This window comes from Methylomonas sp. ZR1 (assembly GCF_013141865.1).
Taxonomy (GTDB): domain Bacteria; phylum Pseudomonadota; class Gammaproteobacteria; order Methylococcales; family Methylomonadaceae; genus Methylomonas.
The window spans coordinates 230,687-288,357 of the sequence record NZ_RCST01000001.1 but is presented as its reverse complement, the minus strand read 5'-3'; the positions used below and the strand labels follow the sequence as shown (position 1 = coordinate 288,357).

The 57,671-nt window shown below is 51.7% G+C and carries 42 protein-coding genes (2 of these 42 running past the window's edge); 17 read left to right on the top strand and 25 right to left on the bottom strand.

Translation table 11 applies throughout. The features are described from left to right. From DDY07_RS01260 to DDY07_RS01230, 7 genes are all read right to left on the bottom strand, one after another. Window positions 1-1,513 carry the 5' portion of a TIGR03016 family PEP-CTERM system-associated outer membrane protein gene (locus DDY07_RS01260; RefSeq protein WP_253734371.1) on the bottom strand. Its footprint begins 167 nt before the window's first position, so only the first 1,513 of its 1,680 coding nucleotides appear in the window; the start codon lies at window positions 1,511-1,513; its stop codon lies off the left edge, out of view. Beyond that, a complete protein-coding gene (locus tag DDY07_RS01255) occupies window positions 1,491-2,390 on the bottom strand; it encodes an XrtA-associated tyrosine autokinase (protein ID WP_171694506.1) in 900 nt (299 codons plus the stop codon). Before DDY07_RS01255 ends, DDY07_RS01260 begins: the two co-directional genes overlap by 23 nt. A gap of 23 nt (window positions 2,391-2,413) precedes the next feature. Then, on the bottom strand, window positions 2,414-3,961 hold the full coding sequence (locus DDY07_RS01250; RefSeq protein ID WP_171694505.1) for an XrtA system polysaccharide chain length determinant: 1,548 nt from the start codon (window positions 3,959-3,961) through the stop codon (window positions 2,414-2,416). 77 nt (window positions 3,962-4,038) lie between these two features. Continuing rightward, complete coding sequence (locus DDY07_RS01245) at window positions 4,039-4,716, bottom strand: polysaccharide biosynthesis/export family protein (protein WP_253734370.1); 678 nt, start codon at window positions 4,714-4,716, stop codon at window positions 4,039-4,041. 33 nt (window positions 4,717-4,749) lie between these two features. After that, entirely contained in the window at window positions 4,750-7,149 is a 2,400-nt protein-coding gene (locus tag DDY07_RS01240; protein WP_171694503.1) for a tetratricopeptide repeat protein, read from the bottom strand. An 80-nt stretch (window positions 7,150-7,229) separates the two neighbouring features. Further along, entirely contained in the window at window positions 7,230-7,967 is a 738-nt protein-coding gene (locus DDY07_RS01235) for a PEP-CTERM/exosortase system-associated acyltransferase (RefSeq protein WP_171694502.1), read from the bottom strand. 32 nt (window positions 7,968-7,999) lie between these two features. Then, complete coding sequence (locus tag DDY07_RS01230; RefSeq protein WP_033155694.1) at window positions 8,000-8,473, bottom strand: Crp/Fnr family transcriptional regulator; 474 nt, start codon at window positions 8,471-8,473, stop codon at window positions 8,000-8,002. A gap of 96 nt (window positions 8,474-8,569) precedes the next feature. Between DDY07_RS01230 and prsK the strand changes: the two genes are divergently transcribed. Both prsK and prsR read left to right on the top strand, forming a co-directional pair. Continuing rightward, window positions 8,570-10,669: an XrtA/PEP-CTERM system histidine kinase PrsK gene (gene prsK / locus DDY07_RS01225; RefSeq protein ID WP_171694501.1), complete on the top strand. Its 2,100-nt coding sequence runs from the start codon at window positions 8,570-8,572 to the stop codon at window positions 10,667-10,669. Continuing rightward, the gene (gene prsR / locus DDY07_RS01220; RefSeq protein ID WP_171694500.1) at window positions 10,656-12,032 is read left to right on the top strand and encodes a PEP-CTERM-box response regulator transcription factor; all 1,377 of its coding nucleotides are present in this window, start codon (window positions 10,656-10,658) and stop codon (window positions 12,030-12,032) included. Before prsK ends, prsR begins: the two co-directional genes overlap by 14 nt. A gap of 74 nt (window positions 12,033-12,106) precedes the next feature. Here prsR and DDY07_RS01215 read toward each other — a convergent pair whose 3' ends face one another. The 5 genes from DDY07_RS01215 to DDY07_RS01195 all read right to left on the bottom strand — a co-directional run bounded on the left by DDY07_RS01215 (window position 12,107) and on the right by DDY07_RS01195 (window position 20,077). Next, window positions 12,107-12,889 carry a PEP-CTERM/exosortase system-associated acyltransferase gene (locus DDY07_RS01215; RefSeq protein ID WP_367650843.1) on the bottom strand — a complete coding sequence of 261 codons (783 nt, stop codon included), beginning with the start codon at window positions 12,887-12,889 and terminating at the stop codon, window positions 12,107-12,109. A gap of 154 nt (window positions 12,890-13,043) precedes the next feature. Then, window positions 13,044-16,355, bottom strand: a complete 3,312-nt coding sequence (locus DDY07_RS01210) for a DUF2126 domain-containing protein (RefSeq protein WP_171694498.1) — start codon at window positions 16,353-16,355, stop codon at window positions 13,044-13,046. Then, a complete protein-coding gene (locus DDY07_RS01205; RefSeq protein ID WP_171694497.1) occupies window positions 16,352-17,605 on the bottom strand; it encodes a hypothetical protein in 1,254 nt (417 codons plus the stop codon). The genes DDY07_RS01210 and DDY07_RS01205 overlap by 4 nt, the downstream gene beginning before the upstream one ends. Before the next feature lie 100 nt (window positions 17,606-17,705). Next, window positions 17,706-18,650: an alpha-E domain-containing protein gene (locus DDY07_RS01200; RefSeq protein ID WP_033155700.1), complete on the bottom strand. Its 945-nt coding sequence runs from the start codon at window positions 18,648-18,650 to the stop codon at window positions 17,706-17,708. Further along, window positions 18,644-20,077 (bottom strand): circularly permuted type 2 ATP-grasp protein, encoded by a 1,434-nt coding sequence (locus DDY07_RS01195; protein WP_171694496.1) that lies wholly within the window; start codon window positions 20,075-20,077, stop codon window positions 18,644-18,646. Before DDY07_RS01195 ends, DDY07_RS01200 begins: the two co-directional genes overlap by 7 nt. Before the next feature lie 215 nt (window positions 20,078-20,292). On the opposite strand from DDY07_RS01195, the gene DDY07_RS01190 reads away from it, so the two are divergent. After that, a complete protein-coding gene (locus tag DDY07_RS01190) occupies window positions 20,293-21,174 on the top strand; it encodes a PfkB family carbohydrate kinase (RefSeq protein ID WP_171694495.1) in 882 nt (293 codons plus the stop codon). Window positions 21,175-21,209: 35 nt separating this feature from the next. Here DDY07_RS01190 and DDY07_RS01185 read toward each other — a convergent pair whose 3' ends face one another. From DDY07_RS01185 to DDY07_RS01165, 5 genes are all read right to left on the bottom strand, one after another. Continuing rightward, a complete protein-coding gene (locus tag DDY07_RS01185) occupies window positions 21,210-21,944 on the bottom strand; it encodes a DUF5765 domain-containing protein (RefSeq protein WP_171694494.1) in 735 nt (244 codons plus the stop codon). 167 nt (window positions 21,945-22,111) lie between these two features. Then, window positions 22,112-23,284: an efflux RND transporter periplasmic adaptor subunit gene (locus tag DDY07_RS01180; protein ID WP_171694493.1), complete on the bottom strand. Its 1,173-nt coding sequence runs from the start codon at window positions 23,282-23,284 to the stop codon at window positions 22,112-22,114. Then, window positions 23,281-24,726 carry an efflux transporter outer membrane subunit gene (locus tag DDY07_RS01175; RefSeq protein WP_171694492.1) on the bottom strand — a complete coding sequence of 482 codons (1,446 nt, stop codon included), beginning with the start codon at window positions 24,724-24,726 and terminating at the stop codon, window positions 23,281-23,283. Before DDY07_RS01175 ends, DDY07_RS01180 begins: the two co-directional genes overlap by 4 nt. Continuing rightward, window positions 24,726-26,306, bottom strand: a complete 1,581-nt coding sequence (locus tag DDY07_RS01170) for a DHA2 family efflux MFS transporter permease subunit (RefSeq protein WP_171694491.1) — start codon at window positions 26,304-26,306, stop codon at window positions 24,726-24,728. Before DDY07_RS01170 ends, DDY07_RS01175 begins: the two co-directional genes overlap by 1 nt. Window positions 26,307-26,325: 19 nt before the next feature. Continuing rightward, entirely contained in the window at window positions 26,326-27,183 is an 858-nt protein-coding gene (locus tag DDY07_RS01165; protein WP_171694490.1) for a hypothetical protein, read from the bottom strand. A gap of 127 nt (window positions 27,184-27,310) precedes the next feature. Here DDY07_RS01165 and DDY07_RS01160 point away from each other — a divergent pair, with 127 nt between their 5' ends. Then, the gene (locus DDY07_RS01160) at window positions 27,311-28,207 is read left to right on the top strand and encodes a LysR family transcriptional regulator (RefSeq protein ID WP_171694489.1); all 897 of its coding nucleotides are present in this window, start codon (window positions 27,311-27,313) and stop codon (window positions 28,205-28,207) included. On the opposite strand, the gene DDY07_RS01155 is transcribed toward DDY07_RS01160, so the two are convergent. Beyond that, window positions 28,180-29,166, bottom strand: coding sequence for a 2Fe-2S iron-sulfur cluster-binding protein (locus DDY07_RS01155; RefSeq protein ID WP_171694488.1), 987 nt, complete (start codon window positions 29,164-29,166; stop codon window positions 28,180-28,182). The genes DDY07_RS01160 and DDY07_RS01155 overlap by 28 nt on opposite strands. A gap of 15 nt (window positions 29,167-29,181) precedes the next feature. After that, window positions 29,182-29,562, bottom strand: coding sequence for a group 1 truncated hemoglobin (locus DDY07_RS01150; RefSeq protein WP_101054714.1), 381 nt, complete (start codon window positions 29,560-29,562; stop codon window positions 29,182-29,184). Between the two features lie 160 nt (window positions 29,563-29,722). On the opposite strand from DDY07_RS01150, the gene DDY07_RS01145 reads away from it, so the two are divergent. The 12 genes from DDY07_RS01145 to DDY07_RS01090 all read left to right on the top strand — a co-directional run bounded on the left by DDY07_RS01145 (window position 29,723) and on the right by DDY07_RS01090 (window position 43,008). Then, window positions 29,723-30,391, top strand: a complete 669-nt coding sequence (locus DDY07_RS01145) for a metalloregulator ArsR/SmtB family transcription factor (RefSeq protein ID WP_253734368.1) — start codon at window positions 29,723-29,725, stop codon at window positions 30,389-30,391. 143 nt (window positions 30,392-30,534) lie between these two features. Beyond that, window positions 30,535-31,698, top strand: a complete 1,164-nt coding sequence (locus DDY07_RS01140) for a D-alanyl-D-alanine carboxypeptidase family protein (protein WP_171694487.1) — start codon at window positions 30,535-30,537, stop codon at window positions 31,696-31,698. After that, window positions 31,695-32,534 carry a D-amino acid aminotransferase gene (locus DDY07_RS01135; protein WP_171694486.1) on the top strand — a complete coding sequence of 280 codons (840 nt, stop codon included), beginning with the start codon at window positions 31,695-31,697 and terminating at the stop codon, window positions 32,532-32,534. Before DDY07_RS01140 ends, DDY07_RS01135 begins: the two co-directional genes overlap by 4 nt. Beyond that, complete coding sequence (locus tag DDY07_RS01130; protein ID WP_020485010.1) at window positions 32,531-32,797, top strand: YbeD family protein; 267 nt, start codon at window positions 32,531-32,533, stop codon at window positions 32,795-32,797. The genes DDY07_RS01135 and DDY07_RS01130 overlap by 4 nt, the downstream gene beginning before the upstream one ends. Window positions 32,798-32,806: 9 nt before the next feature. Next, on the top strand, window positions 32,807-33,427 hold the full coding sequence (gene lipB / locus DDY07_RS01125) for a lipoyl(octanoyl) transferase LipB (protein WP_216614691.1): 621 nt from the start codon (window positions 32,807-32,809) through the stop codon (window positions 33,425-33,427). Between the two features lie 77 nt (window positions 33,428-33,504). After that, window positions 33,505-34,464, top strand: a complete 960-nt coding sequence (gene lipA / locus DDY07_RS01120; RefSeq protein WP_171694485.1) for a lipoyl synthase — start codon at window positions 33,505-33,507, stop codon at window positions 34,462-34,464. Window positions 34,465-34,880: 416 nt separating this feature from the next. Next, on the top strand, window positions 34,881-38,054 hold the full coding sequence (locus tag DDY07_RS01115; RefSeq protein WP_171694484.1) for a BTAD domain-containing putative transcriptional regulator: 3,174 nt from the start codon (window positions 34,881-34,883) through the stop codon (window positions 38,052-38,054). A 161-nt stretch (window positions 38,055-38,215) separates the two neighbouring features. Continuing rightward, window positions 38,216-39,148, top strand: coding sequence for a hypothetical protein (locus DDY07_RS01110; protein ID WP_171694483.1), 933 nt, complete (start codon window positions 38,216-38,218; stop codon window positions 39,146-39,148). After that, on the top strand, window positions 39,145-39,306 hold the full coding sequence (locus DDY07_RS01105; RefSeq protein WP_171694482.1) for a hypothetical protein: 162 nt from the start codon (window positions 39,145-39,147) through the stop codon (window positions 39,304-39,306). The genes DDY07_RS01110 and DDY07_RS01105 overlap by 4 nt, the downstream gene beginning before the upstream one ends. 182 nt (window positions 39,307-39,488) lie before the next feature. Then, complete coding sequence (locus DDY07_RS01100; protein WP_171694481.1) at window positions 39,489-40,322, top strand: hypothetical protein; 834 nt, start codon at window positions 39,489-39,491, stop codon at window positions 40,320-40,322. A 299-nt stretch (window positions 40,323-40,621) separates the two neighbouring features. Further along, a complete protein-coding gene (locus DDY07_RS01095) occupies window positions 40,622-41,062 on the top strand; it encodes a putative lipoprotein (protein ID WP_171694480.1) in 441 nt (146 codons plus the stop codon). Between the two features lie 41 nt (window positions 41,063-41,103). Next, window positions 41,104-43,008 (top strand): hypothetical protein, encoded by a 1,905-nt coding sequence (locus tag DDY07_RS01090; RefSeq protein WP_171694479.1) that lies wholly within the window; start codon window positions 41,104-41,106, stop codon window positions 43,006-43,008. A gap of 580 nt (window positions 43,009-43,588) precedes the next feature. On the opposite strand, the gene DDY07_RS01085 is transcribed toward DDY07_RS01090, so the two are convergent. The 6 genes from DDY07_RS01085 to DDY07_RS01060 form a co-directional block, all read right to left on the bottom strand. Further along, window positions 43,589-44,476, bottom strand: coding sequence for an efflux RND transporter periplasmic adaptor subunit (locus DDY07_RS01085; protein WP_171694478.1), 888 nt, complete (start codon window positions 44,474-44,476; stop codon window positions 43,589-43,591). A gap of 77 nt (window positions 44,477-44,553) precedes the next feature. Further along, window positions 44,554-46,551, bottom strand: coding sequence for a prepilin peptidase (locus tag DDY07_RS01080; RefSeq protein WP_171694477.1), 1,998 nt, complete (start codon window positions 46,549-46,551; stop codon window positions 44,554-44,556). Next, entirely contained in the window at window positions 46,544-48,688 is a 2,145-nt protein-coding gene (locus DDY07_RS01075) for a biotin/lipoyl-binding protein (RefSeq protein ID WP_171694476.1), read from the bottom strand. The genes DDY07_RS01080 and DDY07_RS01075 overlap by 8 nt, the downstream gene beginning before the upstream one ends. A gap of 21 nt (window positions 48,689-48,709) precedes the next feature. After that, window positions 48,710-50,458: an efflux RND transporter periplasmic adaptor subunit gene (locus DDY07_RS01070; protein WP_171694475.1), complete on the bottom strand. Its 1,749-nt coding sequence runs from the start codon at window positions 50,456-50,458 to the stop codon at window positions 48,710-48,712. Further along, the gene (locus DDY07_RS01065) at window positions 50,455-51,336 is read right to left on the bottom strand and encodes an HDOD domain-containing protein (protein ID WP_171694474.1); all 882 of its coding nucleotides are present in this window, start codon (window positions 51,334-51,336) and stop codon (window positions 50,455-50,457) included. Before DDY07_RS01065 ends, DDY07_RS01070 begins: the two co-directional genes overlap by 4 nt. A 6-nt stretch (window positions 51,337-51,342) precedes the next feature. Further along, window positions 51,343-52,209: an HDOD domain-containing protein gene (locus DDY07_RS01060; RefSeq protein ID WP_171694473.1), complete on the bottom strand. Its 867-nt coding sequence runs from the start codon at window positions 52,207-52,209 to the stop codon at window positions 51,343-51,345. Between the two features lie 376 nt (window positions 52,210-52,585). On the opposite strand from DDY07_RS01060, the gene DDY07_RS01055 reads away from it, so the two are divergent. Beyond that, window positions 52,586-57,671, top strand: the 5' portion of a protein-coding gene (locus DDY07_RS01055) for a cadherin-like domain-containing protein (RefSeq protein ID WP_171694472.1). It continues 4,886 nt past the right edge of the window; 5,086 of the gene's 9,972 nt are visible here — the first part of the coding sequence; it begins with the start codon at window positions 52,586-52,588; its stop codon lies off the right edge, out of view.

Sequence of the window (57,671 nt, the reverse complement as noted above, 5' to 3'; positions counted from 1 at the left end):
ATCGAGAATTGCTGGTCAACTCTCCGTCGGTGTGCTGCCAAGACGGCCGCAAATAAAGATCCATTCTAGAAGCAAATTGCCATTGCCAACTACCCGTAACACCATATGACATGTCTTCTCCAGAACGAACCTCATATGTTCTACGTTCGTTAAATACCGAAGCGGTATAACTGCTCTTGCCCGTTTGGTACGAGAAAGAAAGATTTCCACGTTTTCTAATAATCACGTCGTTGACCAAATCAAACGGATTGAAAACTAATTGAGTATTGTTAAAATTGGGACCTCGAATTAAAGATGATCTTCCGGTCACAGGATCAGTAGGGCCCGGCGTGAGAAATCCCTGAGCAATTAAATCTTGAGTATTAACCACCTGAGTCAAACTACCCGATGCATCCCGAAGAAAAAACCCCTGCTCGGCAAACAATTGCTGCTGTGTAGTTGTCTCCTGGGAATAATTGAATGCAATAGTGGCCTGCTTAGCTCGATAATTAAAGTTTGCATCCCAGGAATCGCCAGTGTTTAACCCAACATCTTTATTACGATACGTAATAGTCGAACTAAGATTTTCCGATGGATTAAATTGCAACGTAGCATGCTTGTTATTACCAATACCGACCTCAAGCGAATACCACTTGCTTGGCGTCCATTGACCACCTACAGTATAAAAAAAACCATTACTTATGCTGTTGGCCGAGGTCTGAAAATCGTTATTTTCAAACCCCGCTTGCCCGAAAAGGTTGAATTTGTTATTGATATAATACCGGGCATTACCTTGATATTGTTCAAATCGAACATCTTGCCCGACAACCCTACTCTGTTCTTGCGACGAATAATTTAATCCCCAATTAATTCTATTAAAATAACTGCCGCTGGACAATCTAGCCTGGCGCGTAATAGTATCTGAATCAGACACTAAACTCGACAACTGCGGCGTGACCGCAGATCCATTTAAATTCTCAAAGGAAGACTTACTATAACCGACTTTAGCTAAACCCGTTGCAAACTGGCCAAAACGAGGCGTCCAATAGGGTGAAATACTAAATGTCTTTACTTCAGTCCGCCCTCCGTTCCCAGAAATATTATCAGTCGTAACAAAGGAATTACTAATATTTTGCTGGCTAATTGAGCTTGCAGTTTCCAGAAAAAGAGTATTACGAACAGCTTGATACAAAGAACTCATATTAAGCTGATGATTTACATCTATAGCATCTCTACCACCCGCATTATAGAGACCTTGCATACGATAATTTAAATTGAAATTACTCCACGGAGAATTCCCATACAACGAAATTCCAGGACTAATCTCGGTGACAAAACCGCTCTTTTTGTTATTTTCAGAAAGCGCCAAATTATCAGAAAATATTTCACTCGCCGACAAACTCGGACTAAATCTCCAATCTAGCGCCATTGCGACGCTAGAATGTAAAACCATGCCAACACTTAAACCAGAAAGCAAGGTAGCTAGAGATAAACCGGAAAGACGATTACTGTCACAAATGTCCATATTTCCCATAACTATAATTGTGACCGTATATATCTATCTCTTTTCTTGTTTTATTCAGAAGGGTCATAACAACATCGCAATTACTAAGCTTCGCAACTGACTCATTAACCACGCTCTGAGGGGTTACTTCCGCCGCAATCACCAGCACTACTTGACCTACAAGTTCCGCAAGTATTTGGGCTTGAGTAGCAACTAACAACGGAGGTGAATCAAAAATCACAATTCGATCTTTGTATCGCCGACTCACTTCTTCCGCGAACAAATACATCCGCTGACTTGATAACAACTCTGTTGAGTATTTATGTCTTTTACCCGCTGTAATTAAACTAAGATTTGGAAGATCTGTTTTTAACAAAATATCTGAAAAAGTTACTTTATCATCTTCTAAATACTCTATTAAGCCTCGAGGGCTATTAATCCCTAATTGTTTTGATATACTTGGCTTTTCCACATCAGCATCTATAAGCAAAACTTTTTTATCTCTTTCGTTAGCAATACTCAAAGCCAAATTAATTGAAACAAATGTCTTACCTTCCCCAGGCAAACTACTGCAAATAAGAATTAAATTAGAACGATTAATTCCATTATTTTCTGCGCCCTGTATATTGTTTACCAAAGGCCTCTTAATAACTCTAAATTCTTCAGCTAGCTGAGATTTTGCGTTATTATTATCTATAAAACCGTTTTCCGCCAAACTAGCCCAATCAACAACAACCTGTTGTTCGGGCGAAAATGCCCCGGAAGATTCTCGCAACCCAGTCAATTCTAAATTGGTTTCACTGAAACCCCTATCAGGTTTAGCTGTGGTAGCCGACTCTTGACTATTATTTTCCACAACTAACCCTTGGCTCCCTGCCTTTTTCAGCGCATTCTCTATAATGCTCATATGTGTACCTGTTTAATACGGCTTTATTTGAATATCTCAAATATCATGATACCGATATAACCACTTAGCAATATTGCAAAAGTCGAAATAAGTAACCAGTCAATATTATTAGTTTGACTTATGCCTTGCGAGGTAAGAGACACACTACCTAAGGATGGTAGGCCGGTCACAATCCTTACTTGTCTCGTTGACATGAACACTGGACGTATAAAATAAACCAAAAACGCGACACCAAATCCTAAAATAACCCCAACCAAAAGCGCGAAAGAATAAAATAATTTTCTATTAGGTGAGCTAGGCTTGTTGGGCTTACTAGGGGGATCAGCAATTTTAAATTTCAAACGAGATGTCTGATCATCAACGCGTTCGGTAATATGAGCCTGTTCACGCCGATCCAGCAACTCGGCGTACTTGCCGCTTATCGTTTCATAGTCCCGGTTAAGATTTTTCATTTCCGTTTCTATGGTCAATCTTTCATTCAAACCTTCTTCAAGCTTTGCTATCCTGTTTCGAATTGAATCAACCAAAGTTTGACTAGAAGCAACTTCAGCCTGAGCATTGTCAAACCCCATTTTTAACGCCTGAACATAGGGATTCGCCATTTTCTCGGCGCCAATACTTTCGGAAAGACCTGCCTGTATATCTCCATTTGCTTGCGTCTGACTCGTCTTAGTTTGATTTTCTTGACTTTTCAGCGTGTCAATCAGCTTATCGATTTCTATTATTTCCGGATGGCGTTCGGTGTATTTCAGCAACAATTCAGTGCGCTTATCTTTCAAAGATTCTATTCTTGCATTATCTGCAGATACTTCCTGAGTGGATGTCGGCAGACCCCAGTCTTCTTCAGACTCTTGGATTTCAGCAACCTGCTCCGCTAATACATTTCGTCGAGAAATAGCTTGATCTAGAGCCGTGTTGGCATCTAGATACTGCTCCTTCATTTTCTGCAAACTCTGAAATTGATCTGAGCCGTTAAGTAAATCAATGTTTGCGCGTTTAAATTCTTCTTTCGCTTTTTCAGCATCTTGCAGCCTAATCTCGTATTCTCGTATCTGCTGTTCGATGAAACGTTGCGCATCACTCGCATCAGCCAATGCTTTGCCCTCTGTTTGTTCAGAAAACACTGTAAGAACAGCCTGGACCACACTCTTCGCAACTTCAGGATCTTGTGAGGTATAAGCAATATCGAATATATCTCCTCTGCCTCCTGCAATTGTTATGTCCTTCTTAAGTTTCTCAATCAATTCCGTAGCAGATCCTGAGCTATCCTGCGATCTACTTAGCTGAGATAGCGAAATAATTTTTTCAAGATTAGGTCTCGTAAACATTAGCTGCTGGATTATTCTGATCAGCGCAGATATATCAGGCTCTATAACCATACCTCTCATGAGAGGCCTAATCACTGTAGCTGAATCAATATGAACTTTGGCTTTCGATTCAAATTTATCAGGCATCATAAAAATGTACGCCCAAGCAGCTGAACAAACAACCAAAGCGAAAACGATGGCAAGGCGCTTGTACTTTAAAGTACCTTTCAAATAAAAATAAACTTCGGAAAGATCTTGCTGCATATTAAACTAGCCGTTGTTTTCAATCTAAAATTAATGGACATACTACCTACAGAAAAAGTCTACCTTCTTACAAACACTTAAAAATACGCATCGGGAATAATTAAAATGTCCCCAGGCATCATCAAGACATTAGCTGACAAATCTGTATCATCAATGAGGTCGTCAATCCTTACGCCAAACGGCTTCAATTCTCCATTCACATCCCTGATAACACTGGCTCTATTACCATCAGCATATTGGTTCAGACCAATTTGAATAATAACATCCAATAGCGTCATTCCCCTCTCGTATGGAATAGATTTACCCTGGTAACGTCCTACGCCACCACCACCAGCTCCACCACCAGCTCCACCACTGGCTCCACCACCGCCACCGCCAATTCTCCCAATGACCCTGATTTGCTGAGTGCTAATCCCTTTGAATCCGCTAACCATAACAACTACCTGTGGACTTTTTATATAAGTCGAAAGCACCTTCTCAATGTCCCGAGCAAGTTCAAATGGCGTTTTACCACTGGCCAACAATTCTTCTACTAAAGGAACAGTTATCTTTCCATCCGGACGCACTGGCGCTGATGTAGATAACTCTGGGTTTCCCCAAACAAAAATATTGACACTATCGCCAGGCCCTATCTGATAAGTATAGTCAGCAGTCTGTTGCATATCCTCAAGTAAAGGCTGAGAACACCCAACAATACTAGAAACAAGGGCAGAAGCTATCAAACAATACAACAACTTTTTTTTAAATATCGGCATAATCATAATCTAAGTAGTTACCCAATTACCTGCTCAATTCTCTATTTCTTCAAGGATCTTTTTTGCGTTATCTTTACCGGAAAAATTTCGCTTCTGTTTTTCAGACAAACTAATAGATTGTTTAAGCTCACTTATCGCAGTCGCTTTATTACCAGCATTCATGTGCGCAACTCCTAAGTGATATCTAAACTCAGGAAGTTTAGGCTCTTTTAGAATCAAGGACTGTAATAACTTAAGCCCCTCCTCATTACTACCAGCTTTAATTAATGCCCAAGCGTATGTGTCTTGAAAATACGAATTCTCGGAATCTTTAAATACTTTTGCTAACTCCATTCCTTGACTAATCTCATCGTGACTGTTTGACTCTATCAATAACGAGGCCAAATTGTTAATAGCTAAGTTATTATCGGGATTCTTATCGAGTACGGCTTTATACACCCTGATTGCATTTTCCTTTTCGTTTAATTGTTCATACAAAGCAGCTAGAGCCATAGCTAACTGAGGATCATTTGGATTGACTTCCAATCCTCGCAAGTACACATCTTTGGCTGAAGAAATATTTTTATTCATCATTGCCTCAACCCTTGCTAGAGCGAGATAAATCGATGCTGCTTTTGGAGTATGTTTAAGCTGATCCGTCAGCAGCTTTTTGGTTTTTACAAAATCATTATTTGCAATGTATATATCACTCAGTACGCCGACAGTATTTAATTGATCAGGATACTTTACATGCAGCTTTTCCAAATACGCAACAGCATTATTTCTTTGCCCAAGAGCCTCGTAAGATTTGACTAAATTAATCAAAGAATTTAAATGATTAGGATACTGTTGTATCAACTTGTCATACAAGCTAATTGCCTCAGCATACTTACCTTTACCCTGTAAAACATTGGCTTGAAGATATATAGGCATCGCCTTATCTTTAGAAAAAAGTGCTAGCCGTTGAATAGACTCTTGGGCGCCATCCCACTTTTTCTCTAAAATATCCAATTCAGCCTTACTAGTAAGCAATAAAATGTCGTTTTGTTTTAGCGATAAAGCCTTTTCAAGATATTGCCTAGCATTTTCATTTTGCCCGGCCTGTACGTAGTTACTATATACACGAGAAAAAGCAGCCAAATTTGCTGGATTAACTTCTAACGCCTGTTTAAAACTTTTCTCAGCCTGTTTCCGATCTTGTTTTATTAAATAAGCATCACCTAACAAAGAATAAACGTCGTCTACATTAGTTTTGTTCCATACAAGTTTATTAAGGAACTCAATAGCTTCATCCGTTTTATTTTGAGCCAGCAAAAAACGACCTTTAAGCAAATTTGCCTGAATCAATTCCGAATTGATACTAAGAATATCTTTTAAAGAGCTTTCTACAGCACTAAACTGCTTTTCCGTTAGCGCAATTTCCGCAAGAATGACCTGGGCTGACAAGCCTGCTTCGTTATTCTTTTCTAGCTGAACAACTTGTTCTAACCCTTCCTTAGCAGTTTCAGCATATCCTGACGCAACCATCCATTTCGAGAGCTCTAACAACACCTTAGGTTGCCCTTGATGGCGGTTAAGCATAGCCTTGTACTCAGGAATCACTCGATCTTTAGCACGAGCATTTAAAAATTCGAACAAAACTATTTCAGGCTCGACTTTATCATTTGATTTTTCGACCATTTCCCTCAATAGTCTCTCCGCCTCCTCAAGCTTATCAGTCATCGAGTAAATGGAAGCCAAGCTCAGCTTAAAATTACCGGCATCTGGGTATAACTGAATAAGCTCCTGATAACCTTTTATTACGCTATCTATGTTATTCAGCCCTGCATCCAGTTTTATCTTAAATAAGCGCAAAGGAAGGTTTGCGGGCTGTACTTCCAATGCCTTATTTACTGCCCCCAAAGCTTGATCTATTTCATTTTTTTCAGCAAATAAAGCAGCTTGCAATGACAAAGCCTCAACATTATCCGGGCTATCTTTTAAAACAAAATCAACTATTTCTGCTGCTTGATCTTTTTTCAACTGCTTAATATAAACCGATGCCTTGATCATTTTTGCATCAATATTGCTTGAGTCACTTGTCAAAACTGACTCCGCTTGCTCCAATGCTTTCTCCAGATCTCCAAAAACAATATCGAGCTTACCTAGTTTTATTTTTGCGGAAGTCAAACTTGGCTCTAACTCTAAGGCCCTAATCAGGTTTTGCCGCATCGACTTGAAATTATTATTTTTTTCGTCCAATAGGGCCATATAGAAATAGGTCTCACCAAACTTATCGCTGCTTTGACTGGCTGTCTTCAACTCAAGCAATGCCTTATCAAATTCCCCTTTTTCAAAAAGCTCCTTACCTTTTTGCAAATGACTCCGAGCAGATTCCTCCGGCGAGGAACATGCCGCTGTTTGCAATAAAAACGTACATGCGAGAACTACGGAACTGATTATTTTTCTTTTCATCCTATTACCAAAACCCCAATATTTTATTTGACTACTTACTAATCGCCTAGAAATATATAATTACATTCGATCCCGCCATATTAATTAACAATATTTTCTTTTATCCAGGAATATAACTCTAGCAAATCGGGATGCATATTTTCTAAAACAGCCTGAGTAGTAATGAAATAAGGTGCTCGTATACCATGATAGTCAATATCCTTACCAACTCGTTGAAAATCTATACCTGACCGATGCATCAGCCGCGGCAAGAACGGCTCCATCATCGCAAACACATTTGTACGTCCATCAACCTCTGTTAGGACTGTGGCGGCAAAAAAACAAGCAACTGCTATTGACGAAAAAGTCCTCTGCTCTTGAGGCGAAAACTGTAAGCCGTTAATTTCACCGAAGCGGGTTAGAGTCTCGCCGGTACGTCTACGAAACGCCCCATCCACAGCCAATCTTGATATTTCGCATACTGTATTTCTTTGTAGCTTTAAATTATCTATAAGCTTGCTGTCTAAACTAGCTCCACAGTATTTTTCTAACGGCAATGGCTTATTTTGTCGTTCCCCGATAGCAGGAACCATTCTTACACAACCAGCAGGGATACCAGTTTGCAAATGCGTAATCAAACAGTGGCGGGAATATTGATCGTATTCGTCTACTTCAAGGCGATTAGCAAAACGTTCAACAGGTTCATATTTAAACTCTTCACAATAGACACGGTACCTTACTTGAAAAACAAATTCCTTCTGAGCATCGCTTTCAGCGAGCCCCACCTTGAAGTAACGGCTAAAACTTTCTGCCAGTGATAACTTAGGCCCCACATCCATCTTGCCCTCTCATTTTCACGAGCATCATCCAACTACAAATATTTATCGATATCATGCGCTTTAATTCCCCACGCCAGTAAATGCTCTATTCGATCATTTGCCAATCCCAAACGATTGGACATAGCTTGAAACAAGCCTTTCAAAAATAAATAACCCTGCACCGGATGATCGTCCAAATAAACACTCAACATGTCACTACGAACTTCAAGTAAACACACATCAGTCAATGAAACAACAGAAGCCGTTCTCTCCCTAGGCTCGTACAAACAGACATCCCCAAATACCGCCCCAGCATCTAAATCACAGAGACCTGGGCTTATTCGCCGATTACCATCCAGCTCTGCACCACCCAACACTCTAACAACACCTTCTTCTATGAGAAATAATGTATTTCCTTGCTGGCCTTTTTTTACGATGGTCTCACCCGCATTAAGGCGGTATCGTTTCCAACCGGAACCGTCAGAGAATTGCGCATTGGCTAGTACGTCACTAAATAATTCTTTCATGTCAGCCTGAATCTGCAAAGTAATGATCCTGCCTACTGCTTATAAGGTCGTATAATGATTATACGTATTGAAAAAACACTTAAACATCGACGCTAAATGCAAAGCTACATTTATTACAGCTACTTAAGCGCAGCCATCGCTTATGGTTTTTTACTTTTATACGCTTGCTTTAGGAAAAACTGGCATCTGCCTTTCATAATAGCAGTTTTGTGCTCGTTAGCATGGTGCACAAGCGTGATAATCGCCACAAAAAATAGCCATTTCTTCTTCGCTGACACGCTACCGTACGAAACTCTCCGGAATGCATCTTGGTTTCTTCAACTTGGAACGCTGCTGTCCAAACAAATATACAACGATCACAAGCAAATATTTAAGTCGAACGTTAGCGTAGTCGTTACCCTGATTTTAATGCTGGTTTTAGGTATCGAGATCTTCCCTGGCAGCCTAACCCTAATCCGAGAACATCTAAACGTCGATCCTCGTTTCGCATCGCACGTTGTATCCGCTGTATTTGGCCTCATCCTAGTTGAGCAGCTTTATCGCAGCACCCCCCTGAAGCAAAGGTGGAATCTCAAATTTCTGTGTATAAGCCTTGGCTCGCTATTCGCATTCGATTTGCTCGTTTACAGCAAATCACTGCTATTCAGCAGCCTGGACTTCGAGCTCTGGCAGTCACGAGGTGTAATTAACGCACTCATGACACCACTTTTAGCAGTCACATTGACCCGACTAAAGCTTAACAGCCAAAGTACGGAACTGACAACACCTCGCAAAACTATTTTTTACTCAACGATTCTCCTCGGTTGCGGCATCTATTTAATCCTTATGTCGTTTGCCGGTTTTTATATCAAACGCGCAAATACCGAATGGGGTGAGGCTGCACAAACTCTGTTTATTTTTCTCGCCATTCTCCTGCTGATTATCCCGTTTACATCTGGAAAAATACGAGCGATCTCCAAGGTGTATTTTAGTAAGCACTTTTTCCACTACAGCTACGATTACCGTGAAGAGTGGCTCAAGATCAGCAAATCATTGGCAAAACTTGAGTCGCTTGAGGAACTAAAAGGATTCATCATAACTACTTTAACGGACCTAGTAGAAAGCGCAGGAGGCGGTTTGTGGTTAAAAAACGATCAAGGCCATTTTTTTCTAGCTGCAGAACAAAACCTCAAACTCACTCCGCAAGAAATTGAATATCTCCACAACATCGGCGACCTGCCTCAATATTTAGCGAACAAGCAATGGGTCATCGATTTTTTCGAACTGGCTCATGCTCCGGAAGTATACGACGACATAGATCTATCTCCGTGGTGCTACGAAGATAGCCAAGTGTGGCTGATAGTGCCGCTATTTCACCTAAACAAACTTGAAGCTTTTGTCGTGTTAACGCAGGCGCGCGCGCCACGAAAGCTTGACTGGGAAGACCACGATCTTTTAAAAACTGTGGGAATGCAACTTGCCAACGCCCTCGCTCTCAACCGGACAAGTGAAGAACTCGCCAATAATCGTCAATTTGAAACTTATCACCGCCTTTCAGCATATTTGGTACATGACCTCAAAAATCTGGTGGCCCAGATCTCCCTGATCGTAAAAAACGCGGAAAAGCATAAACATAACCCGGACTTCTTCGACGATACCATAGACACACTAAATAATGTGGTCAAAAAAATGCACCATATTGTCGAACAGTTAAAACAAGGCGAGACCAACACAACCACAGCCAATACCTTCATCAATTTGGTGGAATTGGTTAAATACATCGCGCAACAACATCTCGGCACTCCGCCGTTGCAGATGGACACAACACTCAGCGAGTGCTTCGTGACGGCCGACAAAATCAAACTTACCAATATTTTGACTAATTTAGTGCAAAACGCCCAAGACGCCATAGCGACAAGCGATGGATGGGTTAAGCTTGAATTAACAAAAAACCAAGACTATGCTGTCATCAAAATTATCGATAACGGCATAGGTATGGACCAACAGTTCATTGCAGAACGCCTATTCAAGCCGTTCGATACGACAAAAGGCAACGCCGGAATGGGCATCGGCGCCTACGAAGCCCGAGATTACATTCTAAAGCAGTCCGGAAATATCCGGGTCGATAGCAATCCAGGCCGCGGCACTGCTTTCACCATCCAATTACCATTAGCTCAGCGAGTTTCCGCAAATCAAGGAAATAATGATCACTTCTAAAGTACTGTTAGTTATCGAGGACGACCTAGGCTTACAAAAACAACTGAAATGGGCCTTCGAGCAATACGAAGTAGTAATAGCAAGTAATAGAGACGAAGCAATAGCTGCACTTAGACGATATACGCCAAGCGTCGTTACCTTGGATCTTGGTTTACCGCCCGACCCCACCAACGCCACTGAAGGACTCGCCACTCTCAAGGAAATTCTCGCATTAGCACCGGCCACCAAGATAATCGTGGTAACCGGCAATGATGATCGCGCAAATGCGATTCATGCAGTAGCCTTAGGTGCTTATGACTTTTATCAAAAGCCGGTAGACCCGGACGTCTTGGGCCTGATTATAGAAAGAGCGTTTCAACTCGACGCATTGGAGCGCGACTACCAAATATTGCAGCAACAAAAGCCCCTAACCGGCGTGATCGCCACCAGTCCGCAAATGCAGGCAGTCATGCGGATGATTGAAAAAATTGCACCGACTCAAGCAACCGTTTTACTAATCGGCGAAAGCGGCACCGGTAAAGAGCTATTGGCAAAAGCCTTACATCGCCTGAGCACACGCGCCTCACAACCGTTTGTAGCGGTAAACTGCGCGGCCATACCAGAAACATTGTTAGAGAGTGAATTATTTGGCTACGAGAAAGGTGCATTCACCGGCGCAGTCGCGCAAACCAAAGGCAAAATCGAATATGCGCAGGGCGGCACATTCTTTTTAGACGAAATCGGCGACCTCCCTTTTGCCTTGCAAGCAAAATTGCTGCGATTTATCCAGGAACGGGTCATAGAACGGTTAGGGGGTAGAAAGGAAATTGCCGTGGATGTGCGCATTATATGTGCAACACATCGCCATTTACCCGACCTCATTGCGCAAGGTAATTTCCGGGGCGACTTATATTACAGGCTCAGTGAGATCGTCGTTGACATTCCCCCACTACGCGAACGCGAAGGCGACATTATTACGATAGCTAATGCTTTGCTACAGCGCTATTGCCGCGAAAACAACTCCAAAGAAAAACATTTTTCCCACGACGCCGCTCGTGCTCTTGAAGCTTATAACTGGCCTGGCAACATTCGGGAGATGGAGAACAAAATCAAACGTGCGGTCATTTTATCCGACAACAATTTCGTCACCGCCGAAGAGCTGGAAATTGGTACCGATAGCGACAAGTCTATGCCGCTGAATCTCAAATCGGTACGAGAAGCGGCAGAAACGATCGCCATCAAACGCGCACTGACCTACGCAGACAATAACATATCCGAAGCAGCTAAATTATTGGGTGTTACCAGGCCAACCTTGTACGGTTTATTTGAAAAATACGGACTGCAAGCTTTGCTGCGTAATCATACTGATGAACACCAGGATTGACATAGAAGGCCTACCAGCGAGAACGGTTTATAATTGCAGGCTAGGGTTTTACGCGGCGGATTTAAACGGATAAATCAGATTCTCGACACATAAGAAATAACGCCGATTTGCTTTACCTGGCGCCCCCTCATATCGACAGGAACGTCAGTTGCAATATCCGAATATAAGCGAAAATCGTGTCGGTAACCCTCAAACCATAAAGAGTTTTCCAGCACTTGCTTTGTATTCAAATAATACAGCAGACGTGCACTTTGACGACTAGCATCGCCCAGTTGCTGTATATCTAAGCCTTGTTTCTTAATACTGTACGCCAGCGCCGGATTGGCTAACATATACCAATGTTTAATGCCCTGCTGGACGGAATAAACCGCCGCAGCTCGATACAGCCCCCACATTATGTCTCTATTGATATTGCGGTAATCGTGCAGAAAACTAATTTTGCGATTTTCTTCAGCTACCTCTATAGCCGGGTTTCTGAAGACAAAGCGCCTTGCTTCCTTAGTAACGCATAACCTGGAAATTTCAACTGAATTTTTGTATCTGCCGCTTGGTAGCCGTTGATGCGAACTACTGCTTTCCTGAAACGGAAAAACGTGACCTTTGGGCCTGACCATCCTCAACCCGCCCAGCCATTGTTGCGTATATTTATGCCTGACTAAAAAATGAACTGCGCTTTTATCCCATTCGTCGATTTCTTGCTGCGCCGGAAACCGCTCCGTATCGTCGAAGCCCATTTCATCGCAATAAATCCGGTATCTGAGTTGATAATGAATTTTTTTACTTTCCGGCGTATCAGCTAAAAATACCTCGAAACAATGATCGAAAGACTGCTTCTGTCGATTCAAGATACACCCCACCCTATAAACAAATATTCATAACAAGTTCAAATAGCTATAGCCACTTTGTCTCGTTCCGCAGGTAAGGATGGTATAGCAAATCGAGTCAATTTCAAGCTAAATTGTAAAAAAAACCGACACTCGCTGATTAGGTTTTTTAATTTCCTCGTTCTATCTAGCTCGCATTCCAACGTAAATCCAGCGTAAACGGATAATCTTTATTGAACTCCTCACTCGGTAATTCCAACACGGTTTCGGTTGGCGTATGCCCGTGCTGCCAAAAACGACTAACCCTGCGTCCTTCAGCCTCGTAAGCATTAACTGGCAGCGTGTCGTAGTTGCGGCCGCCGGGGTGAGAAACATGATACGTACAACCGCCGATAGACCGACCGTTCCAGGTATCAACCAAATCAAATACCAGCGGCGCCTGCACACCGATAGAGGGATGCAAAGCCGAGGGCGGGTTCCAAGCCCGATACCGGATGCCCGCCACCAGCTCGCCTTGCTTGCCGGTGGCCTTTAACGGTACCCTGCGACCATTACAGGTTAAGGCATAGCGTTCACCCATCGCCCCACTCAGAGACACCTGCAAGCGTTCCACCGAGGAGTCGACATAACGGGCGGTGCCGCTGCTGGTGATTTCTTCGCCTAACACGTGCCACGGCTCAATAGCCTGATACAGATCCAATTGCAGATCGTTAACCCGCAGACTACCGATTCTAGGAAACCGGAATTCCAAAAACGGCGCGAACCATTCCGTCTTGAATTCATAACCCGCAGCTTGCAGATCGCGCGCCACATCGTAAATATCGCTGGCAATGAAATGCGGCAACATAAATCGGTCATGCAATTGCGTCCCCCAGCGCACCAAAGGCTTCTTGTAGGGCTCGCGCCAAAACCAAGCTACCAGGGTTCGCAGCAACAGCATTTGCATCAAACTCATTCGTGCGTGCGGCGGCATTTCGAACGCACGCAACTCCAGGAGCCCAAGCCGTCCGGCATCGGTACCCGGCGCATACAGTTTGTCGATACAAAACTCGCTACGATGCGTATTGCCGGTCATATCCACCAACAAATTGCGGAACAGCCTATCGACCAGCCACGGCGCGGCCACTTCGCCCTCCGGCATCTGTTGAAAGGCAATTTCCAGCTCGTACAGGCTGTCATTGCGCGCTTCGTCGACGCGCGGCGCCTGGCTGGTTGGACCAATAAACAAGCCGGAAAACAAATAGGACAAGGCTGGGTGATGCTGCCAATACGTAACCAAGCTGCGCAACAAATCCGGTCGCCGCAAAATCGGACTATCGGCGGGTGTAATGCCGCCCAAGGTCACATGATTACCGCCACCGGTCCCGGTATGCCGGCCATCCAGCATGAATTTCTCGGTGCCGAGCCGGGTCAACCGGGCCAACTCGTACAAAGTAGTGGTGTTGTTCACCAGCTCTTTCCAACTGGCGGCAGGATGAATATTCACCTCTATCACGCCAGGATCGGGCGTCACCGGCAAACGGGTCAGACGCAAATCGTGCGGCGGCTGATACCCCTCTATTACCACCGGCATTTTCAAAGCCGCTGCCGTAGCTTCCACCGACGCGATAATGTCCAGGTAGTGTTCCAACTCGGTCGTGGGCGGCACAAATACAAATAAACGACCTTCACGGGCCTGAACCGACAAAGCGGTATGCGGCACCCATTCCGGATCGTGCGGCCTCTCATCATCGGCTGCGTCCATTTCGGTCGGATGTAGTCCCTGCTTGGCCATTTGACTGTAACGACGGCTAACTTCCGAATCAATATCGCCCAGAGGCTCCACCGGTTCGTACAGGCTACGTTCATGGGGGTGATCGCGCTTTTCAAATGGCACCCAAGGCAAACTGTTCAGAGGTAAACGCAAACCCATCGCCGAATCGCCCGGCACCAGGAACATAGCCCCACGCCGAAATTCCCAAGCACTGCTGTTCCAAGAGCCGGCCTGATAGCTCCAATGCAGCGGCAACACATAGCCGACCGGCGCGCCGAGATCCGCGCTGAGCAATTTGGCCAAGCGCTGACGCTCTAAGTCGTCTTTCAAATCGACTCGCAAAGGATCCAGGTTTTTCGGTACCAATCCTTCCTGTAACAGGTAGTAAAGAGGATCTTCGAAACCCGGCAGAATGAACTCGCCGGCCACGCCCAGCCGTTTCACCAAATCACGGATAAATGCATCCGCATGCTTGAGATCGAATCCATAATCACGGGTCTCATCCGCCAATAAGGCCGGATTTTTCCAAATCGGTTTGCCATCCTTGCGCCAAAAACACGCCAACTGCCAGCGTGGCAACGGCTCGCCCGGATACCATTTGCCTTGGCCGAAATACAATAAGCCGCCCGGCGCAAAGCTGTCGCGCAAACGTCTGACCAATTTTCCGGCCAACTTGCGCTTTTCCTCGCCGTCAGCATCGGTATTCCATTCCGGCGCATCCATGTTATCGATGGACACAAAAGTCGGCTCGCCGCCCATGGTTAAACGCACATCACCCGCTTTCAGCTCGGCATCGACCTTTTCGCCCAGACGCTCAATGTCTGCCCATTGCCTATCGGTATAAGGTTTGGTAACCCTGGGATCTTCATGGATGCGACTGACACGATTGGAAAAATCGAAGGTAGTCTCGGCCTTGCCGATAAAGCCGCCGCTGACCGGCGCCGCACTGACATAATCTGCGGTACAGGCTAAGGGAATATGGCCTTCTCCGGCAAACAGTCCGGACGTCGGATCCATACCTATCCAGCCAGCGCCGGGAATATATACCTCGGCCCAGGCGTGCAGATCGGTGAAATCGTGATCGGTACCCGACGGCCCGTCCAGCGATTTCACATCCGCCACCAACTGCACCAAATATCCCGATACAAAGCGCGCTGCCAAACCCATGTGCCGCAATACCTGCACCAATAACCAACCGGAATCTCGACAGGAACCCAGCTTTTTTTCCAGGGTTTCCTCGCAACTTTGCACGCCCGGCTCCATGCGGATTGCATAGTTGACGACCTGATTCACGGCTTGATTGATACTCACCAGAAAATCGACGATGCCTTGCTTATCCCGCTTCAAGCCGGCCAGAAAACCTTTGAGCAAAGGCCCTTGTTCGCGAATTTCCAGGTAGGGCGCCAGCTCCTTGGCCAATTGCTCAGGATAAGCAAACGGATAATGTTCCGCGTATTCCTCCAGAAAAAAATCGAAGGGGTTGATCACCGTCATGTCGGCGATCAGATCCACTTCTATCGAAAATTCGGTGGTTTTTTCCGGAAACACCAAGCGCGCCAGATAATTGCCAAACGGATCCTGCTGCCAGTTGATGAAGTGCTTATCCGGCTTGATGGTCAGTGAATAGGCACTGACCGCCGTCCGCGAATGAGAAGCCGGCCGCAGCCGCAGCACATGCGGCGTCAACTGGACCGGATGATCGTAGTGGTAACTGGTTTTGTGGTTAATCGCGACTCTGATACTCATGCTGACACCGGACTGACTGCTTCACTCTCTGCCTGCAACAAGCGTAGATTTTCCTCTACCCCAGCGGCATGCGTTAATTCAGCAACGTTCTGCTTGGTGAAAAAACCGTCGAAATTACCGAAACGCTGCACGTATTCCACGATCAACGACGAATGCTCGGACGCGCTGGAAAAAATCTGTTTCAAACCTTCCTCACGCGATCCGATGACATCCAGCAGAAAGTCCTTACCTCTGGCCCGGATAGCCTGCACTACATAATCGATATTGGCCTGGCCGTTGATCTCACCGTCCGCTACTTCCAAAGCCACATGATGCAAGCGCGGTCCATAGTTGCGTACAAAACTTTCGGTCGGTGACGGCAAGCCCACCAAATGATTAACAAAATACGGATGATTGGCGGCGGTAAACACTTTGGCCGGACTAATGCGTTCCTCGGGATAATGAATGCTTTTGGTGACGTTGGTCGAAGAATTCTGATTGGCAATATCGTAGGACCCCCAATAGTAATAACTGGAGAGCGTCAAATATTCCAAAATCGCCACTTCCCGATTCTGGCTGTAAACCCGGGTGGCTAAATGATCGATGGGCCGAATCAGTTTATCCAGCCCCAATTCCTCCTGAATTTCCTTGGCTTGCAGATAGCCGCGATTCACTTCATCGAGGATGATGCTGTTTCCCAAGGCATATACTCGGATGTCCTCCGGCGGCCTTTCCCAGTAAGCGACGATGTTATGGGTATACGGCGACGGTTTGACGATGGCCATATTGCCGGGCAATTCCAGTTTGCGAATTTGATCCTGATTAAAAAAGCGAATTTCCCTGGCTTTTTGCTGCTCGACCACTTCATGCAGGTTACTGACCCGGAAAATCTCACCCATATAGCGCGAGTTAGGCTTGTGGGCGCCAATCGGATACACCTCGTTCAGACTGCGGAAAATGTCAGCCCGACCGGGTGCACGCACTTCCCGCACCAACAAGTCCGGCGAATTCATATCAATCCGCAGCACGTGAGTCCAATGGCTCTCGGACTGTAAAGTGACCAAATAGTGGTAAGGCGTCATCAAGGCCAATTCGCTGACATAGGCCGCCGAACAGTCTGGCTCCACCGTCAACATTAACGCATCGATTTCGCGGATCATTTCGGTCAGGCCGGTTCGATCCCGGTTTTCCAGCAACTTGACCAGAAACTCGTCAAACCAGGGCGAATTGGCCTTGTCGCCCTGTTTGGGGTGGATCAGTGAATTTATCATCCGTTTTCCTCTAACTCTATTTGTCCGCTAGGCTGGATCGCCAAAATTTTGCTTAAACAGTCGGTGCAGCAATTACTTACAGCACTGTTTACGCAAGGACTTATTCCGGTCCATTAAGAAAGGCCCGCTGAATTTCAACGCCGAGCGCGTTGTTGCGCAAAATGAAATCCTGCAAAAACTGATGCAAGCCCGTCTTAAAAATGTCGGCCATCCGCCCGTAATGCAGCCGCGCATGATTTTCGCCGGCCAAGCGCAGACACTCCCGGCCGCGCTGCCGACACAGTTGCTCCAGGATAGGCGCTAGTTCGTCGTAACAGGCATGCAAGGAGCGCGGCATGTCGTCGCGTAAAACCAGTAACTCGGCCACTTTCCAGGGCTCGATGGTATCTCGAAATACTTTTTGATAGGCCTCGAATGCCGATACCGAACGCAGCAAGGAACTCCATTCGTAATAATCGACCTGACCCTCGGGAGCTTCCACGGCCGGCAACAGCAATTGATACTTGGCATCCAGGAGTCTAGCGGTATTGTCGGCCCGTTCGACAAAGCTGCCCAAACGCACGAACTTGTAACTGTCGTCGCGCAACATGGTGCCGAAGGTAACACCGCGAAACAGGTGCGAACGCGATTTCACCCAATCGCAAAATTCGCTGATCTCAGCTTCTCGTAAACCTTGTCGAATCCGTTGCCTAAGTTCCAACCATAAGGCATTGACGGTCTCCCACATTTCCGAAGACATCGCCACTCGGACGGCACGCGCGTTTTCGCGCGCCGAGTTAAGAGCACTGACGATGCTGGACGGGTTACGCTCATCCAAAGCCATGAACTGAATCACATTGACCGCAGTGTAGCCGGAGTAGTTTTTCTCGAAAGCCTCGATATCGTCGGCAATCTGCACCGGGGGTTTCCAGCGTGCGGCTTCGTCGTAGGCGCTATTGGCGACCAGTGACATCCGATAAGTGACGTCCAGCACCCGCGCCATATTCTCGGCGCGCTCGATATAACGGGCCATCCAGTAAAGATGGTCGGCGGTGCGGCTTAGCATGTTGAGTCTCCGTGCAATACCCAAGTGTCCTTAGTGCCGCCGCCCTGCGAGGAGTTCACCACCAGTGAACCTTCCCGCATCGCTACTCGGCATAAGCCGCCCGGCACCAGCGTGGTGGTTTTGCCGGACAACACAAACGGTCGCAAGTCCACATGGCGCGGCGCCACCCCTTGTTCAACCAACGTCGGACAAGTCGACAAAGCCAGAGTCGGTTGGGCGATGTAATTGTCGGGTTCGGCCAAAATCCGCGCCCGAAAATCCTCTATCTGCTGTTTGGACGAGGTCGGCCCCACCAACATGCCATAACCGCCGGAACCCTGCACTTCCTTGACCACCAGCTCCTCCAGATGCTCTAACACATATTTCAAATCGTCGGGATTTTCCAGTTTATACGTGGGCACATTGGACAAAATAGGCTCCTCGCCCAGATAAAAACGCACCATCTCGGGCACATAGGTATAAGTAGCTTTGTCATCGGCCACGCCGGTACCGATCGCATTGGCTAGCGTGACGCCGCCGTTGCGATACACCGACACCAATCCCGGCACGCCCAGCATCGAATCTTCACGAAACGCCAGCGGATCGAGAAAATCGTCGTCGATGCGCCGATAAATCACGTCTATGCGCTTTGGGCCTTCCGTGGTGCGCATGAACACTCCATTGTCCTTGCAAAACAAGTCCTGGCCCTCTACCAGTTCTATACCCATTTGCTGCGCCAGAAACGCATGTTCGAAATACGCACTGTTATAGGCGCCAGGAGTCAACAACACCACAGTCGGGTCATAAACCCCGGGCTGCGCCACCGCCCGCAAATTGTTCAGCAACACCTGCGGATAATGCTCAACCGGCGCTACCGCATAACGGCGAAACAGTTCCGGGAACAGACGCATCATCATCTTGCGATCTTCCAACATATAGGAAACCCCGGACGGCGTGCGCAGATTGTCTTCCAGCACATAAAATTCGTTCTCGGCGGTACGTACGATGTCGACGCCGGCGATATGCGCATAAATCCCGCCCGGCACATCCACGCCCTGCATTTCCGGCCGATACATCTCGTTTTCCAGAATGCTGGCGGGGACGATACCGGCTTTGATGATTTCCTGATCGTGATACAGATCGTTTAAAAACGCATTCAGCGCCGTGACCCGCTGAATCACGCCGGCCGACAACACCCGCCATTCCGTCGCGGCCAGAATCCGCGGCACCACATCAAATGGAATTAAGCGCTCGGCACCGGCCTCGTCGCCGTAGACATTAAAAGTAATGCCCACCCGCCGAAACAGCATTTCCGCTTCTCGGGACTTTTGCATCAACTGGGCATGATCGGTACTGCTCAACCACTCCGCGAAGGGTTGATACAGGCGCCGGACGCTACCGGTTGAGGTACGCATTTCATCGAAAAAAGTATTTATATTCATGACCATCTTTCAGCAATCCACATGCCAATCTTATTAATGTCTATTTATCAAAAAGTTAAATCGCCGCCACATCACCCAAACTGCTTTACGCACCACATCAGTGCAGCACACATCGGTAAGCGCCCTGAAAACGACCATAGCCGTTCACACGCCATTGTCATTTCCGCAGGCGTTGATTATTGTGATCGCTCTAAACCAGCAATTGCGGCGAGGCCAGACAGATGCAGACAGCTTTTTTCACGATATTCGGTGAAGTACTATTCGACAATTTTCCGGACGGCAGCCGAATCCTCGGTGGCGCACCGTTTAATGTCGCCTGGCATTTGCAAGCTTTGGGCCGGCCAGCCCAGTTTGTCAGCCGTGTAGGTGAAGATGACGCCGGCCGCGAGATCCTCGCGTCCATGCAAAGTACCGGTATGACGCGATCTGCCATGCAGATCGACGCTACGCATCCAACCGGCAGCGTAGCGGTCAGCATAACAGATGGGCAACCCAGCTACCGGATTCTGGACCAGCAAGCTTACGACTACATTGATGCCGAGGCGTTCCATCATGCCCACAAACAGGGCTTGCTCTATCATGGCAGTCTGGCTTTACGAAACCCGGTTTCCAGACAAACATTGCTTGATATGCAACAGAACTGGAGTGGCCCGGTGTTTCTGGATGCCAATCTGCGCGCGCCCTGGTGGCAAGCGGATGAGGTCTTGGGATGGATAGCCGGCGCGGATTGGTTAAAACTGAACGATGAAGAATTGGAATTATTGCTGCCTGCCCAGCAGAGCGTAGACACCAAGATGCGCCTATTGCAGCAGACATATCATTTAAAAGGCGTGGTGCTTACGCGCGGCAGTCAAGGCGCGCTGGCGCTGAATTCATCGGGGGAGTTGTTCAGTATCGCCCCCGAAAGCCATATTGAAATAGTCGATACGGTCGGTGCCGGCGATGCGTTTGCAGCAGTTTTGTTATTGGGGATTGCCGAAAACTGGCCTATGCCCGTGATGCTAAAACGGGCGCAGGAGTTTGCGTCGGCGTTGGTAGGTCAGCGCGGCGCTACCGTCGCCGACCCAGCGTTTTATCAGGGGTTTATTGAAGCCTGGCAATAGCAGAGGCGTAATGTCTTGTGCCTCTGCGGCACTAATCAAGACTGTTGTCTGGCGGGCACACCGTCTGACCAATCGTCAGACTGGGCGGAGAAAAACTTTTTAAATATCGGCATAAAGCTAGCGGTGATCGGGATCGAATAAAAACAATACATGGCTGCCGCCTCGCCGGTACTGACGCCAAACAGCCATTGCGGCATGAACAAGGTCATCAACGCGCCAAAACAATGGTAGATGCCGATTCGCCAATTGTTTTTCCAGACAAACGCGCTGAACGCCAACGCAAACAGTGACCCATGAGTCACCAGCAAACCAAAGGCGCTGGAGATCGCATAACCGATATGGTAAATGCCCATGAACAGGCAGGAGTTCATCCTGCCGATAAAGTTAGGATCTATGTCAAACAGTTGCCAGTCGTTCGGCAAGCGGGTCAAAATCAAAAACAAACCGCTCAAAGAGCTGCCGACAATAAAAGCTTTCTTCAAGGCTTTAGGGTCCGACGAATACGTCGCCAAAGCCGGCATGATCGCAAAGGCTTGCAGGCTGATATGCACCGACGACAATTCGCTTAGAAAAAGATTGCTGCCGTAGCCGCACTGATCGGCAACCGGATAAGCAAAATACTGAATAAATTCCATCAACGAGAAGTGAAAAATGGCGTAAGCCCTCGCCAGTTTCACCCAAAAGGTTTCGTCCTTATCCAGGAAGGTTACCGTGGAGGCAACGAGCCCCGCCACTCCCAGGCCCAAAGACATATTGGCGCTAAAACACATGGTTAATCCGTCATTTAAATTTTTAGAAGCGGCGCGTACCTTGTCGCAGTCGCCGGTTTGATTTATGAGTGTCGGCCATTTTTGCCGGAAGGCAAAGATACACGTAGCCGCGCATTATTGCAGCAATTTTGTGGAAATTAATCGCTAGCCGCCTGAATACGGCCGAACTAGTGCGGCCGATTGGCCAACTCAATCTGTTCTATCAACTGTTCGGCACCCTCCAACTCTCGATCATAAACATCGGTGCGATAAGCCTCGCCATTCAGCGTAACCGCGGATGCCGATACCAAACCGTCGGCTTTTTCTATGTTGATACGGGTTAATGTAGACAAGCCGGGCTGCAAGGGATTGGCCTTGAGTTCCCCGGCATCCAGCGCGATACGCACCTGCAAACGCTCGGCGATATGAATGAAATTGCCGGTGGCATTATCGGTCGGCAACACGGCAAAGATGCTGCCGGTACCGGGAGTGATGCCTTGTACCCGGCCGTGATAAACCCGTTCGTCGCCATACGCCGCGACGCGAATTTCCGCAACCTGCCCCGGCCTAACTCCGGCGATCTGACTTTCCAGAAAGTTGGCTTCTATCCACAGATCGTCCAACGGCACGATGGCCAGCAGCGGTGAGCCAGCCTTCAAAGTATCGCCGACTTGCACCTTGCGCTTGGCGACGCACCCGGACACCGGCGCCACCAGATTCCGGCGCTGGTAATCCAGAAACGCCTGGCGCAAGCGGCTCTTGGCTTTTTCCACGGCAGGATGATTATCGATACCAGAATCTAGCAATTGTGCTTCGACGCCGTTTTGTTCGGCGCGAATTTCTTTAATCGCCGCCTCCAGTTCGTGGCTTTTATCCTGGGCATTTTGCAGTTGCTGATCGGAAACCGCGCCGTCCTTGGCCGCCGCGTTGAAGCGCGCCAGGTCGTGATTGGCCTGTGCCAGTAAAGCTTGTTTCACCAAGGCCCGCTGCTTCAGCGTCTCGGCTTTGGCCTGCAAACTAACGATATTCCGCACCGCTTCCGCCAATTCGGCTTGCGTCTGCTGCAAGGCAATGCCGGCATGCACACCATCCAGCCGCACCAGTACCTGACCTTTTTCCACGCACAGCGTGTTTTCCGCCAGTACTTCCACCACGGTACCGTCAGTCTGGGTTTTCAACGTAATTAAATGCCCGGCCACGAAGGCGTCGTCAGTGGCCACCCAGTCGCGATGCTCCAGCCACCAATACGCCAGATAAGCCAAACCAGCCAGCAGCAAAGCCAAGGTGACGCCTTGCAAGCGGCGCCGGCGTTGGCGCAGAATTTCCCGAGGACGAATTTTTTTTGGCATGTTTGCGGTCATGGTATTGCGGGTTTAGTGTCGCTGTAGCCGCCGCCCAGCGCTTTGAGAATGTTGATCTCGGCTTTGTGTCGCTCGCCCACCAGAGCCGCCAAGCGAAACTGTTGTTGATAGACCTCCAATTTAGCCAAACTCGGCGCGGCGCGATCAGACAAGCCATGACTGCGTAAACTGTCGGCCAGTTTGTCGGCGGCTAATGCGTCGGCCAGGCTTTGCCGCTGTGCCGTCAGGCGCTCATCCAGCTCGCGCCAGCGGCTCAGCGCATCGGCCACTTCCTGCACCGCATGCACCAAGCTGCGGTTATAGCGCTCGACGGCCGCATCGTAAGCGGATTCTTGATACGTCAGATTGGCGCGCAGCCGGCCGCCTTCGAAGATCGGAAACTCGATGGACGGCCCGACCGCGTAAGCCAGACTGGAACCTTGCAACAACACGTCGCTCAAGCTGACGCTGTGCAGACCAGTGAAGGCCACCAGATTGACGTCCGGATAAAACGCCGTCTCGGCCACCTTGATTTCCTCGGCCGCCGCCTCGGCATGTAGTCGCGCCGCGCTAATATCCGGGCGATGCGCCAACAAGTGTAAAGGCAAATCAACCGGCAGGGTTAACGCTTGCTCAGGCTGATCGGGTTCGATAACGATGTGCGCCCCCCAATCAGATCCCTTCCCGGCCAGCGCCGCCAACAGGTTTTTACTTAACTCTACGTCAGCGCGCGCCGCAGCCAAACCTTGTTCGGCGTTGGCGAGGGCTATTCTGGCCTGCAATAGCGGTGCGTCGGCGGCCAAACCAGTCGCCAGGCGCGTTTGTTCGAATCTCAACAAGGCATGGCGCTCGGCGACGATGCGCTCGGCGATGCCTTGTTTTGCGGCAGCAGCCAACAATTCAAAATACCCCCTGGCCACGGCAGACGCCAATAACAGCCGCGCATCGGCCAGTTCCGCCGCGGCCGCCAGCGAGCGGCCGACCGCGCCTTGCAGAGCCGCTGCATCGCGCCCCCAAAAGTCCAGGTGGTAACGCAAGATCAAGGGGTTAATCAGCATTTGCCGAAAGTTCTCGCCAGCCAGTTTGGCTTGCACGCTGTTTGCGGAGAAGCGTTGCGCCGAAAAGCTGACGTTGGCATCAACCGTCGGATAAAGTTCGGCGGCCTGCGCATCGACCATCGCCTGCGACTGCCGCAACCGGGCTGCGGTGGCCTTCAAATCCGGATTATCGGCCAGCGCCACGCTTATCAAGCGCTGCAATTCCGGGCTGGCAAAGCCGGTCCACCAATCCCGCGCCGGCCAGGCATCGCTGCTTGCGAAACTGCCGCGCGCGGCGACGACGGTGTCTGTCATGTCGGGCATGGGTAACAGACTGGCGCGCGTAGTTTCTTCTCCACCAAACCGTGCGCAACTTGACGAAATACCCAACATTAACGCCAGTGCAATGAGTCGGCGTAAAGACATCAGGCCTCCTCCGCGAGTAATTCCTGAGTTTCCCTGCGCAGTTCCTGCTCGACGCTGACTTTAACCGGGGTGCGAGTTGGGTGCGCCAACCAAACTAGCGCCGCCATACCGACAAATACGCAACCGGCCATCCAGAACGCATCGTTCATGGCGTGTAACACCGCATCACGTCCGGCCAGCTTGGCATATTTGGTCAACGCCGCCGGCTCGGCGAATCCCACGGCATTTAGCGTTGCCAAGGCGGGATGATCTGACAATTCGAACGCGCCGTGATTTTCAGCAAAGCGGGTCAGATGCTGCGGCGCCCGCCGGTACAGCACGATGCCTTGCACCGCAATGCCGATTGCCCCGGCCGCTATCCGCAACAGATTAGCCAGTTCCAGCGCCCGCCATTGCCGCTCGGCTGACAGGCCGTGCAGCAGCAACGCAGTCATCGGCACAAAAAAGCTGCCCAGGCAGGCACCCTCCAGCAATTTCGGCCAGAACAATTGGGCAAACGAGTCCGGATCGTCGAAGCGACTCAGCCAAAAATAGGTGGCGGCAAATCCCAGCAGATTAGCACTCGCCAACAGCCGGGCATCGCAGCGTTTGACGATCTCGTGCAAGACGCTGGCCATCGGCTTGGCGCAGATAGCCATCGGCAGAAATACCAAACCGGCTTCCCAAGACGAATAGCCGAACGCCAGTTGTAACTGCACGATGAGCAAAGACAGCAAGCCTTGAAAATACAGAAAACCGGTGAATAAAATGAACACGCCAATACTGAAATTGCGGTAGGCAAACAGGCGAATATCCAAAAATGGCCGGCGCACGTGCAATTCCCACACCACCCAATAAATCAGCGTGGCGGCTATCAATGCGATCAAGCTTCTAATGTAGGTCGAATCGGTCCAGTCCCAATCGTTGCCTTGATTCAACAAAGTCTGTAAGCCAAACACCAGCATCACCGATAAGATAAAACCCACGCTATCAAAGCGCTGCCAGGATCGCCGGTGACCGCGCCGATACAACAGCGCGCCGACGATACCGGCAATCGCCAATGCCGCTGGGATGTTGAGCCAAAACAGCCAGCGCCAACCCAAGTTATCGGCTATCCAACCACCCAAAGGCGGGCCGAAGGTGAACGGCGTCAACGTGAATAGGCTCCAGATACCGATGCCCAGCGATTTGCGTCTATCAGGGTATTCCTTCAGCAACAAGGCCTGACCCAAGGGCAGCGTCAAGCCGCCGGCAAACCCCAGCACAATGCGGCCGGCCAGATAGCCGTAAAAGGCAGTGCAATAGGCGCAGAGGAAAGAGGCCAAGGCAAAAGCCAGGAAAGCCGCAACGAAGGGCCGGTATTCGCCGAAGCGCCGCGCCAAGCAGCCGCCCACCGGAAACCCCAACGCCAGGGCTATCATGTAGTCAGTCTGGGTCCAGGTCGCAAAACTGGGCGGCACACCCAAGCCGCCTGCAACTCTGGGCAGCATCGCAATATAGGCGCCGGCATTGAAGATGACCAGCGCATGACCGCAACCCAGACACAGATTAAACAAGCTAAAACGCCAGCCACGCAGGCGTTTGTGATAGACGACACTCATCCGATTACCGGCCCGCGCACTAAGTCTCGTCAGCTTGCGGCGCCATACGCAACCCTATGTCGCCCAAAGTTTGCCGCAACAGTGGCACTGCCATATCGCCGATCAATTGTTTAAACGCCTCGCCGCCATTCTCAAGCGAGGCGAACGCCTGGTCGTCAACCCTGAAACTCTCCGATAGTGTCCGAGCGATGACATGGCGCGACACGGGATCGATGAGCTTGATCATCAGCTGCAAGGACGTTTGCCCTTCAAAAATCCGATACCTACCGATCCCTACCTCTATCACGGCGTCGTAGCGGCCCAGCGCCGCATAATCGACCGGCGTGGTGTTCTGGCCGTACCAGGCTTGCATCGCCTGATGCCAATGTTGCAAACTGGCGTCGCCCGCCGTAGGTAATTGATAATACTCGCGGCTTAATTCGCCTTTGCGATTTTCCGCCGCCAATAAACCGCGCAGCTTCTGCGCCGCCGCCTTGGCGGGCGTCCAACCCAAATCAGCATTCGCAGAGCCGCCCGCAGCGCTTGGCGCCGCCTTGGTCATCCCATCGACATCAACCGTTTGGCTGTCGCTAACCATGCCCGCAATTTCGATACCGCCAGGGATTTGATAAAGCGCCGTTGGCAGCGCATAACCCAAGGCCATGTTTTCGAAATGTCGATAAGCCGGATCGCGCCGCTCTATCAAATCCGGTATCACTTCCAGCGGCGGCGCTTGCACCGGCACAATCAAAAAACTGTGCAATCGGTCGATCTGTGACGCGGCAGGCTTAATGCTCGGTGCGGTGCATGCCGCCAGCAAACACGGCAAAACCAATCCCGGCAGGACGTTTTTGTGGTTGCCCAAAAGCCTGATAAATGAACATATTGAAGTTTTCATAATTTCCTCCGCGCCACTTAATGCCATCGAATCGATACATTACAGGCTAGGCACTATAAAAACCGTCTTGATATAAGACAAGCGATATTTATTGGACTTTAATATCGATAAATGCAATATTAAAGTCATGGACATTGATCAGATCCGAACCTTTTTAAGCGTCGCAGCCAACGGCAGTTTTCTGGAAGCCGCCAATCGTTTGTACGTGACGCAATCGACGGTTAGCACCCGTATCCAGCGCCTGGAAGCCTATTTGGGCGTGACGCTGTTTGTCCGCAATCGCTCCGGCGCAAGTTTGACCTTGCCGGGCCGGCGTTTTTTACCGCACGCCAAATCCTTGCTATTAACCCTGGAACAAGCCCGGCACGACATTGGTTTGCCTAGCCGGTTTCGCGGCAGCATCAGCATCGGCGCGCGGATTGCCTTGTGCGAAACCTTGTTACCGGAATGGATCGGTGAGATACGGCAGGCCATGCCCGATATTTCCATCCGTAGCGACATCGGCTTTGAAGACGACTTGATGCGCAGCTTAGTGGCAGGCGCATTGGACATAGGCTTGATGTACACCCCCCAGCACAGCCCCGGTCTGCAAATTGAGCATTTGTTCGACGAAACCCTGGTGCTGCTGACCACCGACCCCAGCCAACCCTGGCCGAACGACGATTACATCTACGTCGATTGGGCGCCCGGGTTTTACGCCCAGCACAGCAATAGCTACCCCAATCTGGAACGGCCGGCGCAAGTGGTCAATATCGGCTGGATGGCGGTGCAGCTGATTCTAGCGCAAGGCCGCGGCTCCAGTTTCCTGCCGGTACGCCTGGCTGAACCGCTACTACAAGCCGGCAAACTGTTTCCGGTGGCCGACAGCCCGCGATTCAAATTACCGGCTTACATGGTGTCACAGCGCGATAACGATTCGGCGGTTTTGCAGCAGGTGCTGGAGCAGATCCGCATCTTGGCGGCTCTAGAACGGCAAAAGGTTTATGCGCTGCCCGATCAATCCAAGGTGGCCGACGCCACATGAAATGCATCGGCATGGATGTCCTGCAAAGCCGCGCCATGCAAAAACGCTTGGCGCTTGGTCTGATGCACCATGTCCGGATGGCCGCATAAATACAGCAGCCAACCTTTCAGACTAGGCAACTTCGCCATTGCTACATCGTTGGCCCGCCCCCTCGCAACACCTTCCGGCGCATCGCCGCGTGAGATACAGGCGGTGTAGTGGAAATTAGAGTATTGGTCGGCAAGCGCCTGCATTTCTTCGATCCAATACAAACCATCCATCTCTCGGCTACCATGGAACAGATGAATATCGCCGCTGTGGCCGTGGTGCAAAGCCTCACTGACTATGCCCGCCAATGGTGCCAAACCGCTGCCGGTCCCGATCAGCAATAGATTTTTCTCCTGAGCGGTCGGCAGGTAGTAACACAGCCCCTGCGGGTCAGACACCTCCAGCTTGTCGCCGACATTCAGCTCCTGGTGCGCCCATTCGCTGAAACGGCCGCCGGCCAAACGGCGGATATGAAAACTGAGTTTGTTGGCGTGTAAACGATTGTTGGCAATCGAATAACTACGGGTCAATCCGTCGGCGCGTTTCAGATTCACGAACTGGCCGGCGTAATAATCCATGGTTTCCCGGCACTGCAAGGTCAGTTGCAGCGTCTCCGCATTCAACAAACTTTTTTCGATCACCGTCGCTTCAGTAAAAAAATCGGCGGGCGGGCTAATGCTGATAGACATATCCTGCTGCGGATAACACAGGCAGGCCAGGAAATGGTTCTGATGGCGCAACACCTCTTTTAAACCGTCTTGCGCCGCCGGCGGCGGCGGGCCCTGCAAGCTGCGCACCATACAGCTTTGACAAGCGCCCTGCCGACAACCGTAGGAGATGTCGATGTTTTCGCGCAGACACGCTTCCAGCACGGTTTCGCCAGACTCGCAAACAATTTCGCGGTCGTTCACGCTGAGTTTATGCAAGCTCATCCCCTACTCCGGCGCCTAGCGGTCCAACACGTCGTTACGGGTGCTTTCGGCAATCGCCGCGACTTGATTGATCAACTCTTGCGGCACGTTCAGTTCTTGTAAGGTAGCAGCAAGATTTTCGACCACCGCATCAAAGTGCGAATCGTCCAGCCCCAGTTTTTTAACCAGATGCGCATGGGCTTGGCGCATATCGGCGCCGGAGTAGTTATTCGGACCGCCGAAAGCCATGGTTAAAAAGGATTTTTGTTTGGCTGCCTGCTTGTCCATATCGGTGTTATCGAAAAAGCGGCTGATGCGGTGATCGCTCAGCACTTTGCGGTAAAAAATATCGACCGCCGCGTTAACGGCCGCTTCGCCGCCCAGTTGTTCGTAAAGTGTCGCTGTGGTTTCACTCATGATGGTCTGCCTTTAGTTGCCAATTAAAAAAATGCGGCTGTTTAAAGCCGAACGCAGAGTAAGCGAAAAAAACCACTTTTGCAATATTTTTATTATAAAAGTTATTTATATGTCAAAAATAGACTTACAGCGCTTTGCGTGATAGCTGATCCGGCGTAGAATGCCGCATCACTTATTTCCGACCACCCCACACGCCATGGTCAAACTTACCGGCTCGCGCCAAGAGCAAATCTTAAAATTATTGCTGTCCAGCACCTCCGGCATGAGTATCGACGAGCTGGCCGCCCAGTTGGAGATTTCCAGAAACGCCGTCAAACAACATCTCACCGGCCTGGAAAAAGATCAGTTGATTCAGGAAGCGGCGCTGAACAACACCGGCGGCCGGCCTTCGCGCAATTACACGCTGACCGAACAAGGCCGCAACCGCCTGCCCAAGCAATATCCTTGGTTTTGCAACTTGTTGCTGGGCGAGCTAAAAACCGAACTGGGCGAAGCCGCTTTAAGGCAAATGCTGTGGCGCATGGGCGTCAATCTGGCACAGTCGCTGGCCCCGCAATTCAGCGGCAAGGACCCGGCACAGAAACAAAGCGCGCTGCTGGAATTGATGCAATCGCTGGGTTATCACGCCGAAATGGACGCCGAACAAACACAGCCGACCATTAAAGCCGTTAACTGTGTTTATCACGATTTAGCGCAGCAGCACCCGGAACTATGCGAATTTGATCGCGCGCTGATGTCCACCCTTTTAGACAAACCCGTCGAGCAAACCGCTTGCATGGCCTTGCAGGATTGCGCCTGCAAATTCAAAATCTGCCATACCAGCGCTTAGGCGAACTTCCCAACTATTCCAAACAGTTGCCAAAATTTCCGGCTTTGGACTAAAGCGCCTTAGCACAATACGCGGGTTTTTCTACGCGGCGGCTCTCGGTGTTACAATGTTGTTTTCCAGAATGACTATTTTGAATCGCGACCATGAGCCAACCTTTCCGCACGACAACCAGCCTGTTTAGCGGGCTGCTGTTATTGTTAACCGCCTTCTCGCTGCAAGCCGCCAGCCCGATTTTCACCCCCGCCGCTCCCAGCGTCGCGGCCTCCAGTTACTTTTTGATGGACTTCGACAGCGGCCGGGTATTGGCCGAAAAAGACGCCGATAAGCGCGTATCGCCCGCCAGCTTGACCAAAATCATGACCGCCTACGTGGTGTTCCGCGAGCTGAAAGCCGGGCATTTGACGCTGGACGAAAAAGTCACGATCAGCCAGAACGCCTGGGAAACCGGCGGCTCAAAAATGTTCGTTGAGGTAAACAAACAAGTGGCAGTCGAAGACTTGTTGCAAGGCATGATCATTCAATCGGGCAACGATGCCAGCGTAGCCTTGGCTGAACACGTCGCCGGTAGCGAACAAACCTTCGCGACGATGATGAACGAACAAGCCAGCCGCTTGGGCATGGCCAACAGCAATTTCGAAAACGCCACCGGCCTGCCCAGCCCCAACCATTACAGCTCGGCACATGACCTGGCGACCTTAGCCCGCGCGGTGATCAAAGAGTTCCCGGAATACTATCGCTGGGACAAGCAAAAAGAATTTACCTACAATGGCATCACCCAACAAAACCGCAACCTGTTGCTGTGGCGCGATCCTTCCGTTGACGGTTTGAAAACCGGCTTCACCGACGATGCCGGCTATTGCATGGTGGCCTCCGCCAAACGCGAAGATATGCGTTTGATTTCTGTGGTCATGGGTACCGCCAGTGCTGGTGCCCGCTCTAACGAGAGCCAGTCCTTGTTAAATTACGGTTTCCGCTTCTTCGAAACCCACCGTCTGTACGAAGGCAATAAACCGCTGGGCGAAGCGCGGGTCAGAAAAGGTGTGACGTCGAAAGTCGCGGTTGGCTTGCCGGAAGATCTGTATGTCACCGCCCCGCGCAAGCATTTTAACGAGTTGAAAGCCGAAACCCAGATCGATAAAGGCGTGTTCGCCCCATTGAACAAGGGCGACACGGTCGGCAACCTGAACATTTCGTTGGCTGGCGAATCCATCCTCAGCAAACCGCTGGTGGCTTTGGATGCTGTCGCCGAGGGCGGCATTTTCCGCCGTCTCTACGACGCCGCCATTGGCTTACTGGAAAAAGAATGACCGAGCAAGTCTATCTGAACGGCGCTTATCTGCCATTAGCCGACGCCAAGGTGTCGGTGCTGGATCGCGGCTTTTTATTCGGCGATGGCGTCTACGAGGTGATTCCGGCTTATAACGGCCGGCTGTTCAGACTGGAAGACCATATTGCCCGGCTCAACAACAGCCTGGACGGCATCCGTTTACCGTTGCCGCACAGCGTCGCGGACTGGGAAGCGATTTTCCGCCCGTTGCTGGCAGATGACCGCGATCAATACATTTACCTGCAAGTCACCCGCGGCTATGCGCCGAAACGCGATCACGGTTTCCCCGAACAAATCGTACCGACGATATTTGCAATGTCTGCGGACATCAAGCCGTTCGCCGGCCGGATCGACGGCATCAAGGCGATTACGCTGGACGACACCCGCTGGCAACTCTGCAACATCAAAGCCATTACATTGCTGAGCAATATTCTGCTTAGGCAGGAAGCGCTGGATCAAGGCTGCGCGGAAGCGATACTGGTGCGCAACGGTTACGTTGTGGAAGGCGCGGCCAGCAATCTGTTTGCGGTGCTGGACGGCGAATTGATCACGCCGCCGAAAAGCCATGAAATCCTGCCCGGCATTACCCGCGACTTGATTCTGGAACTGGCGGCCGCGCATAACATCCCCTACCAGGAAGACATCATCGCGCTGGAAGCGCTGCACAACGCCAGCGAAATCTGGGTCGCCAGTTCCACCCGCGAGATCGTGCCGGTGATCGAACTGGACGGCCGGCAAGTCGGTGACGGCAAGCCCGGCCCCGTCTGGAAACACATGGACGACTTATTGCAAGCCTACAAAAAATCACTGTCATGAGCGAAACCGAAAGCTTACTGGAATTTCCCTGCCAATTCCCTATCAAGGTGATGGGCAAGCATCGCGACGATTTTGACGCCATCGTCGTGGAAATCGTCCGCCGCCATGTCCCGGACATCCTGGAAGGCGCGGTCACCACCCGTCCGAGCAAAGGCGGCAATTATCTGGCGGTGACGGTCATGATCGAAGCGCATAGCCGCGAACAGCTGGACGCCATCTACCTGGGCTTGACGGCCTGCCCTGATGTATTGATGGCGTTGTAAGCCGGACTGATGCCCAGTAAGGTGACCACCGTCCTGCGCGATCTGGGGACGCAAGACTATCTCGGCGTCTGGCAAGCCATGCAGCAATTCACTACCGAACGCGATGACAACACTGCCGATCAAATCTGGATCGTCGAGCATCCGCCGGTTTACACGCTGGGTTTAAATGGCAAGCGCGAACATTTTCTTAAAGCCAATAACATCGCAATCGTTGAAAGCGACCGCGGCGGCCAAGTGACCTATCACGGTCCCGGCCAGTTGGTGATTTATCTGTTGGCCGATTTGCGCCGTTTAAACAAAGGCCCCAGACAAATGGTGACTATCCTGGAAAACGCAGTGATAAACACCTTGCGGCAATACGGCATCGCCGCCCAGGCCGAGCCCAAGGCACCGGGCGTCTACGTCAATCAGCAAAAAATTGCTTCGCTGGGCCTGCGTATCAAGCGCGGTTGCTGCTACCATGGTCTGAGCATCAATAACCATATGGATTTAGCGCCGTTTGCAGACATCAATCCCTGCGGCTATGCCGGTTTACAAGTAACCCAACTGGCCGATTTAGGCGTTAAGATAACTAATCAGGAACTCGCGGTGCCGGTTGTGCATCAGTTACTGCAAGCAATAGAAATCTAAAACAAACTCGACAAGCATTGCTGGAAAAAGCCGGGCTTGCGGAGATTCAAAAACAAACATTAGTGCCCGGTGGCAATATGACACTCAACGCCCCTTCCCGCTCCACCCCGGAAACCCATCAACGCAACGCCGACAAGCTGTCGCGGATTCCGGTGAAGGTGGAAAAGCCCGAACAAATCTTGCGCAAGCCGGACTGGATCCGCATCAAATTGCCCAGCGGCGACCAAGTCAACCGCATCAAGCAATCGCTGCGCGAGAACCGGCTGCACACGGTTTGCGAAGAAGCCGCCTGCCCCAACTTGAGCGAATGTTTCAGCCACGGTACCGCCACGTTTATGATTATGGGGGATTTATGCACCCGCCGCTGCCCGTTCTGCGACGTCGCCCACGGCAAACCGCAACCTTTGGATGCGGAAGAACCCGCCAACTTGGCCGCGACCATCGCCGTGATGGCCCTGAAATACGTGGTCATCACCTCGGTAAACCGCGACGATTTGCGCGACGGCGGCGCTGGTCATTTCGCGGCCTGCATCGCAGCAGTGCGCAGCCAGGCGCCTAATACCACCATCGAAGTATTGGTGCCGGATTTTCGCGGCCGGATGGACACGGCGCTGGACGTTCTGCAACAACAGCCGTGCGATGTGTTCAACCACAATCTGGAAACGGTGCCGCGCCTATATCTGCAAGCCCGCCCCGGCGCCGATTACCACATCTCGCTAAAACTGCTGCAACAACACGGCCAACGCCTGCCAAACGTGCCAACCAAATCCGGCTTGATGCTGGGCATAGGCGAAACCGAAGCAGAAGTCGTGGAAGTGATGAAAGATTTGCTGGCTCACGGTGTCAGCATGCTGACTCTGGGGCAATATTTGCAACCCAGCAAGGACCATTTGGCGGTACAAGAATATATTCACCCCGACCAATTCCAGCGCTATGCCGAGATTGCCCGCGAACTGGGCTTTCAACAGGTTGCCAGCGCACCCTTGGTACGGTCTTCCTATCACGCCGATTTGCAGGCAGCGGGTGTTGGCAAATAGCAACACATCCCAAGCTATACAAACATCCCGATAGCGTTTGAGCTTTGTCGCATCATAGCCGTCAATCGCGCATGGATAAAGAATACGCAAGCAAGCAAATCCGGCCCGTAACTGATTCGCGGAGTGGTATCAATTGCCAACCCGCAAGGGGCGACGTCGAACATTATATTTACTTCGGTACTCAGTGAAATCGGCTGAGCCGGTTCTTGATTTCCTCTAGCGCGTAAGCCGGCTGATTTAAGGTCATCGGATTGTGGCTGAATAGCCGGCATCGGGCACATGGATATTAAGAGCCTAACTGCTTTTGCGTGAATAGAATACTATTTATAGGACTCTTCCCAGCCGATTATTAAAGACCGGATTAATAACAGTTGCTGCCGGACGCTGGTTTGTGCTGAACTACCGACGCGATTCGTGTGGATAAATTGCTTGGGGGGTGGATGATCGACAAACCGGTGCGCGCGCAACTTCCCGCTAAATTGGTCGCGCCGACCTTACCCGCTGTGGTTTGCCGCCGACGCCTGTTCGAACAAATAGACCGCAGCTATTCCGACTACGGTTCGGCAGTCTGGCTGTTCGGGCCGGCCGGTTACGGTAAAACCACGTTAGCGGCTGATTATGCCGCCGCAAACACTCAACCCGTACTTTGGTACCGTTTCGACAGCGATGACCTGGACCCGGCCGTTTTTTTGGGGCATTTCCGCACTGCGGCAACCCGTTTGGGCCTGGTCTCCGCGACACCGGCGTTCGGCCCGGAATATTTGCCCGGCCTTGAAGCCTATGTCGGCGAGTTATTGCGCACGCTGTTGCCGCCCGAAGCCGCGCCAATGCTGCTGGTATTCGACGATTGCCACCAGGTGGTCGCTTCGCCGTTACTGGTGCGGATATTGGCCGCATTGGGCCGCATCGTCGGCGTGCAGCACCGAATACTGTGTCTGAGCCGCCACGAACCACCGCCCGGACTGGCTATTGCATTGCAGCCGCTCGGCATGCTCACGCCGGCGCAATTGGCGTTTGACCGCGACGAAGCCGGCCGACTGGCCGATCTGGCCGGATTCGACGGCGGCAGCGACAGGCTCGACAAGTTGTTCGGCCAAAGCCGCGGCTGGCCAGCCGCTTTAGCCGTGGAATTACGGCAACGGCCACCCGAACATCCGACTCCGGCCAACGAGCAAGCAGATTTAGCGCAACGGGTGCAGGACGGTTTGGATGCCACCGTCTTGCAACAGTTGCTGGCCGTTGCCTGCGCAGAAACCGCAACCGAGCCGCTGGCGCACGATTTAGCAGACGACCCGGCCGTGTTGGCGACGTTGGCCCGACTGGCGGCCAACCATTATTTGGTCAACCGCATCGACACTGCCATCCCCAGTTACCAACTTCACCCTTTGCTGCGGGAATTTCTGCTGGCCCGCCACCGGGCCAACCTCGGACAGGACGGTTACGCGGCATTTTTAAAACGCAGTGCCGGAGTGCTGGAACGCCACGGCGAGATTGGCCAGGCCTTCGAACTGTACCGCCAAGCCAGCGCCGGGCTGGACCTGCAACGCCTGATTCTGGTCCATGCCAAAACCGAGTTGGGCGCCGGCAGAAGCCTGCAACTGCAGTCTTGGTTGCAGAGTTTACCGGACGACTTGCCGGCCAACCCGTGGCTGGATTTCTGGCGGGCCGCGGCCCAGTTGGCGTTAAATCCGCCGCTGGCCCAAACCTTGTTCGAACGGGCTCACGCCGGTTTCGGCGACGACCCCTTGGGCAAAGCGCTGAGCGCCGCCGGGGTACTGAGCGCGATGTTTTTCGTGATGGACGACTTTCGCGACGCGGCACGCTGGCTGAACGAACTGGCTGTGCTGGATTCAGTAATCGAAGCAGCCGACGATCCGGAGTTGGACGCCTGGATCCTGGGCTGCGGCAATATTCTGGTCCACTTCCCCGATTACCTGGAATTGGCCCGACGTTGGGCGCAGCGAGCATTAGCGCGCCTGCCGCACTGTCCATCGGGGCGCCAGGTATTTTTGACTTCCTTCCTGTTGCAATACCATGTCTGGCGCGGCGATACGGAGGGTTCGCGCGCCTTTTTCGCCCTACTGGATCAACAGATAGCCAACGACGAACCGCTGTATCGGATCAATCTATTGAATTGGCAAGCAGTAAACGCTTACCTATGCGCCGAGCACGCCGCCGCTTACGCAGCCACCGAGGCGGCCGCGCAATTGGCTACCGCTTACGGCTTGGATTTTTATTTGCCGAACATTTACGGACAAGAAGCCTATACCGCGCTGTCGGCCATGGACTGGGAGCGCTTTCGCTCGGCGTTGGCGCGCATGGAAGCCTGTTTGCCGGCGAATCGACGGGTAGACCAATCGTTCATCTTGCATTTGCGCTCCGGCCTGTCGCTGGCGGAACAGCGTTTTAGCCAAGCGCGCCAGGAAGCGGAACTGGCGTTGTCGATTTGCCGCGAAATCAACTTACCGTCGGTGGCGGCCCTGGTTCAGCATGGGCTGGCGCAAGTGTTAGCGGCGTCCGGTGACCGGGCCGAAGCCGCCCGGCATTTACTGCAATTGCAAAGCTATGCCGTTCGCGCGGACAAGCCCTTCATTCTATTCATGGCCTTGCTGACCGAAGCCCAAGTCCTATTGGCCGGCGGCGACGAAGCCGGCGGCCTGGCCTCGCTGGCCCGGGCGTTGGCATTGGGCAAGCGCCAGCGTTATCTGAACGTGCACCCGTTCTGGCAGCCGGCAGTGATCGGCAAATTATGTACCGTTGCGCTGGAGCACGGCATCGAAGCCGACTATGTGCGCTGGTGGATAGTGCAACGCCAACTGCAACCGGACGGTAACGCCTGCGAAGAATGGCCGTGGCCGGTGAAAATCCGGACGCTGGGCCAGTTCAGGATCGACGGCCTCGAACCGGAGGCGCGTCGCAGGCAAAAAGACAACAAGCCATTGCAGTTGCTGCAGTGGTTACTGGCGACGAATCCGGACGGCGTGCCTCAACAAACCCTGGCCGATGCGCTGTGGCCGGACTCGGACGCCGATGCCGCCCAGCATGCGCTGGAAGTAGCCTTGCAGCGCATGCGCAAACTGCTGGGACGGAATGAGGCGGTGTTGTTGCAGGGCGGCACCCTGTCTTTGAATCGGGAATTGTGCTGGCTGGACATTTGGGTCGTCGACGAAGTCGCCAGACGATTTGCCGCCGACCCGAATCAGGCCGCAACCTTGGCGGATCGCCTGTTAAAAGTCTGGCGCGGCCCGTTTTTGCCCGGCCTGGAAGCGCCATTAGCGGCATCGAAACGGGAAAATCTCGCTGCCAAATTCATCCAAACTTTGGAAAAGCTTGGTTCCGAGCTGGAAGCCGCAGGCCGGAGAGCCGTGGCCATCGCCTGCTATACGCAAGCCGTCTCAATTGAACCGTTGGCGGAAAATCTGCAATACCGGCTGATCGATTGCCTGCTCGCCGAAGATAGGCGCGCCGAGGCCTTGCTAGCTTACCGCCGCTGTCGGCGCCACTATGCCGGCCACTATGGCATCGAACCCTCTCCCCGCTTAAAGTCCCTGGCCGCACTGATCACGGCGCCAAACGTCGGTAAAGACTAAACACTGTTCATAGCCTTAATGGACGGCATCGAGCTAATACTAAATAACTTCCGGTCACGCATTCGCCGATCATCCGCAAACAAATTCGGTCGATGTTGTGAGTTTTTTGTGAGGCCTGTTGCTTTAGGGTATCGACACGACCGTCGATAGGAGACCTAAACATGAACTTTCCCGCTAAGCCGATCACCTTGTTTTTATGCGTCAATCCGTTTTCGACGTTTGCCGCGGTAGTTTCGCCACCGCCTGTGCTGTCGTTGATCGCTTCCGACGTTTATGTCCAGTACAGCGGCCCCGGGGTCGCGAATACCTTGCAGCATCATCCCAGCGTATTGTCGATTGCAGTCGGGGGCTCTATGGCTTCCGCCGATTTCGGCAGCGGCGTCTTTAAGGCCAGTTCTGCAGCTGCGGATACAGGCTCACAAACCACTTATGCCTACACCGGCATGACTGCAACATTCAAAAATACCGGCGCCGTCAATATCAGTTTTGCCGCCGGGGCGATTGATGCCGACATCGACGCGGTGTTCAGCCGCACAATCGGCAGCGAAGCGAGCGGCCAAGCCGCCACGGTACTGAGTTCCGCGTTGGCCGGCACTTACCCGGGCAATAATGTTCCCGGCGTTAGCGTGCTGTATCAATATGGTGCTTCCAATAGCCCTTCATCGCCGTTTTTCGACTTTCATTTCAACCCAAATGCCGGTTTCACCGGCAGCGGTACGGCAGATGCGGACAAGTTGTCGGCCAATCTGGCCTTCCCGGCTTTCACGCTGAAACCGAACGACATTCTAACCGTGAATTATTCGCTGAATACCTGGGTCGTGGCCGGCGTCGGCTTGGGCACTCCCGGCAGTGGCTGGAGCGCGACCAGCGATGCAACGCACACCGCGTCGATCAGCTTGCAATTGCCGGCGGGAACTTTACTGAACTCGCCGATTGCGCTCGATTGGGTGAAAACGGCGCCTGTCCCGCTCCCGCCAGCCATAGGCTTGATGCTTACCGGGTTGGCGGGCATATTCGGCTTCACCCGCCAGCGTTCGCACCAAACCATGATTTTCCCGCTGGTCGAATCCACTAACCCAGGAATCCAATCATGAATCTAAACAAAGGTTATGCGCTATTCGGCATCGCGTTATTCGGCCTTACCGCCACTGTTCGCGCGGACCAGGCCATTTTGCAATATGGCGGCAACGATTACGGCAATCAGCGTCTTTTCGATCCCAATCCAGCTGCTTTCGACGACGCCAACATTTAGGATGGCGTCATGTCGCCACGGCGGAATTCAAGGTTTCCGGTTATTCCGATTCGGTAACCAACTCGAACAACCGTTTCAGCCAAGGCTCCTTGCAATATCACTATCTAAGTTACTTAAGACCATTCAGATTAAACACCAGTCAGAGATACTTTAAAGCACGTCATAACATTTGGAGGATTATTATGTTGAAATTAGTACGATATATTGGCATATGCGCGCTTGCGACCAGCCAACTTGCAACAGCGGCGACAGTGTTCGTTCAATACCCTGACCCCAGCGGTTCTGGGATCACGTCTGATCCTGCATTTGCCACGCAGACCGGCGCCGGCTTCTTTGCAGAGGCGGATCTGCTGAGTGCCGTATTCAAGGCAAGATCGGAATCCCCGGACGCTTCCTTTGCTTATGCTGGACTACAAGGTTTGACCTTTACCAATCCGCTGGGCAACGCGCCAATACTGCTGCCGGCCGGAGCGCTTGGTGTCAACATTACCGGCCAGTATACACTTGGCCCGCTGGTACCAAACTCTGGCGCCAGCGCGGGCATAACCGGTGTCCTTAGCATCAATGACGGCAGCTTGGCAAGAGTAGCCAGAGGCGATCATTTCGTCAATATTGGTCAGGCTAGTAATGGTTTCTCCTACCCTCCCACCAATACAACAACCCCAATTACGCAAAACGGGGGGACCGTCTTGTTTAATACGGCAACCTTGACCAACCTTGACATGACATTATTAATGCCAGCCATGACAATAGACCCTGGCGAAACCCTGGAAATCACGTTTTTGCTGCAAACGATACAAGGGGCCAATGGTGCCGGCGTCAAATCACTAGCCGATGCGTCGAACAGCGCAAAGTTGTTTTTCAATTTACCGGCTGGCGTCAGTTTGGTCGACAATGCTGGTGGTACTTTGACCTGGGTTAAGCCTGTGCCGTTACCGGGAGCTTTTTCGCTGTTCGGCATTGCACTGGCATCTGCGGCAGTACGTCTGCGGCGCGCCGCCCCCCATTCGCACTAGCAGATTTTTCGCTCGTTCCCACGCTAGCGCGTGGGACGGCACTTGTGTATAACGCTAAGCACCCGAGCTTCGAACTACCCATTAAAAACGTATAAACACGGGATGTAAGCCTCTTCATCCCTGACCTTCTTCTCCCTTTTTATCATGCGGCTTCGGAGGCCGCGAGCGTTGACAATTCGCCATCCTACCTCCCCCAAAACACTGTAGAGGCGTAAAACCTTGCGTCTTCACGCATAAGCAGTAACACTACTTGTTTTTTAAAGCCATCCAAGCATATGAACTCATTCAGAACATTTACTTTGGCAACCACTATCGCGTTGGGAACTGCACTGATCAGCGGCTGCTCGTTTTCCACCAGCTCCGAGAGTTCGTCCGACAGTATAGGCAGCTTGTCTGACAGCTCCGGCGGCATCTTCAAAAGCGCCTCCAGCCCGTTTACCTCCAGCTCCGACTCGTCTCGTAACAAGCGCGATAAATACGAAACCGATGTGGCCGACTATACCGCTACCTTCGTGGTGTCCAGCAGCGGCACACTGGATAGTTTTCGCGGACATCTCAGCGAATTGGCCGAAAGTCATGAGATCACCAACTGGGAAACCGACCGGAATACTTACGTAGGCATCGGCCGTGGACTTGCTAAAGCCAAGCTCGGCAAACCGCAAATTTCGGCGTTTACCGAAAGTTTGAGCGATAACGAGCCCTGGAAGAAACAGGCCATTGAAGAAGGTTTGAAAAAATAATCCCGCAGGCAGTCGCCCACTTGGTCATGCCAGTTGCTGGCTTGAAATTCGCAAAGTGGGCGCTGACGCTGGGCTGTTTACTTTGGGTAGCCGTTGCCGAAGCAGACCAAAGTCATCATTTCGAATTCCTGTACATAGACGCCAACGAAGGCAGCGCCAGCGGCGGCCATGCCGCCATTAAATTCGACCGGCAAGTCTTTCATTTTCAGCACATCGAACCTGGCCTGCTGCGCCTGTATCGCAACGATGCGGCGGCTTTTGAGTTTGCCTACGGCTTTCAGGAGAACCGAAACATATACGGTCACCGCATCGAAGTGTCCGAGGATTTTTTTCAAGTACTACGGGATACCTTTAGCCGCCGCCTATTCATTCAAAATCAGCAATTGTCGCTGTTACAAGCCCTACACGACGATCAGGCACTGGTTGCAGGCTTGCAAAATCTTGACTCTGCGCCACCTCTACCCATAAAAGGATTAGGTTATTTTTTGACGCAATACCGGGCGACGGAAGCGTTCCCTGTCGAGGCAGGCAAACCCAGCAACAACAGCCAAGCACTACAACAATTGCACGAAGCCATCGTTAACGAGTATGGCGAAGATTTTTTGCCGGCCAAGCGCCAGCAAGCTTGGCAAACCCTGCAAACCCTGAAACCTGAGTTAGCAGTTAACCCCGCTGAACCCACGGATACACGGTTTACCGCCACGAACAGCTCATTTGCCGAACGCTACCGCAATCAGTTGCTGAATCTGGCCGCGCTGGATGTGCTACACGCCAGGCTATCCCCGCTTAGCGAAAGTTTGTTAGAAATTCCCGAGGCGACATACAAACTCAACACCGCGCAACGAGCTAAGCTACAAGATTTTCGGCGGCGTTTGTTTGCCGATTTAATCACTCTAATGCACAGCCAGCGCAGCGACTGGGGTTATCCGCTGTTGGTGGGAATGGCCCGTTTGCATGCGCTGGACCATGCCGTCGCCTCGGGCTATCTGAGCGTGCTGGACCGCAGCCGCCCCGACAGTGACGACCCACAAGCCACTATTATCGACAACGACAACTTGCCGGCAGCCCTGCAATACAGTCAAGAACTGTTTACCGCGGCGTCCAAACAACTCGACAGCCCCATAGCGCTGGATGAACTCGCTTACTCGGAACTGGAGCTAAGCGCGACGGCGCTTATGCGATTGCATAAGCCGCGCCATGATCAGCAGTCTTTGCAGCTGTTGCCATTGACAGCCACTCCATCGCGACCGGCAGCGGCCAAATTGATTGGTTTACCGCTACCTAGCAGCGAACTGGCAGATTTCCAAAACAGCGTCACGCAGCAAATCGAAACCTATCAAAGCCAATTGCAATCTCTGTATGGCTATAACTTGCTTGGCCGCAATTGCGCCACCGAAATCTTTCGGCTCATTAACCAGACGGTTGCTGACATCTCGTCTACAACCAACGAAAGCACAAGCCAGGCGTCGCAGCGACTACTGGGCGGTTACGTTGATGAAGGCAGCTTGAACATGATTCCGTTTATCGCCTATGACCAGATAGAACGCGCCTATCGACTAAGCACCAGCTTTCAGCGCCAGCCCTACAGGGAACGGCAGCGTCAACGGCGTTACCGGCAAATGCCGCAATGGCAGGTGGATTTACAGGAATCCAATACCCTAAGTTCGAGGATTTATCAATGGAACGAGGATGACGCGGCGTTTTTATTCTTCACTCAAGATCAGCTATGGCCTCGGCCATTGCAGGGCGGCTTCAATCTAGCGATAGCCGGCGGCCAGGGCCTTTATGGTGTGTTCAGTTGGCCTTGGGATGACGGGGACAATCTACGCAAAGGCTTGAAAGGTCTTGTGGTCAGCCTACCGGAGCTGTTGTTTTTTAACATCCGTAAAGGCTCGTTTCCAGGATTGCTGCCGGAGGCAGGTCTATATTGGCCTGAGGCTTTTTAACTAGGCTACCTTGCGGGTATAGCGACGGTGAGAGGAGGGAAGAATAATTCGTTGGCGCTTTACCGGACTGCCCTCAGACCCTAGGCAATTTGCGGCGAAATTCTCGGGCATCAGGCTCGAACATCAATAAATCTGCCTTTACCACCTTCGTTATTTTGATCGGAGGCGTCTTTAGCAACCGGTTGGACTTGCTGGAAGGCTTGTATGGGGCTGTTTGGCTGCGCCTTTTTGACTGTCGGAACATTGGTTCCGGCAGCACTGTAAATTTGCGACGCGCCTGAATTAATTGACATGTATGACATTGGCTACCTCTTGTTCACGGATTTAATGGCTACAACTCTACTTGAGAGCAGCCAATTTTATTCCAAGCCCTTTGTATGAGTTGCCTGTTGCCTCGCAGTTTTCGAGATAATTGCTATACCAGCTTCGAAGCATATACCTGAATTGCGCTAATTTGCCCGATATGCCGCATCAAACCGTTCTCGCGAGGCTTCAGACAGGAAAAACACCGGTAGGCGTTCGCTTGTCAATCCACCCTATTTGTTAGTATCAATGCGGCGGGTAAGCGCTGTTGCTTGGCTCAACGCTTGATGACCGGACTCACCGGCGCCACGTTCTGCGGTACAAAAGGCGGGGGAGTCGGCGTCGTGGTTGGGGCTGGCGTGGCAAAATCGAAGGTAGCGATACAGTTGACGCCGCCGATCAGTTCGTCGCTGGGATTAGGCAAGGTCATGCGCACCGTAAAGCTGCCACTGGCCGGATCGATCAATTGGTCCACTTTGGTGACATTAGCTCTCACGACTTTTTTGGCCGGCAGTTCAGGGCGTACTTCCACTTCCATACCAGGCTGAATCAGACCAAAATATTCAGTCGGCGCGATCAGCTCAACGCGCAACGGATTGACTTGCGCCAGCTTCATAATCGCGCGATCACTAACGGACTCGCCGGGCATCGCATAGCGGTCTATCACAATACCGTCTATCGGACTTTTGATGGTTTTAACCTCCAGTTGCGCCTTGGCCATTTCCAATGCCAACATCGCCGACTTTTTGCGTTCCTCTGCCTTTCTCAACTCGATTCCAGCCAACACCACTTCGGTCTCGACTTTGTCTTTCTCTATTTGTGAAATAACACTGGTCGTGGCTAAGCTGCGATAGCGGGTGCGGTTGCGCGTGGCGTATTCCAGTTTCACTTTCTGATTGCGTACCTCGCTATTGGTCTCGGCATCGGCCTTGGCCTGGTTAAACTTGGCCAATTCCACCGACGCTTCCAATTGGGCAAGCGGTTGGCCTTTGGCAACGTGATCACCCTTATCGACCAATAGCGCTGCGACAGTCCCCGCCACCGGGCTACTCAACTCGACGTACATTTCCGGCTTGACCATGCAATCCAGATTGGCGGCAAACACGGTGCCACTGAACAGGCCAGGACCGATTAATGCGCAAAAAAAATGGTGGCGTATGGGCATGTAAAAATCACTAATCGATTAGTTTGATTTGAAACGGTCTGATTTTTAACAAAATAGTAAATTTAAGGCCACAGCGTTTATTCAAACTTGCCGGAAAACGCCAAAATACGCGACAAATGCTTATCCTGTTTGCTGAGTTGCCTTCTGACGTTGCGCTGTTGCCGCTCGTTATAAATTTGCGGCAGACGTAATATCAGGTTTCCCAAAAAACCCGGCAAAGCTTGCTGATCTTTAGCCAGGCCGGCCATAGTCTTGAGAATAGCAGACGAATAAAACTCCCGTAGCGCCGTATCCTCCAGCGACAGTATCGCTTCGCAGCTACCCGGATCGCCTTGCCGGGCAGAGCGCCCGTATAGTTGCCGGTCAATACGGCGGGATTCGTTGCAGTTCAAAGCAATCACGTGCAAACCGCCCAACTCCGCCACGCCCAATCCCAGGGCTATATCGGTGCCACGTCCGGCCATATTGGTAGCTACCGTAATAGCGTGCAACTGCCCGGCTTGCGCGATGATCTCAGCCTCGTGTTGATCTTGTTCCGCATTCAACACCCGGTGAACCAAACCCGCCGCTTCCAGCCAAACACTGACCTCCAGCGACTCGGCAACCGAACCGGTGCCTATCAATACCGGCCTGCCTAGTGCGTGCAACTCGCGGACCCGTTGCAGAAACACGCCCTGCTTGGCTGCCTGCGTGGCATAAATCCGTTCGCTGAACAAAATCCGTTTCGATACTCTGTGCGTAGGCACTTTTACGCTATGCAAACCATAAACACGCTGCATTTCCGCGGCCACTTCCCGCACCGTGCCCGAAGTACCGGCCAGTTTGAGATAGCAGCTGAAAAAGCGCTGGTAACTGATCCGCGCCAGCGGCTCGCGTTGTTCGGAAATCAAGCAACCTTCCTTGGCTTCTATCATTTGTTGCAAGCCCTGCTCCCAAGACCGATCCTCCATCACCCGGCCGGTAAACTCGTCGATGATTTGTACCTTGTTATCTTTCAGGATGTATTGCTTGTTGCGCTTGAAGCAATACTCGGCGATTAGCGCCTGTTTGACCATGGCTTCCCGCCAGCGCTTGTTTTTCCAACTCGGTCCCAAGCCGATAATCATATCCGCAAGGGTATTTTCGCCTTGCGGGGTCAGTTCCACGTCGCGAGTTTTGGGATCCATGACAAAGTCGTCGTTGATGAACAATGACGAGGCCAGATACAAGGCGTCACCGTAGGTTTCCGGAGACGCCTCACTCGGCCGGGCCTGGGTGATGATCAGCGGCGTTTTGGCTTCGTCGATCAATACACTATCGGCTTCATCGATGATGGCAAAGCATAAGCCACGCATGATCAGAGGATTGCTTTGCGGCTGTTTGATTTGCTGTTGAATCTGCTTGAATTGAAATTTTAACAAACCCACATCCTCGCCCATCTCGATGCGGTCACGCAGATAATCAAAGGCAATTTGTTTATTCGTCGTATGGACGATGGGTTGTTGATACAGTTTTCGGCGCAGTTCAAGGTCCATACCGTCAACCACCGCGCCGGACTTCAAGCCCAGGCGCAGATAAAGCGGTTTCAGAATCTCCGCATCGCGCGCCGCGAGGTAATCGTTAGCAGTAATCACATGCACCGGGATGCCTGCCAAAGCAGCGGTGCAGGCCGGCAAGGTCGCGGTCAGTGTTTTGCCTTCGCCGGTTTCCATTTCCGCCAGCATACCGTTGATCATTAACCAGCCACCAAACAATTGCACGTCAAAATGCCGTTTATTTAGAGTCCGACCGGCGGTTTCGCGAATCAGCGCGAAGGCTCTGATCATCAGCTCTTCGGTCAGGCCATGCCGGTACAGATTTTCCCGCAACTCCAGAATGGCGATGGTCAACTGTTGCTCGTTGTAGTGGCTTAACGGGGCGGCAACTTTTTCAACTCGACTGACGATATAAGCCTGGCTGAAACGCTGGCGGTTCAGGCGCTTGTGGAGTTTGTCGAAAAATGCCGCCGCGCCTTGTTCGAAATCACTTAGTCGACTTTCCGGCTTTTGCGGGTAGCTGCCAAAATGCACCCCTGGACGCAACACCAACTCAGACATTGAACTGCCTCAAAAATACCTGACGTACCCGGCGGTAAAGCTGAGTCATAATCGATTCGCCGCCATGGTTGATCCGCACATAAGCGCGCATACCTATCGGCAGATTTTTCGGCGGCGAGAAGTCCAGATCGACCAAAAAGATTTTTTGCAGGGTTTGCATGTCTTGTTCGTTTTCCGTATTCACCCGGATCTTGCCGCCGCCGGTGGTCGCCAGGGCCGGGCTGGGCAGCGTATTGGTCGCTTCCGGCGCCAGGCGGATGATGTTGGCCGGGTATTCGCGATACGGGTCGCTAACCAGACGCACGCTGATTTCCGGACTGCCTTGCCTTAGCAAGCCAATATTGTCTTGTGTTACCACCATGCGGATGGTCGGTGGCTGTTCATCCAGAATGTAACCAATCAACTCACCCTGGCGCAAATAGCTACTAGTCAGATCGTCGGCATCGGGCAACAGGATATAACCGGATTTAGCAGCACTAATGATCATCGCGCTGGATTTATGATTCAAATGATCCAGTTCGGATTCCGCAACGCGCAGCGATTCTTTCAAAATTTCCGCCTTCACCAAATCGTTTTCTTTCTCCGCCCGATATTGGCTTTGCAACTCGGCCACTTTGGCGCGAGCGATCTTGGCTTTGGCTTCCAATGCGTCATCATGCATGGTCAGCAACACATCACCCTGATTCACAAACTGATTGGATTTCACCAGCAATTCGCCGATGAAACCCTCTTGCTCCACCTTGATCAACGCTTCATCGGGTAGCCACACCACGCCTTCAGCCAGCGTGTAATTGGGAATCGGCAAAGCACCAAAAACCAGAACAACCAACAAGGCTACGCCTGCCGTGGTCAACAGCGCCTTATCTCTTTTCCGACTCAGACTGGGGCTGGTAAACACAAAACGTATGGCTTTATACAGCGGAAACACGACCTGTAATGACACCATCAACAACGCAACGACGATACCCAGTGAGAAAAATTTTTCGGTCAGATAAATACAGACAAACCACAACATCATCAGGCGGTAAGTCAGCGATGCCAAACTATAAATGACAAACCAAGCCGTTTCGCCCGGCGCGGAGGCCGGCGACACCGCCTGTTTCAAGTCAAACAAATAGCGCTGGGCCAAATAAGCCCAGATTTGGCTTGAACGCTGATACAAATTCGGAATGCTCAAGGCATCGGCCAGAATGTAATAGCCGTCGTACTTCAATAACGGGTTGCCGTTAAAAAACAACGACGACACGCCGCCGGTCAGCAGGATGTCGAAACCCATATCCTGGACAAACCCGGTCTCGGTGCTCAAAAACAAGAATAGGCCAAGCGCGGCCAGAAATCCTTCCACCAAAATGCCCGCGGCGCTGATCAACATCCGGTCGTACTTGTTACGCAGATGGTTGGCGGCGGAGACATTGACGTAAGGCACCGGCATGAACAATAAAAAATTGACACCCATTTCATGCACTTCGCCGCCTTTCAACTTCATCGCAAAGCCATGCCCCAATTCATGCAGGATTTTGATCAAGGGGTACAACAAGAACATGATCAAAAAATTGTAGGGAGCCAAGGCGTTCAGTTCAAAATGATGACTGATTTCCGGCCAATTAGCCCCTGCTTGCAGCGAAGCAATTGCAATGACTAGCAGCCAGACCACGCCGAACTTGACGCTGAACAGACCCGCCACTTTAGACGCATGTTTGCTGAGAAACTCGTCCGGATCCCACAACGGCAATTTCAGCGAGAGCGGATTCAACAATCGCTGATTGCTTTTCGCACTGCTTAAACGCGCCTGACGCTCAAACAATTCTTCGGTGTTGACCAAGGCTTCGGTTTGAATCAAATCGGCCTGATGCAATTGCCCCAGTAGTTGAATAAGGTCTTGTTGGCTGGGGGCATAGTCGCCCAACTGCCGATTCAGGATGTCGGCAATCTCTTGTACGCTCAACTTGCCGTCCAACAGCCCGATGAACTGGTAGGCCAGGCTGTTAAAGCGCTGATGGCGGGCGGTATTAGGGTCTTCCAGGATGTACCAGATCAGGCCGCGGTACTCGTGGCGATGAATCTCGATATGGCTATGCAATTTGGGTTTGAGCTTGGCGACCCGGTACCAGTGCGGGCTGAACAGTTCGTTAGCCATGAGCAAACCTCAGCATCCGATTCACCAGGACCAAATCCACAAACGCAGCCAAGCCAGCATGTCGTGGCTCCAGATCCACAATAAACTAGCGCGTCCGGCTTCGATCTTGCCAACACCCTCCATGCCCGGCCGTAATAGTTCAGGCGCATTTTCCAGACTGGCTTCGACGCGGAAGATATTCTTGCCGCTATCGGTTTTGGCCACTGCGGTAATTTTTTGCACCTGTAGCGGAAAGGTCCGGCTGGGCATACTGGCCAACACCAAAGAGCCTTTTTGACCTGCCTGCACATAGGAAATCAGGCTTTCATCCACCTTCAGGATGATGCGGTAACCTTCCAACGGGGCAATTTTGAACAGGATTTCACCGCGTTCGACCGGTGAACCGAGCTTCTGACTCAAATCGCCTTCAATCACCACTCCATCGAATGGCGCGGCCAGATTGATTTTCTGTAACTGCTGGCGGGTCAGCTCCATCTCCGCATCGGCCTGGTCGATTTGCGCGCTAATGACCCTGACTTTCACGAGATCACCACCAGACAGGGCTTCGCGGTATTCGCGACGGAATTTTTGCAACTGCCCGTCCAGCTTGCTTAATTCCAGTTGTAATTCCGCATCGTCCAGGCTAGCCATGAATTCGCCTTGCCGCACCGTATCGCCGGCCCGTACCGCCGCCGATTGCAAAAATCCGGAAATGGGCGCAGCGACCACCCGCTGAATTTTGCCTTCCAACACCGCGTTGGCGGTCACCCGAAAATCACTGCGCCACACAGAGCTGATCAACAAGAACAACACCAAGCCCAGGGCGGTCAATTTCACTTTGAAGTGTTTGACGCCCATCAGTTCGGCCAGCCGCTGTTTAAGCTTGATGCCGATTTTTACCGACAACGCTTGTTCGTCGAGTTTTTTTAAGGCCAGAAAGGGCGAGATCAGCGCCAGGGCTTGTTGGCAAAGTAGCACGGTTTCCTTATCAAAGGATTGTTCTTCGCTGCGTAGCAGGGTAACCGCGCCGATAAACTGACCGTCATGCAGCATAGGCACGGTCAGCAATGATCCATAGCCATACTTGCGGACGACTTCCTGATGGGCGCGCTGGATGCTGACCGATTTGACGTCAGGAACCACCACCACGCTATCCTGCTCGATAGCTTCGTCCATCGCATCGGCGATTTTTTGCAACAGATTGGCCTGCTGGTCGATTTGCGCGTTGTTGGAAATCGCCACTACCGTACTGTAGTTGTCTTTGAATTCGCCAATGGCAACCCGATCGCAACCCAGCATGCGCGTCAATTCCGTACCCAGGCTAATCAAAACCTCGCGGTAACTATTTTGCTCGAAACAAGCCGCCAGCAAACCGACTACGGAGCTGTAAAAATCGTCGTTCTGCTGCAAACGGCCTTGCGCCAAACGCCACCACTCCACGCTCTGCTCCAGCGCGGTAAAAACAGCCGCGCGCCGATCAGCAACAGCATGCTCCAGTTTGAGCGCAATCACACCTAATAGTACCGAACCGTCAAATACCGGCAGACCGAAAAAGTCATATTGCCGTTGATCAGGCTTTGCCACATTAGGCATGTAGCTGGGTTGATTTTTATCCAGTGTGAGTTTGCAAATAGCCGATAGCTCAGCAGCATCGGCGAGGTTCTCCGGCCATTTCGCCAACAGCCGCAGCGTTTTGCCATCCGCATCGCTCACCATCAATGCCGCAGCCTCAGTTTCCGGCACAATGCGGCAGACTATCTCCAACCACTGTTGGGCAAATCTAACGCTCATGACGGAAAACCTTCCGCACAAGCATTACTCTGAACCACACTCTGCGGGCACAACATCAGAAATATGTCATCGAGATGGTTGGCTATTTCCTGACTGACCAGGTCTTTCAAATTACTGGGGATGGCGGCAAATTGTTGCTGGCTATCCTTTAAGCCACTGAGCGCTTGGTTAAATTGTTCCGGCTCCGCAAACACTTGCTGCGCCAGATAAACCAGATAGGTTTCGTTGCGATAATGCGGATCGGTAAGTTCGGGATGCAGTTGGTGACCGATGATATGCGAATACACCTCGGGTAAATGCCATAAACGCATCAACTCCGAGCCCAACTGACAATAATCAAAGCCAAACAACAGCCGTTCCTGCTCGTCAATCGGCAAGCCCTGCTTCCGGCTTGCCAGCAATGCGTCCAGCGCCTGTTCCGGGGCTTTGACAAACATCGCCGCGTGGCCGATTTCCAATAACAACCCCAGTGCAAAAAAACGATGTCCAGCGGGTAGTCCGGCCAGTTTAGCCAGCGTACGGCAGGCGATGCCGCATTCGATGCCATGCAACCAGAACTCCTTCAAGTCCATCACCGCGTCGGGAATATTGCAAAACGTGCGCATGCACAGGCTACTCAACAGCAAATCATGCAACTGAATGGTACCAATCAAGCTGATTGCATCGTAGAGATCGTAGGCTTTGCGGTTAAAGCCAAAGAAGCGGCTATTGGCCATGCGGATTATACGGACGGTCAACATAGAATCGGTTTGCAGCACAGCGACATAGTCGCGGATTCTGGCATCCGGCTTTTCTAATAACAGCCTGATTTTCAGATACACCTCAGGCATCGAAATTTTTTCGGCCAAATCGCAAAGGAATTGTTGTTCAGCTCTCATAGCGGCTTAATTGAACATGAGCTTTTCCATCTCAGTCGCGGCTTTTAAAGCTTGTTCGACAGTCTCTGCCAACTGTTCGGCATTGAGTTGCAAAATTTCCCAAATGTCCGCGGATACGCTTTCCTCGATTGCGCGCATATGCCCTGATATGTATTTTTCGGCGCAGGCCCGCACCAGATGCAGTAGTGCGGTTTCCCTGCGCTGATCCGGGGCAAGGTCAGGGGTGGGCTGATAATGCACAATGTCTTGAAAATGCGCCGGCAAACACCATTGCGCCATGAGTTTGGCACCGATCTCGCCATAATGCATACCCAACAGTTTTTGTTCAGCGATGTGCAGTAATTCCTGGTTATTCCGGGACAGTTCCATCGCGCGTTTCGCCAACTCAGGGTGCTTTGCGTAAAGCACCAGATGCCCTATTTCATACAACAAACCAATCACAAACAGGCGTTCGCTCTTGGGGAATTTTAGCTGGCTTGCCAACAACCGGGTCAACACCGCCGAGAACAAGCTGAACCGCCAAAAGGTTTTCAGCGGCATGATCTCATTGGGCAATTTTAACGAGGCAATCGCCGAGGTAGCGAGCACCAAGTCATGTAACTGCCCGATGCCCAACATATTGACGGCGCGACTCAAGCTGTCGATCTTTCCCGGAAAACCAAAAAAAGCGCTGTTGGCGACCCGCAACACGGCTACGCTTAAGTTGGAATCGCTGGCCACAACTTCAACAAAATGCTCGATGTCCGAATTAGGATCGTCGATCAAATTTCTAACTTTCTGATATACCTCGGGCAAAGAAACCAAACCTTTGATTTCTTGCAAGGTGTGTTCGATCAAATCTGCTTGCGAATCGATCTCGGCAGGATCAAGCAAGGGCGTCCCTCCAAATTAGACAGTGTTTAAATCAAGCGGAAGTATAGAATGGAAACCGGAGCTGTAGTAGGGAAACTACCGGTATTCCGTTCGGGCTGAGGTCGTCGAAACTCAAGCTGGTTTGCTCTTTGAGGGGTGATCGGTATTTAAGAGTGGGGCTAATACAAATAAAAGCCACAAGCGCTCCATTTTTTCCATATACCCTCCGACACTTAACCACTGCACATTTTGAGCAGGCTTATCTGTGTTCTATTACGGATTATTTGCTGCAATCACAGAATAATTAAAGCGAAGTCGCTAAACTCTAGCAGCATCTAAGGCATCCGATGCCAACGGCGTTCCATGCTCATCGGTCAAACTGCAACTTTCAACGCCCATGAATTCAAAGTCACATCTCAAGCACTACCACTCCAAACCGATTCTGGAAGAGTTGGAATCTCGACAGCTGTTCTCCGGCGGCATCGAGGGGCTTTTGACCGAACAACTCATGGCCCCCAACGCGACCTACGCCAACGCGACACCGCCCGCCGACACCCAACAGCCCCCCGCGCAAACCAGCACCAGCGAGACCAGCCGCAATGAAATCGTGTTTGTCGATACCCGCGTCCAGGGCTACGAATCGCTATTAAACGACATCAAAAGCAGCGACGTTTCCAACCGTAATCTGGAAATCATTACGCTGGACAGTAGCACTGACGGCATTCAACAAATCACGCAGATTCTGGCCGAGCGCGACAATCTGGACGCGGTGCATATCATCTCGCACGGCAGCGACGGCAGCCTGGATTTAGGCAACAGTCAACTCAATTTCGATACCTTGATTCAAAACCAGACCGACATCAGCGCCTGGGGAGATGCCTTCAATACCGACGGCGATATTCTGATTTACGGCTGTAATGTCGCGGAAACGCAATTTGGGCAGAGTTTTGTCGATTATCTGTCCGGGATCACCAATATCGACGTCGCGGCGTCGGAAGATACCACCGGCAGTGCGGATTTGGGAGGGGACTGGCTACTTGAATACCAAACCGGCGACGTCGAAACCGAAGTTGTAGTCAGCGCGGCGGGTCAAAGCGAATGGACTGGCTTGATGGCGGTAACTGCCAATGGCACAGTGACATCCACCAGCAGCACCAGCACCAACCAACTGACGTGGTCGCATACGGTCAGTGCCGGCTTCGACCGGGTACTATTTGTCGAGATTGCCATTGATGACGGCAGCGCTGGGGTCAACAGCGTTAAATACGGTACCGCCGATCTCACCCGCGTAGGGCGCACAGCAGCCAATCACGCCGTCGAAATTTGGGCGTTGGTCAACCCCACAGCGGGAACCGATAACGTCGTTATATCATTTACCGGAAATACAGAAGCTGCTGCGGGTGCATCGACCTTTAACGGTGTTAACCAATCGATGCCCTACGGTACTTACGCTGGCAACACCGGCACCACCGGTTTGTTGGGGGGATCAGGCACGGTGAATGTCGCCAGTGCGACTGGCGATTTAGTTATCGACGTGCAGTATTGGAAAGCTATTTCAGCTGATACTACGGGTACCGGGCAAACTTCGCAATGGAGCAGCTCTCCCCTACTGTCTACGGCAAAGGCAGGCTCTTCCGTGGCGGAAGGCGCGAGCTCAGTAACGATGAGCGGTTCAGCGTTACTTGCTGCCGATTGGTCGATAGGTGCGGTATCTATCAAAGCAAGTATAAACACCGCGCCTGTTAATACAGTACCCGCAGCACAAACGACGAATGAGGACACGGCCAAAGTGTTCTCATCGGCCAATGGCAATGCGATTACGATAACCGACGCTGATGCCGGCGGCGCAAACAACGAAATCACTCTGACGGTCACCAACGGCACCCTGACCTTGGGCGGCACCACCGGCTTGACCTTTGCAGCTGGTGACGGCACGGCCGACAACACGATGAGGTTTCGTGGCACGGCCAGCGCCATCAACACGGCGCTGAATGGCTTGAGCTTCACGCCCACTGCCGAATACAGCGGCAGCGCGACGCTGACATTAGCCACCAAAGACTCGGTACTCCTGAGTTTGGATATCGATACCGGCCTCTTGGGCCGTTACGCTTTCGATAACACTAGCGCACTGGAGACCGATAGCAGTCCGGCGGCCGGTTCCACGGCCTCGGTCGTCAATGGCACGTCCGTCAATGACACTACCCGCGGCAATGTGCTGAGCTTGGCTGGCGACGGTTATGTGCAAACTACTGGGGTTTATGGCCAGCCATCCAGTGTCACCCTGGCGGCCTGGGTAAACTTGACATCCGCCGACACGGGGGGTGCAGAAGTCATTTCGCTGGGCGACAACGTGATATTACGCCTGGATGCCGGCGGCAAAATCAAAGGTAGTTATGTCGATAGCGGCACGTTCAGATTTACCGAAACGGCTACGACATTGGCCGGTACCGGCTGGCACCACGTTGCATACACCATCGACAGCGTAGCCCATACCCAAGCGGTTTATATAGACGGCGTTGCCGTGGCCTCTACCGCTTACACCACATCCATCGCTTACAGTCAGGGAACCAATAGTTTTATCGGCAAGCACGGAAACGGTGGTACTACCTACGATTTCAATGGCAAGATAGACGAAGCACGGATTTATAACCGCGCTTTAACTGGGGCGGAAATTGCCGCACTCGCCGGAGACCTGACCTTAACAGACACCGATACGGTGGCTATCACAGTAACGGCAGTCAACGATGCGCCGCTCATTTCCGCCATCGAAGCCACGACCCTGGCTTACACCGAGAACGGCACTGCGACAGAGATTACCTCAGGCCTGGTACTTACTGAGGTCGATAACGCTAATCTGAGCAGCGCCACGGTGCAGATCAGCGGCAACTACGCCAGCGGGCAGGACGTACTGGCGTTTACCGATCAAAACGGCATCACCGGCAGTTGGAATGCGAGCACCGGCACACTGACCTTAACCGGCACGGCCACCGTCGCCCAGTATCAAACTGCGCTGCGTTCTGTTACCTATCAAAACACCAGCGATGCACCGTCCACCGCCAGCCGCGCCGTGAGCTTTAGTGTGACCGACGGCACGACGGCAAGTAACATTGGAACGCGCAGCATCTCGGTCGCGGCGGTCAATGATGCGCCGGTCAACAGTCTGCCCGCCAACAGTTACACCGCCGTCAATACCAGCAAAACTTTCTCCAGCGCGAATGGCAATGCCCTACAAATTGCCGATGCAGATGCAGCCTCCAGCAATGTGCAAGTGACGCTCAGCATCAGCCACGGTAGCTTGACGCTGGCCAGTAATGCGGGCTTGACCTTGGTCAGCGGCACCAACGGCAGCAGTAGCATGATTTATTCCGGCACAGTGTCGGCAATCAACACCGCACTGAATAATGGCCTGACCTTTACACCCGCTAGCAACTACCGTGGCTTGGCGCAACTGACCATGACCACCAGCGATCAAGGCAATACCGGTTCGGGTGGCACTTTAACCGATACCGACGTTCTGGATGTGCATGTCGGCGCCATCGTTGTCACCAACACCTCGGATACCATCAGCGCTTCGGCTGATACCAGTTCGATCAGCGCATTGATCGCCAGCGATGGCGGCGATGGCATCTCGCTGCGGGAGGCGATTGCCGCCGCCAACAATACCGCCGGCACGGATTATATTTATTTCGGCATCAGCGGTTCGTCGGTGCATACCATCAATCTGACGGCACCCTTGACGATTACTAGTCAAGTCGTGCTGGATGCGACCAGCGACGACAGCTTCAGCGCCAACAAACCCGCAATTGTTTTGAACGGCGCCGGTAGTATTCAAGATGGCATACAGCTCTACGGCGGCAGCGATGGCAGCACCATGCGCGGCCTGGTGATTCAAAACTTTACCGGCAGCGGCATCACTATCGCCGGCAGTAGCGGCAACACCATTGCCGGTAACTGGATAGGCCTTAACGCTACAGGCACCGGCGCCGCCGCCAACGCAGTGGGTGTCAGCATCTGGAATTCCGCCAATAACATCATCGGCGGCAGCTCGGCGGCGGATCGCAACGTAATCTCCGGCAATACCAGTCTTGGTATCGGCTTGAATACCGACAACGGCTCGACCACAGGCAACGTAATCAAGGGTAACTACATCGGCACCGACGCCTCCGGTGCGAATGCAGTCGGCAATGCCAATCAGGGTGTTTGGGTTAGTGCCGCCGGTAACAGCATCGGCGGAACGGTCGCCGGCGAAGGCAACGTCATCAGCGGTACCACCAACTGGGTGGGGATTCAGTTGGAAGCGCCTGCCAGCAACAACTTGATCGCAGGCAACCTGATCGGTCTCAACGCCACCGGAACCGCCGCGCTGGCCAATGCCGGCGGCGGTATTTATGTGCAATCGGCTAACAACACCATCGGCGGCACAACAGTCGCAGCGCGTAACGTCATTTCCGGTAATAGCAGTTCGGGTATTACCTTGACCGGCGGCTCGGCAAACGGCAACGTCATTACCGGCAACTATATCGGTACCGATATTTCCGGCATGGTCGACTTAGGCAATGCCAATTCCGGTATTACCATCGAATCATCTGGAAATACTGTCGGCGGCACGACAAGCGGAGCCGGCAATCTGATCTCGGGCAACAATTACTCCGGGATTTTTATCAATGGCGAAAGCGCCGACAACAATATTGTCCAAGGTAACTATATCGGTACCGACGTATCCGGCAATGCCGGTTTGGCAAACAGTTGGGACGGGATTTCCGTGATCGGCGGCGCGGACAACACCCTAATCGGCAGCACCACGGCGGCGGATCGCAACGTCATTGCCGGCAACACCGAAGCAGGCATCTATATCAGCGATAGCGGCACCACCGGTACGGTCGTCCAAGGCAACTACATTGGGGTTGGCGCGGATGGCGTCACGGCGTTGGGGAACGGTATGCAAGGGGTTGCCATTGAAAATTCCGCCACCAGCAGTTTGATCGGCGGCGCGACAGCCGGTGCCGGCAATATCATCGCCAACAACGATGTAGGCATAACGGTTGTGGGCACTAGCTCCAGCAACGTGTTTCTAGAGAACAGCATTTACGGCAACACCCGGCTTGGCATCGATCTGGCCGACGATGGCGCCACCGCCAACGACGCCGGCGATGTCGATAGCGGCCCGAACAGCCTGTTGAACACGATGGTGTTAACCCGGGCGGTCGTGAATGGTACGAATCTGACCTTTAGCGGCACCTACAACGGCGCGGCTAACAGCTATTACCGCATCGAAGTGTATTCGGATGCCACGGCCAGCGGCGAGGGACGGACCTTTCTGAATGCGTTGAACATGGCGGTCGGCGGTTCAGGCAGCGCCAGCATGTCATTTAATTTTTCCGATGCCCGCTTGGCAACTGGTCAGTACATCACCGTCACTGCGACCCGCACCGATTCCAGTTACTCGACCTTTTACGAAACCTCGGAATTTTCCAATACGATTG

What these genes read in the sequence shown, in the direction of transcription:
- DDY07_RS01255 (WP_171694506.1), bottom strand. Translation starts at nt 2,390, where the DNA reads ATGAGCATTATAGAGAATGCGCTGAAAAAGGCAGGGAGCCAAGGGTTA.
- DDY07_RS01250 (WP_171694505.1), bottom strand. Translation starts at nt 3,961, where the DNA reads ATGCAGCAAGATCTTTCCGAAGTTTATTTTTATTTGAAAGGTACTTTA.
- DDY07_RS01245 (WP_253734370.1), bottom strand. Translation starts at nt 4,716, where the DNA reads ATGCCGATATTTAAAAAAAAGTTGTTGTATTGTTTGATAGCTTCTGCC.
- DDY07_RS01240 (WP_171694503.1), bottom strand. Translation starts at nt 7,149, where the DNA reads ATGAAAAGAAAAATAATCAGTTCCGTAGTTCTCGCATGTACGTTTTTA.
- DDY07_RS01235 (WP_171694502.1), bottom strand. Translation starts at nt 7,967, where the DNA reads ATGGATGTGGGGCCTAAGTTATCACTGGCAGAAAGTTTTAGCCGTTAC.
- DDY07_RS01230 (WP_033155694.1), bottom strand. Translation starts at nt 8,473, where the DNA reads ATGAAAGAATTATTTAGTGACGTACTAGCCAATGCGCAATTCTCTGAC.
- prsK (WP_171694501.1), top strand. Translation starts at nt 8,570, where the DNA reads ATGCAAAGCTACATTTATTACAGCTACTTAAGCGCAGCCATCGCTTAT.
- prsR (WP_171694500.1), top strand. Translation starts at nt 10,656, where the DNA reads ATGATCACTTCTAAAGTACTGTTAGTTATCGAGGACGACCTAGGCTTA.
- DDY07_RS01210 (WP_171694498.1), bottom strand. Translation starts at nt 16,355, where the DNA reads ATGAGTATCAGAGTCGCGATTAACCACAAAACCAGTTACCACTACGAT.
- DDY07_RS01205 (WP_171694497.1), bottom strand. Translation starts at nt 17,605, where the DNA reads ATGATAAATTCACTGATCCACCCCAAACAGGGCGACAAGGCCAATTCG.
- DDY07_RS01200 (WP_033155700.1), bottom strand. Translation starts at nt 18,650, where the DNA reads ATGCTAAGCCGCACCGCCGACCATCTTTACTGGATGGCCCGTTATATC.
- DDY07_RS01195 (WP_171694496.1), bottom strand. Translation starts at nt 20,077, where the DNA reads ATGGTCATGAATATAAATACTTTTTTCGATGAAATGCGTACCTCAACC.
- DDY07_RS01190 (WP_171694495.1), top strand. Translation starts at nt 20,293, where the DNA reads ATGCAGACAGCTTTTTTCACGATATTCGGTGAAGTACTATTCGACAAT.
- DDY07_RS01185 (WP_171694494.1), bottom strand. Translation starts at nt 21,944, where the DNA reads ATGTGTTTTAGCGCCAATATGTCTTTGGGCCTGGGAGTGGCGGGGCTC.
- DDY07_RS01180 (WP_171694493.1), bottom strand. Translation starts at nt 23,284, where the DNA reads ATGACCGCAAACATGCCAAAAAAAATTCGTCCTCGGGAAATTCTGCGC.
- DDY07_RS01175 (WP_171694492.1), bottom strand. Translation starts at nt 24,726, where the DNA reads ATGTCTTTACGCCGACTCATTGCACTGGCGTTAATGTTGGGTATTTCG.
- DDY07_RS01170 (WP_171694491.1), bottom strand. Translation starts at nt 26,306, where the DNA reads ATGAGTGTCGTCTATCACAAACGCCTGCGTGGCTGGCGTTTTAGCTTG.
- DDY07_RS01165 (WP_171694490.1), bottom strand. Translation starts at nt 27,183, where the DNA reads ATGAAAACTTCAATATGTTCATTTATCAGGCTTTTGGGCAACCACAAA.
- DDY07_RS01160 (WP_171694489.1), top strand. Translation starts at nt 27,311, where the DNA reads ATGGACATTGATCAGATCCGAACCTTTTTAAGCGTCGCAGCCAACGGC.
- DDY07_RS01155 (WP_171694488.1), bottom strand. Translation starts at nt 29,166, where the DNA reads ATGAGCTTGCATAAACTCAGCGTGAACGACCGCGAAATTGTTTGCGAG.
- DDY07_RS01150 (WP_101054714.1), bottom strand. Translation starts at nt 29,562, where the DNA reads ATGAGTGAAACCACAGCGACACTTTACGAACAACTGGGCGGCGAAGCG.
- DDY07_RS01145 (WP_253734368.1), top strand. Translation starts at nt 29,723, where the DNA reads ATGCCGCATCACTTATTTCCGACCACCCCACACGCCATGGTCAAACTT.
- DDY07_RS01140 (WP_171694487.1), top strand. Translation starts at nt 30,535, where the DNA reads ATGAGCCAACCTTTCCGCACGACAACCAGCCTGTTTAGCGGGCTGCTG.
- DDY07_RS01135 (WP_171694486.1), top strand. Translation starts at nt 31,695, where the DNA reads ATGACCGAGCAAGTCTATCTGAACGGCGCTTATCTGCCATTAGCCGAC.
- DDY07_RS01130 (WP_020485010.1), top strand. Translation starts at nt 32,531, where the DNA reads ATGAGCGAAACCGAAAGCTTACTGGAATTTCCCTGCCAATTCCCTATC.
- lipB (WP_216614691.1), top strand. Translation starts at nt 32,807, where the DNA reads ATGCCCAGTAAGGTGACCACCGTCCTGCGCGATCTGGGGACGCAAGAC.
- lipA (WP_171694485.1), top strand. Translation starts at nt 33,505, where the DNA reads ATGACACTCAACGCCCCTTCCCGCTCCACCCCGGAAACCCATCAACGC.
- DDY07_RS01110 (WP_171694483.1), top strand. Translation starts at nt 38,216, where the DNA reads ATGAACTTTCCCGCTAAGCCGATCACCTTGTTTTTATGCGTCAATCCG.
- DDY07_RS01105 (WP_171694482.1), top strand. Translation starts at nt 39,145, where the DNA reads ATGAATCTAAACAAAGGTTATGCGCTATTCGGCATCGCGTTATTCGGC.
- DDY07_RS01100 (WP_171694481.1), top strand. Translation starts at nt 39,489, where the DNA reads ATGTTGAAATTAGTACGATATATTGGCATATGCGCGCTTGCGACCAGC.
- DDY07_RS01085 (WP_171694478.1), bottom strand. Translation starts at nt 44,476, where the DNA reads ATGCCCATACGCCACCATTTTTTTTGCGCATTAATCGGTCCTGGCCTG.
- DDY07_RS01080 (WP_171694477.1), bottom strand. Translation starts at nt 46,551, where the DNA reads ATGTCTGAGTTGGTGTTGCGTCCAGGGGTGCATTTTGGCAGCTACCCG.
- DDY07_RS01075 (WP_171694476.1), bottom strand. Translation starts at nt 48,688, where the DNA reads ATGGCTAACGAACTGTTCAGCCCGCACTGGTACCGGGTCGCCAAGCTC.
- DDY07_RS01070 (WP_171694475.1), bottom strand. Translation starts at nt 50,458, where the DNA reads ATGAGCGTTAGATTTGCCCAACAGTGGTTGGAGATAGTCTGCCGCATT.
- DDY07_RS01065 (WP_171694474.1), bottom strand. Translation starts at nt 51,336, where the DNA reads ATGAGAGCTGAACAACAATTCCTTTGCGATTTGGCCGAAAAAATTTCG.